Origin of the sequence: Pedobacter gandavensis, assembly GCF_032678465.1 — a bacterium.
GTDB classification, from domain to species: domain Bacteria; phylum Bacteroidota; class Bacteroidia; order Sphingobacteriales; family Sphingobacteriaceae; genus Pedobacter; species Pedobacter gandavensis_B.
On the sequence record NZ_JAVTSK010000013.1, the window covers coordinates 1 to 57,671 of the forward strand.

56 protein-coding genes (1 of these 56 running past the window's edge) are annotated in these 57,671 nt (G+C 38.3%); 29 read left to right on the plus strand and 27 right to left on the minus strand.

Translation table 11 applies throughout. The features are described from left to right. Positions 1-1,313: 1,313 nt before the first annotated feature. Together R2Q94_RS19550 and R2Q94_RS19555 are read right to left on the minus strand one after the other, a co-directional pair. Positions 1,314-1,673 (minus strand): CoA-binding protein, encoded by a 360-nt coding sequence (locus R2Q94_RS19550; RefSeq protein WP_316823173.1) that lies wholly within the window; start codon positions 1,671-1,673, stop codon positions 1,314-1,316. A gap of 196 nt (positions 1,674-1,869) precedes the next feature. Next, positions 1,870-3,411: an NAD(P)/FAD-dependent oxidoreductase gene (locus tag R2Q94_RS19555; RefSeq protein WP_316823174.1), complete on the minus strand. Its 1,542-nt coding sequence runs from the start codon at positions 3,409-3,411 to the stop codon at positions 1,870-1,872. 308 nt (positions 3,412-3,719) lie between these two features. On the opposite strand from R2Q94_RS19555, the gene R2Q94_RS19560 reads away from it, so the two are divergent. From R2Q94_RS19560 to R2Q94_RS19580, 5 genes are all read left to right on the plus strand, one after another. After that, positions 3,720-4,301 (plus strand): LemA family protein, encoded by a 582-nt coding sequence (locus R2Q94_RS19560; RefSeq protein WP_316823175.1) that lies wholly within the window; start codon positions 3,720-3,722, stop codon positions 4,299-4,301. A gap of 81 nt (positions 4,302-4,382) precedes the next feature. Further along, complete coding sequence (locus R2Q94_RS19565) at positions 4,383-4,832, plus strand: TPM domain-containing protein (RefSeq protein WP_316823176.1); 450 nt, start codon at positions 4,383-4,385, stop codon at positions 4,830-4,832. Continuing rightward, entirely contained in the window at positions 4,829-5,593 is a 765-nt protein-coding gene (locus R2Q94_RS19570; protein ID WP_316823177.1) for a TPM domain-containing protein, read from the plus strand. Before R2Q94_RS19565 ends, R2Q94_RS19570 begins: the two co-directional genes overlap by 4 nt. Positions 5,594-5,598: 5 nt before the next feature. Continuing rightward, positions 5,599-5,997, plus strand: coding sequence for a hypothetical protein (locus tag R2Q94_RS19575; protein ID WP_316823178.1), 399 nt, complete (start codon positions 5,599-5,601; stop codon positions 5,995-5,997). 1 nt (position 5,998) lies between these two features. After that, entirely contained in the window at positions 5,999-6,550 is a 552-nt protein-coding gene (locus tag R2Q94_RS19580; protein WP_316823179.1) for an NUDIX hydrolase, read from the plus strand. 71 nt (positions 6,551-6,621) lie between these two features. Here R2Q94_RS19580 and dnaA read toward each other — a convergent pair whose 3' ends face one another. From dnaA to R2Q94_RS19595, 3 genes are all read right to left on the minus strand, one after another. Then, positions 6,622-8,052: a chromosomal replication initiator protein DnaA gene (dnaA, locus tag R2Q94_RS19585; protein ID WP_316823180.1), complete on the minus strand. Its 1,431-nt coding sequence runs from the start codon at positions 8,050-8,052 to the stop codon at positions 6,622-6,624. A gap of 194 nt (positions 8,053-8,246) precedes the next feature. Next, positions 8,247-9,794, minus strand: coding sequence for a methylmalonyl-CoA mutase (locus R2Q94_RS19590; RefSeq protein WP_316823181.1), 1,548 nt, complete (start codon positions 9,792-9,794; stop codon positions 8,247-8,249). Between the two features lie 2 nt (positions 9,795-9,796). Then, a complete protein-coding gene (locus tag R2Q94_RS19595; protein ID WP_316823182.1) occupies positions 9,797-10,327 on the minus strand; it encodes a hypothetical protein in 531 nt (176 codons plus the stop codon). A gap of 88 nt (positions 10,328-10,415) precedes the next feature. Between R2Q94_RS19595 and R2Q94_RS19600 the strand changes: the two genes are divergently transcribed. Both R2Q94_RS19600 and R2Q94_RS19605 read left to right on the plus strand, forming a co-directional pair. Further along, complete coding sequence (locus R2Q94_RS19600; RefSeq protein WP_316823183.1) at positions 10,416-10,769, plus strand: iron-sulfur cluster assembly accessory protein; 354 nt, start codon at positions 10,416-10,418, stop codon at positions 10,767-10,769. A gap of 116 nt (positions 10,770-10,885) precedes the next feature. Further along, positions 10,886-12,118 (plus strand): ABC transporter permease, encoded by a 1,233-nt coding sequence (locus R2Q94_RS19605; protein WP_316823184.1) that lies wholly within the window; start codon positions 10,886-10,888, stop codon positions 12,116-12,118. A gap of 71 nt (positions 12,119-12,189) precedes the next feature. Here the strand turns inward: R2Q94_RS19605 and rfbB are convergent, their stop codons facing one another. From rfbB to R2Q94_RS19630, 5 genes are read right to left on the minus strand one after another with little or no spacing between them, the layout of a single operon-like run. Next, positions 12,190-13,245 carry a dTDP-glucose 4,6-dehydratase gene (gene rfbB / locus R2Q94_RS19610; RefSeq protein WP_316823185.1) on the minus strand — a complete coding sequence of 352 codons (1,056 nt, stop codon included), beginning with the start codon at positions 13,243-13,245 and terminating at the stop codon, positions 12,190-12,192. 33 nt (positions 13,246-13,278) lie between these two features. Next, on the minus strand, positions 13,279-13,845 hold the full coding sequence (locus tag R2Q94_RS19615) for a hypothetical protein (protein ID WP_316823186.1): 567 nt from the start codon (positions 13,843-13,845) through the stop codon (positions 13,279-13,281). Beyond that, positions 13,846-14,868 (minus strand): UDP-glucose 4-epimerase GalE, encoded by a 1,023-nt coding sequence (gene galE / locus R2Q94_RS19620; protein ID WP_316823187.1) that lies wholly within the window; start codon positions 14,866-14,868, stop codon positions 13,846-13,848. It lies immediately after the preceding gene. 9 nt (positions 14,869-14,877) lie between these two features. After that, positions 14,878-15,867, minus strand: coding sequence for a UDP-glucuronic acid decarboxylase family protein (locus R2Q94_RS19625; protein ID WP_316823188.1), 990 nt, complete (start codon positions 15,865-15,867; stop codon positions 14,878-14,880). Then, positions 15,867-17,177 carry a UDP-glucose/GDP-mannose dehydrogenase family protein gene (locus R2Q94_RS19630; RefSeq protein ID WP_316823189.1) on the minus strand — a complete coding sequence of 437 codons (1,311 nt, stop codon included), beginning with the start codon at positions 17,175-17,177 and terminating at the stop codon, positions 15,867-15,869. Before R2Q94_RS19630 ends, R2Q94_RS19625 begins: the two co-directional genes overlap by 1 nt. A 63-nt stretch (positions 17,178-17,240) precedes the next feature. Between R2Q94_RS19630 and R2Q94_RS19635 the strand changes: the two genes are divergently transcribed. Next, the gene (locus R2Q94_RS19635; protein WP_316823190.1) at positions 17,241-18,458 is read left to right on the plus strand and encodes a 3-deoxy-D-manno-octulosonic acid transferase; all 1,218 of its coding nucleotides are present in this window, start codon (positions 17,241-17,243) and stop codon (positions 18,456-18,458) included. A gap of 20 nt (positions 18,459-18,478) precedes the next feature. Here the strand turns inward: R2Q94_RS19635 and hemH are convergent, their stop codons facing one another. From hemH to R2Q94_RS19660, 5 genes are all read right to left on the minus strand, one after another. Then, on the minus strand, positions 18,479-19,495 hold the full coding sequence (gene hemH / locus R2Q94_RS19640) for a ferrochelatase (RefSeq protein ID WP_316823191.1): 1,017 nt from the start codon (positions 19,493-19,495) through the stop codon (positions 18,479-18,481). A gap of 90 nt (positions 19,496-19,585) precedes the next feature. Next, positions 19,586-20,434 (minus strand): 4-hydroxy-3-methylbut-2-enyl diphosphate reductase, encoded by an 849-nt coding sequence (locus R2Q94_RS19645; RefSeq protein WP_316823192.1) that lies wholly within the window; start codon positions 20,432-20,434, stop codon positions 19,586-19,588. 57 nt (positions 20,435-20,491) lie between these two features. Then, a complete protein-coding gene (locus R2Q94_RS19650; RefSeq protein ID WP_316823193.1) occupies positions 20,492-21,451 on the minus strand; it encodes a hypothetical protein in 960 nt (319 codons plus the stop codon). After that, complete coding sequence (locus R2Q94_RS19655; RefSeq protein ID WP_316823194.1) at positions 21,448-22,071, minus strand: 1-acyl-sn-glycerol-3-phosphate acyltransferase; 624 nt, start codon at positions 22,069-22,071, stop codon at positions 21,448-21,450. Before R2Q94_RS19655 ends, R2Q94_RS19650 begins: the two co-directional genes overlap by 4 nt. Positions 22,072-22,108: 37 nt before the next feature. Continuing rightward, complete coding sequence (locus R2Q94_RS19660) at positions 22,109-22,618, minus strand: phosphoribosyltransferase family protein (RefSeq protein ID WP_316823195.1); 510 nt, start codon at positions 22,616-22,618, stop codon at positions 22,109-22,111. A gap of 135 nt (positions 22,619-22,753) precedes the next feature. Between R2Q94_RS19660 and R2Q94_RS19665 the strand changes: the two genes are divergently transcribed. Next, positions 22,754-23,470 (plus strand): head GIN domain-containing protein, encoded by a 717-nt coding sequence (locus R2Q94_RS19665; protein ID WP_316823196.1) that lies wholly within the window; start codon positions 22,754-22,756, stop codon positions 23,468-23,470. Positions 23,471-23,539: 69 nt separating this feature from the next. Here the strand turns inward: R2Q94_RS19665 and R2Q94_RS19670 are convergent, their stop codons facing one another. From R2Q94_RS19670 to kbl, 7 genes are all read right to left on the minus strand, one after another. Next, positions 23,540-23,944: a hypothetical protein gene (locus tag R2Q94_RS19670; RefSeq protein ID WP_316823197.1), complete on the minus strand. Its 405-nt coding sequence runs from the start codon at positions 23,942-23,944 to the stop codon at positions 23,540-23,542. A gap of 8 nt (positions 23,945-23,952) precedes the next feature. Further along, complete coding sequence (rlmD, locus tag R2Q94_RS19675; protein ID WP_316823198.1) at positions 23,953-25,446, minus strand: 23S rRNA (uracil(1939)-C(5))-methyltransferase RlmD; 1,494 nt, start codon at positions 25,444-25,446, stop codon at positions 23,953-23,955. A gap of 177 nt (positions 25,447-25,623) precedes the next feature. Continuing rightward, positions 25,624-25,734 (minus strand): phenylalanyl-tRNA synthetase subunit alpha, encoded by a 111-nt coding sequence (locus tag R2Q94_RS19680; RefSeq protein ID WP_316823199.1) that lies wholly within the window; start codon positions 25,732-25,734, stop codon positions 25,624-25,626. Between the two features lie 383 nt (positions 25,735-26,117). Beyond that, the gene (locus R2Q94_RS19685) at positions 26,118-26,693 is read right to left on the minus strand and encodes a TetR/AcrR family transcriptional regulator (RefSeq protein WP_062546894.1); all 576 of its coding nucleotides are present in this window, start codon (positions 26,691-26,693) and stop codon (positions 26,118-26,120) included. Next, positions 26,693-27,106: a hypothetical protein gene (locus R2Q94_RS19690; RefSeq protein WP_316823200.1), complete on the minus strand. Its 414-nt coding sequence runs from the start codon at positions 27,104-27,106 to the stop codon at positions 26,693-26,695. The genes R2Q94_RS19685 and R2Q94_RS19690 overlap by 1 nt, the downstream gene beginning before the upstream one ends. A gap of 5 nt (positions 27,107-27,111) precedes the next feature. Then, a complete protein-coding gene (gene pheS, locus R2Q94_RS19695) occupies positions 27,112-28,149 on the minus strand; it encodes a phenylalanine--tRNA ligase subunit alpha (protein WP_316823201.1) in 1,038 nt (345 codons plus the stop codon). Positions 28,150-28,253: 104 nt separating this feature from the next. Then, positions 28,254-29,441, minus strand: coding sequence for a glycine C-acetyltransferase (kbl, locus tag R2Q94_RS19700; protein WP_316823202.1), 1,188 nt, complete (start codon positions 29,439-29,441; stop codon positions 28,254-28,256). A 142-nt stretch (positions 29,442-29,583) separates the two neighbouring features. Between kbl and R2Q94_RS19705 the strand changes: the two genes are divergently transcribed. After that, positions 29,584-32,034, plus strand: a complete 2,451-nt coding sequence (locus R2Q94_RS19705) for a DUF5686 and carboxypeptidase regulatory-like domain-containing protein (protein WP_316823203.1) — start codon at positions 29,584-29,586, stop codon at positions 32,032-32,034. A 67-nt stretch (positions 32,035-32,101) separates the two neighbouring features. Here the strand turns inward: R2Q94_RS19705 and R2Q94_RS19710 are convergent, their stop codons facing one another. Beyond that, positions 32,102-32,836: a hypothetical protein gene (locus tag R2Q94_RS19710; protein WP_316823204.1), complete on the minus strand. Its 735-nt coding sequence runs from the start codon at positions 32,834-32,836 to the stop codon at positions 32,102-32,104. Between the two features lie 123 nt (positions 32,837-32,959). Here R2Q94_RS19710 and R2Q94_RS19715 point away from each other — a divergent pair, with 123 nt between their 5' ends. Next, positions 32,960-33,646, plus strand: a complete 687-nt coding sequence (locus tag R2Q94_RS19715; RefSeq protein ID WP_316823205.1) for a S24 family peptidase — start codon at positions 32,960-32,962, stop codon at positions 33,644-33,646. Here R2Q94_RS19715 and R2Q94_RS19720 read toward each other — a convergent pair. Further along, positions 33,641-34,621 carry a D-glycerate dehydrogenase gene (locus R2Q94_RS19720; RefSeq protein ID WP_316823206.1) on the minus strand — a complete coding sequence of 327 codons (981 nt, stop codon included), beginning with the start codon at positions 34,619-34,621 and terminating at the stop codon, positions 33,641-33,643. The two genes, R2Q94_RS19715 and R2Q94_RS19720, sit on opposite strands and share 6 nt — an antisense overlap. A 128-nt stretch (positions 34,622-34,749) precedes the next feature. Further along, complete coding sequence (locus R2Q94_RS19725; RefSeq protein WP_316823207.1) at positions 34,750-35,946, minus strand: aminopeptidase C; 1,197 nt, start codon at positions 35,944-35,946, stop codon at positions 34,750-34,752. A gap of 150 nt (positions 35,947-36,096) precedes the next feature. Here R2Q94_RS19725 and R2Q94_RS19730 point away from each other — a divergent pair, with 150 nt between their 5' ends. From R2Q94_RS19730 to R2Q94_RS19745, 4 genes are all read left to right on the plus strand, one after another. Further along, on the plus strand, positions 36,097-36,882 hold the full coding sequence (locus tag R2Q94_RS19730) for an SDR family oxidoreductase (RefSeq protein ID WP_316823208.1): 786 nt from the start codon (positions 36,097-36,099) through the stop codon (positions 36,880-36,882). A 73-nt stretch (positions 36,883-36,955) separates the two neighbouring features. After that, positions 36,956-37,894: a rhodanese-related sulfurtransferase gene (locus R2Q94_RS19735; protein WP_316823209.1), complete on the plus strand. Its 939-nt coding sequence runs from the start codon at positions 36,956-36,958 to the stop codon at positions 37,892-37,894. 139 nt (positions 37,895-38,033) lie between these two features. Next, complete coding sequence (locus R2Q94_RS19740; protein ID WP_316823210.1) at positions 38,034-38,693, plus strand: GDSL-type esterase/lipase family protein; 660 nt, start codon at positions 38,034-38,036, stop codon at positions 38,691-38,693. A gap of 93 nt (positions 38,694-38,786) precedes the next feature. Beyond that, positions 38,787-39,575: a prolyl oligopeptidase family serine peptidase gene (locus tag R2Q94_RS19745; protein ID WP_316823211.1), complete on the plus strand. Its 789-nt coding sequence runs from the start codon at positions 38,787-38,789 to the stop codon at positions 39,573-39,575. An 8-nt stretch (positions 39,576-39,583) separates the two neighbouring features. Here the strand turns inward: R2Q94_RS19745 and R2Q94_RS19750 are convergent, their stop codons facing one another. Further along, positions 39,584-40,309: a YebC/PmpR family DNA-binding transcriptional regulator gene (locus tag R2Q94_RS19750; RefSeq protein ID WP_316823212.1), complete on the minus strand. Its 726-nt coding sequence runs from the start codon at positions 40,307-40,309 to the stop codon at positions 39,584-39,586. A 28-nt stretch (positions 40,310-40,337) separates the two neighbouring features. Then, positions 40,338-41,288: an NAD-dependent epimerase/dehydratase family protein gene (locus R2Q94_RS19755; protein ID WP_316823213.1), complete on the minus strand. Its 951-nt coding sequence runs from the start codon at positions 41,286-41,288 to the stop codon at positions 40,338-40,340. Positions 41,289-41,693: 405 nt separating this feature from the next. Between R2Q94_RS19755 and R2Q94_RS19760 the strand changes: the two genes are divergently transcribed. The 14 genes from R2Q94_RS19760 to R2Q94_RS19825 all read left to right on the plus strand — a co-directional run. Continuing rightward, positions 41,694-42,353, plus strand: coding sequence for a gluconate 2-dehydrogenase subunit 3 family protein (locus tag R2Q94_RS19760; RefSeq protein WP_316823214.1), 660 nt, complete (start codon positions 41,694-41,696; stop codon positions 42,351-42,353). Between the two features lie 19 nt (positions 42,354-42,372). Further along, positions 42,373-44,076: a GMC family oxidoreductase gene (locus R2Q94_RS19765; protein WP_316823215.1), complete on the plus strand. Its 1,704-nt coding sequence runs from the start codon at positions 42,373-42,375 to the stop codon at positions 44,074-44,076. A gap of 101 nt (positions 44,077-44,177) precedes the next feature. Further along, complete coding sequence (locus tag R2Q94_RS19770; protein ID WP_316823216.1) at positions 44,178-45,338, plus strand: Gfo/Idh/MocA family oxidoreductase; 1,161 nt, start codon at positions 44,178-44,180, stop codon at positions 45,336-45,338. A gap of 5 nt (positions 45,339-45,343) precedes the next feature. Next, a complete protein-coding gene (locus R2Q94_RS19775; RefSeq protein ID WP_316823217.1) occupies positions 45,344-46,396 on the plus strand; it encodes a sugar phosphate isomerase/epimerase in 1,053 nt (350 codons plus the stop codon). An 18-nt stretch (positions 46,397-46,414) separates the two neighbouring features. Then, positions 46,415-46,804, plus strand: a complete 390-nt coding sequence (locus R2Q94_RS19780) for a c-type cytochrome (protein ID WP_316823218.1) — start codon at positions 46,415-46,417, stop codon at positions 46,802-46,804. 27 nt (positions 46,805-46,831) lie between these two features. Continuing rightward, positions 46,832-48,277, plus strand: a complete 1,446-nt coding sequence (locus R2Q94_RS19785) for a Gfo/Idh/MocA family oxidoreductase (RefSeq protein ID WP_316823219.1) — start codon at positions 46,832-46,834, stop codon at positions 48,275-48,277. 33 nt (positions 48,278-48,310) lie between these two features. Further along, on the plus strand, positions 48,311-49,006 hold the full coding sequence (locus tag R2Q94_RS19790) for a DUF1080 domain-containing protein (RefSeq protein ID WP_316823220.1): 696 nt from the start codon (positions 48,311-48,313) through the stop codon (positions 49,004-49,006). Positions 49,007-49,073: 67 nt separating this feature from the next. Beyond that, the gene (locus R2Q94_RS19795) at positions 49,074-50,312 is read left to right on the plus strand and encodes a nucleoside permease (RefSeq protein WP_316823221.1); all 1,239 of its coding nucleotides are present in this window, start codon (positions 49,074-49,076) and stop codon (positions 50,310-50,312) included. Next, entirely contained in the window at positions 50,312-51,193 is an 882-nt protein-coding gene (locus tag R2Q94_RS19800) for a hydroxypyruvate isomerase family protein (RefSeq protein ID WP_316823222.1), read from the plus strand. Before R2Q94_RS19795 ends, R2Q94_RS19800 begins: the two co-directional genes overlap by 1 nt. Positions 51,194-51,203: 10 nt before the next feature. Continuing rightward, the gene (locus R2Q94_RS19805) at positions 51,204-52,076 is read left to right on the plus strand and encodes a sugar phosphate isomerase/epimerase (protein WP_316823223.1); all 873 of its coding nucleotides are present in this window, start codon (positions 51,204-51,206) and stop codon (positions 52,074-52,076) included. Between the two features lie 288 nt (positions 52,077-52,364). Continuing rightward, on the plus strand, positions 52,365-53,357 hold the full coding sequence (locus R2Q94_RS19810) for an aspartate-semialdehyde dehydrogenase (RefSeq protein WP_316823224.1): 993 nt from the start codon (positions 52,365-52,367) through the stop codon (positions 53,355-53,357). A gap of 100 nt (positions 53,358-53,457) precedes the next feature. Next, positions 53,458-54,873, plus strand: a complete 1,416-nt coding sequence (gene dacB, locus R2Q94_RS19815; protein ID WP_316823225.1) for a D-alanyl-D-alanine carboxypeptidase/D-alanyl-D-alanine-endopeptidase — start codon at positions 53,458-53,460, stop codon at positions 54,871-54,873. Positions 54,874-54,960: 87 nt separating this feature from the next. Continuing rightward, entirely contained in the window at positions 54,961-56,919 is a 1,959-nt protein-coding gene (locus tag R2Q94_RS19820) for a beta-N-acetylhexosaminidase (RefSeq protein ID WP_316823226.1), read from the plus strand. A 70-nt stretch (positions 56,920-56,989) separates the two neighbouring features. Beyond that, a protein-coding gene (locus R2Q94_RS19825; protein ID WP_316823227.1) for a tRNA pseudouridine synthase A crosses the window boundary here: on the plus strand, positions 56,990-57,671 show its 5' portion. It continues 53 nt past the right edge of the window; only the first 682 of its 735 coding nucleotides appear in the window; it begins with the start codon at positions 56,990-56,992; its stop codon lies off the right edge, out of view.

A 57,671-nucleotide genomic window follows, 5' to 3' on the forward strand; every position in this document is an offset into this window, starting at 1 on the left:
ATGCAAAAGTACGAAAATCAACCTGTTTAACAAACAATATAGACCCTATAATTGTAGCATACCCCTAACTAAATGATTTACAGCTAATAAATCGAAAACAATAGCAATGGGGAACACACGGTAGTAGCCATAAGCTTAATTCTAATATTTCAAAAAATTCTTTTAAGATTTAATCCCGACTATAAATTCGTCTTAAATAGTATACGACCAAAGGTGCTGAGCTAAAACCAATAAGAAGCAATTGAATTCTACTAATTTCTGTGGAGCTTGTGTTTAATTTTCTTGCCTAAAAAATTAAAAGCCCCCATTATCATGCTAAATCAAACGACAGAACGTACTGAACACATATTATATATAATATATCTAATAAGAAATACCCAGAAACACTAAATCATAAAAGTAAAATCAAAACACTTAATTAACCAGATTAAGTTTTGCGACAACTATAAAGATCTAGTAAGCAAATCTTATCTGCTAAAACCAAGTATACTTCCTCAAGTGTATTCAAGGCTTTAATTCTAATCCGGTCTTCAGGTCTCGTCTTTAATTGTGTCTTATATTAAGCCCTAGCCTGTTCGAAGCACCGCTTTACCTTAAAAACTTCTATTTTTTTTCTCTTCTTTTTGTTGAGTAAATAAGTAACATCTAAGTTTCCCATGAAGAGTATCTCGTAGTTTGCAATTCATAGAACAAAGTTAACTTTCATAAAGCGCTCCCATGGCTCCCCTCCTAAAACGGATAATCCCTTAACGGACTCCCTTTTGAAACATTAGGTCCTTTTTTCCTTTCAGAAAAGCAAATTTCAAACGACCTTCCTATTGTAATAAATTCCAGATGCTCTTCACAATACATACGGATATCTCTCGGATAAAGAACCCACTTTTACTGTGCTGTTCTTTATGTAGAAAATGCTAGTATTCTGGACTTATTCTTGTAGGGTACTTTTCTTAATCATGAAATTGCCAGATTTCATTAATTTGAAATCGCCACATATGCTTTCAACTCAAAGCTATTGTTTAAATAGCACTTAAAATGACCCGGAAGAAGAGCGGTTAACGATAAAAAAATGCAATTTGGGGATCAAACGTTAGATAAGACTCCAACAACTGCCATCCAATAGTTAAGTCCCCCATAAAATCGAACCACATCCCAACCACTCCTATCTAGCCCTTTACCAGCAGAAAGTCGAGATGAAATATCACGGAAAACAAGGGCCGCAGCAGAGCCGCCATAATAACGGCAACAAGATTGTTAAAAATAAGGTGCCTTTATTTTCGCTCTTTCAAAAAACCATGAAATCTAAATTATTCAATTTAATACTGACCAGTGGACAGTAAGACTAAGGTACAAGCTTCAACAGGCTCGATACTATTTTCTTTCAAAAGCAATTCAAGCTCTTTATTTTCCGTACCTGGATTAAAAATTACCCTTTTTGGATTGGTTTGAAGAATATAATCATAATAACTATGCTGTATCTCTTCCCCTACATATAAGGTAATCGTATCAATATTTTCATGCAAAATCACCGGCTGCTCAATAACAACTCCTGCAACTTCGCCTTTTTTCACACCCACATTTACAATGGGGTGGCCTTTTGCCTTTAACATATGAGCTGCCTTATAGGCATATCTCATCGGATTCGGGGAAGCCCCAATTATTAATGTATTTTTCATTGTCTTCAATTTTAACTTAAGCGTAAAACCATTAAAAATGTAAGATGGCATACACAAAACCATCAGAGCAAAACTTAATTTGATTGCAGGTTACGAAATGTTCGCGTCAGGCTAACTTACCAATGGAAGCGTCGGCCTAAAGACCGACTTCACATCTTTCACATGATAAACAAAGAGGAGCAAAAAACTGTTTCTATCAATAAAATTTAAGGACAGCATTTGCACAATTCACACCGTCTATTGCTGCGGAAACAATCCCACCTGCATACCCGGCACCTTCAGCACAAGGAAATAATCCTGAAATTTGTGGATGCTGAAACGTCTCTTTATCTCTTGGGATACGAACAGGCGACGAACTTCTACTTTCTACACCTACCAAAATAGCCTCATTTGTATAATAACCTTTCATTTTCTTTCCGAAAATCGGCAAAGCACTCTTTAAGCTTGAAGCCACAAAATCAGGCAATGTATCCTTTATCATAACGCTTTTTGTTCCAGGTAGATAAGAATTTTTAGGTAAATCAACAGATAGCCTATTTTCTACAAAATCAACCATTCTCTGCCCTGGTGCGACAAGATTTCCTCCACCCAATTGAAAAGCCATTTGCTCTATTTCTGCTTGAAAATTCATCATCCTCAATGGATCTGTTCCTTTTACATCATCCAAAGTAACCTGAACTACCGTTCCTGAATTAGCAAATGGATTATTTCTTTTAGAAGGAGACCACCCATTAACAACAATTTCATTTTCATGGGTTGCACAAGGTGCAATAATTCCACCTGGACACATACAGAAAGAAAAAACGCCTCTACTTTCAACCTGTTCTACCAAGCTATAATATGCAGGGGGTAAAAACTCACTACGAATATCGCAATGATACTGAGCTGCGTCAATAATTGCCTGTGGATGCTCTATTCTAACTCCCAAAGCAAAAGGTTTGGCTTCGACTAAGATGTCCTTATTATCTAATAATTCATAAATATCTCTTGCCGAGTGTCCTGTAGCCAAAATCACTGCATCGGCCATCAATTTTTCCTCGGTGTTAATCACCACTCCTTTAACCTTACCAAAATCAATCAGAATATCAGTTACTTTTTGATCAAAACGAACTTCCCCCCCTGCATTCAGAATCTGTTCTCTGATCGAAGTTATAATTTGCGGTAGCTTATTAGTCCCAATGTGAGGACGGGCATCAACTAAAATATCTTCAGTTGCTCCATATTCAACAAAGATCTGTAATACCTTATTGATATCACCTCTTTTATTAGAGCGTGTATATAGTTTTCCATCCGAATATGTTCCAGCACCACCTTCGCCATAGCAATAATTCGATTCAGTATTTACAATACCTTCTTTATTAATAGCTGCTAAATCTCTTCTGCGTTGCTTCACATCTTTCCCACGTTCCAGCACAATAGGTTTTAGCCCATTCTCAATACATTGTAACGCAGCGAATAGACCAGCTGGCCCTGCTCCTACAATAATTACAGGTTTTTTATCACTAACGTTTGAATAGTTTATTTTAAAAATCTCATTCAAAGGTTCTTCATCAATAAATACCCTCACCTGAAGACGATAAATTACTCTTCTCGAACGCGCATCAATTGATCTCTTTAAAATTTTGTACCCTTTAATTCGGGTGGTTTTTATTTCTAAAGCCTCAGACAAAGCTCTTTTTATTACCTCTTTCTGCTCAACATCTTCGGGAGCTAATGTGATTTCTAATTCTTTTTGCATAACAATGTCAGGTTTTTATCCTGAACTGCGACAAATATACAGATTACTGAGGTTGATATAAATCCTGGAAAACATAATCGTGTAAATCCGGTCTTAGGAAAAATGAAATTAACTGACAGAAATACAGTTTAATTTAGAATTACAGGTTGATTAGACATTTTTTTTTAAAAACCTGTCATGTTTTTATATGCATTCGTAACAAAGGTACGGAAATTGAGTTCTAATGTGTAAATTAACACTTAGAAAAACAAAACGTAAAAACTGATCATCACAATATTTATTGATCAGCTTAATAAAAAACAGAAATTATGAAAAAAACAGTATTAGCAATAGTCGGAATTTTAGTTCTATTAGTCGCTATAAGTGGATGTGGCTACAACGGTTTGGTTAAATTAGACGAAGATGTTAAGGCAAAATGGAATCAGGTAGAAACGCAATATCAAAGACGTTCGGATTTGATCCCTAATCTCGTCAACACCGTGAAAGGTGCAGCCAAATTCGAGCAATCTACTTTAACTCAAGTTACTGAAGCACGTGCTAAAGCTACACAAGTAACTATTGATCCTGATAAATTAACGCCAGAAAACATTGAAAAATATCAGGCAGCCCAGGGTCAGGTGAGCCAGGCACTTGGACGCTTATTAATGGTGACTGAAAACTACCCTGAATTAAAAGCTACAGAGCAGTTCAGAGATGTTTCTGCTGAGCTTGCAGGAACAGAAAATAGAATTGCTGTGGCACGAAAAGATTTCAACGAAGCAGTACAAACATATAATACAAAAGTGAGGTCTTTCCCTAATAACATCACTGCGGGAATATTTGGTTTTAGTCAAAAAGCGGGCTTTAAAGCTGAAGCAGGGGCAGAAAAAGCACCAAAAGTAGAATTCTAAAATACTGTCACAACATTTAAGGGTAATCCGTGTTTTAGTTAAAAACATGTATTACCCTTATCTTTATCCAGTCATCCTATCATGGGAATTTTCACAGAACAAGAACAAGAATTAATAGCCAATGCAATTTCAGAAGCTGAAAAAGCAACCTCTGGCGAAATTAGAATAGCAGTAGATAAACACTGCGTAGGTGACCCTTTGCAGAAAGCAAGCGCCTACTTTTCCAAATTAGGAATGGATCAAACCTCAAAACACAATGGTGTCTTAATTTACTTAGCCTATATTGATCATAAATTTGCCATTATTGGCGATAGTGGAATTAATAAAGTGGTACCTAAAGATTTCTGGGAGACTACAAAAGTAGCCATGAGAGCCCATTTTTCAAGCGGAAACCTGGTTCATGGTATCATTGCTGGAATTATATTAGCAGGAGAAAAGCTAGCTACCTTTTTTCCATTCGAAGGAGGAGACATCAATGAACTACCCAATGAAATTATCTTTATGGATCAACATAAATCACTAAAGCCATGAGACAAATCATCATCGCTTTCTTATTAACATTCATTTCCACTGTAAGTTTTGCTCAAGATTTCCCCGCAAAACCAAACAAACTAGTTAACGATTATACAGGAACACTAACTGACAATCAGTTACAACAACTGGAACAGAAGCTCGTTGCCTTTGATGATTCCACTTCCACACAAATTGCGATTGCGATTATAAAATCAGTAGGCGACTATGATATCGGAGAGTATGCAATGGAATTAGGTAGAAAATGGGGTGTAGGTAGCAAAGGAAAAAATAACGGGATCATGATTGTTGCTGCTTTAGGGGACAGGAAAATTTCTATCCAAACTGGTTATGGTGTTGAAGGAGCACTTCCTGATTTATATGTTCGCAGAATAATAGACAATGACATCAAACCATATTTTAAAGCCGGGGACTATTATGCTGGACTTCAGGCGGGCACCGATGCCATCATCAGTTATACTAAAGGCGAATACAAAAATGACAAACCCAAAGTAGGACAAAATCAAGGTGGGGCTGGCAGTATCATTGTCATTATTATTATCATCATTGTGGTAATTATTGTTCTTAAAAAAGGTGGTGGCAACGGAGGTGGCGGTCAGGTTATTGGTAGTCGTGGAGTTGCAGATGCACTTTTCTGGAGTATGTTACTCGGTGGAGGAAGAGGATCTGGCGGAAGTAGTTTTGGTGGTGGCAGTGGAGGTGGATTTGGTGGCTTCGGCGGAGGTAGTTTTGGTGGAGGTGGTAGCAGTGGTAGCTGGTAGAACTTATGCTTAGAAGAGACTTAATTACCGCTGAGATACAAAAGCTAGCTCAAGTACTCGCCAAGATTATGGGTCTGAAATTTGAAGGTAAATTAGAAGAATCGGAAACACTTTTCAAAGAATCCATATTAAAGGAATTTGAGATCACTGAAGAAGATTTACTTACGATTTCTAACCATGAATTCAACTCCCTTCTTTTTAGCAGAGATTTTCCTGCAGAAAAACTAGATATGCTCAGTCAATTTCTTTATGCTGATATTACACCTATCTCAAAGACTCACAGAAATGCTTTGATTGCAGAAAAATTACTAACTATTTATGAAATGCTCGAAGAACAACATCGTATCATCAGCATGATCAATTTGGATCGACAAAAAAAGATCCAACAATACTTTAATCCTTAACATGGAAATATTAAAATGGCAAAAACTTTCATCCAGGTATCTGGTGAAGGAAAAATGGGCAACTTTACGCGTAGACACTTGTAAGCTTCAAAATGGAACTACAAAAGATGATTATTTTGTACTTGAATACCCCAACTGGGTGAATGCAGTTGCATTAACCGAAGACAACCAGATTATTATGGTTCGTCAATACCGCCATGGTGCAGATATTGTTTCATTAGAAATTCCAGGGGGAGTGATAGATGCTGACGAAAAACCAGAAGATGCGGTAAAAAGAGAACTCATGGAAGAAACAGGGTATTCTTTTAAAACCATCAGCCATTTGGTTACACTTTACCCAAATCCAGCAACGGCGAACAACGTAACCTATACTTATCTGCTAACCGGGGGTGTTAAAACTCAAGAACAGCATTTAGACGAACATGAAATTCTAAATGTTGAAAAATATAGTATTTCCCAGGTTAAGCAATTGCTAATGAAGAATCAAATCGCTCAATCTTTACATGCATCAGCTCTTTTTTATGGACTTATGAAGTTAGAAGCAATAAAATAAGAGTTACTTTTTATAAAAAATGCTCCCAAAACATGTAGTAATGGGAGCATTTTCTGTAAAATGACCAATCCTTAGGTCATTTTTAATTTCTTTTGAATATCGTGTACATATCCTTTAAATTTCTTGTCAGTATCAATCAGGTCTTCCACTGTCTGGCAAGCATAAATTACAGTTGAATGATCTCTTCCTCCAAAAAAAGCACCAATAGTTTTTAAAGAAGACTTCGTATGGCTTTTAGAGAGATACATAGAAATCTGCCTTGCCTGCACAATTTCCCGTTTTCTTGTTGCAGATTTGACCATATCCACTGGAACCTCAAAATATTCACAAACCAGCTTCTGAATAAATTCCATTGAGATCTCTTTTGAAGTATTTTTAATAAAGTTCTTCAACATCTGTTTAGCAAGATTCAAGTCAATATCTTTTTTATTCAAAGTAGACTGGGCCAGAAGAGAAACCATTGCTCCCTCTAATTCACGTACATTATTATCAATATTATGGGCTACATACTCGACTACTTCATTGGGAAGTTCAATTCCATCTGCATACATTTTCTTTCGAAGAATAGCGATTCTGGTTTCCAGATCTGGAATCTGAAGATCGGCAGATAATCCCCATTTAAAACGACTTAACAACCTTTCCTCCAATCCGGCTAAATCTTTCGGCGCTTTATCAGAAGATAAGATAACCTGCTTACCTGACTGATGTAAATGATTGAAAATATGGAAGAATATGTCCTGGGTCTTTTCTTTACCCGCAAAATTATGAACGTCATCCATGATAATCACATCCATTGCCTGATAAAAATTCACAAAATCATTAATAGTATTATTCTTTAGTGAGTCTACAAATTGTTGACAAAATTTCTCACATGAAACATAGATGACCAGTTTATCTGGTAAATTTCTTTTGATTTCATTACCAATTGCCTGTGCCAGGTGTGTTTTACCCAAACCTACTCCGCCATAAATCATCAAAGGATTAAATGAGGTACCGCCTGGTTTAGCTGCAACAGCATATCCTGCCGAACGTGCCAAACGATTACAATCCCCCTCAATATAATTTTCAAAAGTATAATTGGCATTTAACTGAGGGTCCACAGTTAACTTCTTTAATCCAGGAATAATGAATGGATTTCTAATGTCTTTATTAATGGAGACTGGAATCGGCATAGACTGAAACTTCGCCTCTGCCCCATTTCCAGTACTTGGCATACTAGTGGTGTAAGGTGAACCAGTTTTGGAAGATTTATCCACTACGATATTGTACTCCAATCTTCCAGCATCACCTAACTGCTTCTTAACCGTTTTTCTGAGCAATCCAACATAATGTTCTTCCAGCCATTCATAGAAGAATAAACTCGGTACTTGTATTGTTAAAACATTGCCATCCAACTTGAGTGCAGATATTGGCTCGAACCAGGTTTTGAAACTCTGGCCGGGTATGTTATCCTTTATAATTTGGAGACAGCTTTTCCATACTTCGGTACAAGTTTTTTCCATTTTTACGATACAATTAGTTGGTTAATAGGGACGATACAGGCACATTGAGAATACCCTTTCGAGATATCGAATATTCAAAAAATTATCAACAAAAAAAACTAATTTTTAATATATTCAGTAAGCATCTAAATAGCAGAGGATTAGTATGCTTAACCTGAATTTTTTATGTGGATAACTATTTTTTAACATTACCATTAATATTCCCCGAAAACACTACGTAACACATCCGAAACTTCACCAAGTGTAGCATAAGCCTCTACAGCAATCAAAATAAAAGGCATCAGATTTTCTGTTCCCTTTGCAGCAATTAATAAATTGTTCAAAGCACTCTCCACAACTAGTTGATCCCGCTCAGATTTCAATTTTTTCAGCTTATCGGTCTGAATAGTTCTGATAGATTCATCAATGGTAAATACATCGTTGATTCCTTCTTTTTCCTGAGTAAATTTATTCACGCCAACAATGATTCTACTGCCATCTTCAATTTCCAACTGATATTGATAGGCGGCATCCCCTATTTCATTTTGGATATAACCATTTTCAATTGCGTTAACTGATCCACCCATTATATCAATTTTATCAATATAAAGTTGTGCGGCAGTTTCAATCTCATCAGTTAGGTTTTCCACAAAGAAAGAACCGGCCAATGGATCAACAGTATCAGTAATTCCACTTTCAAACGCAATCACTTGTTGTGTACGCAAAGCGATTTTTGCGGCCGCTTCTGTTGGAAGAGAAAGTGCCTCATCATAACCATTGGTATGTAAAGACTGTGTTCCACCCAAAACTGCAGCCATTGCCTGGCTGGTAACCCTGATCACATTATTGAGTGGTTGTTGTGCAGTTAGTGTTGAACCACCAGTTTGTGTATGAAAACGTAACATTTGCGCTTTTTCATCTGTAGCCCCTAAATCTTTCGTGATTTTTGCCCACATACGTCTTGCTGCTCTGAACTTAGCAATCTCTTCAAAGAAATTATTATGACAATTAAAGAAAAAGGAAAGTCTTTTTGCAAAAACATTGATATCCAGTCCTTTTTCCAAAGCTGCATTTAAATAGGCCTTACCATTTGCCAGTGTAAAGGCAAGTTCCTGTACCGCTGTAGAACCCGCTTCTCTAATATGATAACCGGAAATAGAAATCGTATTCCATTTGGGAACTTCCTTACTACAATATTCAAAAATATCCGTAATGATCCGCATAGAAGATTTTGGCGGATAAATATAGGTACCTCTTGCCGCATACTCTTTCAAAATGTCATTCTGGATGGTTCCAGAAATCTGTCTGATATCGGCTCCCTGCTTTTTTGCAAGAGCGATATACATCGCCAGTAATATAGATGCAGTTGCATTGATCGTCATAGAAGTCGTAATCTTCTGAAGTTCAATACCATCAAATAAGATCTCTATATCCTTTAAAGAATCAATTGCAACACCAACTTTTCCGACCTCTCCTTCTGCCATCACATGATCAGAATCATATCCAATCTGAGTAGGAAGGTCAAATGCAACCGATAAGCCCATCGTCCCCTGTGCTAAAAGGTAATGATAACGTTTATTAGATTCTTCTGCAGTAGAAAATCCGGCATACTGACGCATGGTCCATAAACGCCCCCGATACATGTCCTTTTGAATTCCTCTGGTATAAGGAAATTCTCCAGGAAGTTCAGATATAGGTTTCGTACTGGTATATACTTCTTTGATCTCAATACCGGAAGTTGTCTTAAACTTCTTCTTTTCCATAATTATAGCAATTGATGAATATCCTTTTTTATCAGATCAAGCGTCAAATCATAGGGATTATCCGCAATTTCCGCCATATGTTGCAGCACTTTTCTACTTAAATCCATTCCCCTTGCTGATTCAGGTAATCCCTGAACCCCCTGATTAACCATTGCCAAGGTATCATCCTTTAACTTCCTTATTACCTTCCAAATTATTTCAGAAACATACAACTGTTGGGTAACATTGTGCTGATATTCAGCCCTGATCTCATTCAATACCAGGGCTTGCAATTCCTGAGCCGATATACCTGGCACATACAACCGGAGAAATAAATTACTGGGATTAATCCGCTCCACAAAAACGATCAGACGCTCGTGTGCCTGAAGACGAAGAGAAAAAAGCTGTGTACTATCCTCTTTTTTAGCGTTGGTAAACCTTAATGTAAAATACTTTTCAATATCACTTTTAATCAGGTAGTACCCTGCCGACACTGTCAGTACGCCAGCAACTGTTATGGGTACGACTGCTGTTAATATAGACTCTATGCTCATTCCTTTGTTTAAGTACCGTAATAATTAGTGATTAACCCGACAAAAATGTACATTTTATTTATATTTGTTCTTCCTAATTTTAAATAACATGAGTAACACAATTGATACGGCATTTGCACCAGTAACCTTTACAGAAACTGCTGTAAAAGAACTTATTAAGTTAAAAGACCAACAGGAGATTGCTGAAGACTTCGGCTTACGTGTAGGAGTTGAGGGTGGTGGTTGTTCTGGAATGAGTTATGTTCTAGGTTTCGACCAGAAGAAAGAAGGTGATCAAGAATTTATCATTGATGGAATTAAAGTTTTCATGCACAAAGCTCACCAAATGTACTTAATGGGTATGCAGGTAGATTGGCAAGATGGATTAAATTCAAGAGGTTTTACCTTTAACAATCCTAATGCTGCCAGCACATGCGGTTGTGGCACTAGTTTTTCGGCATAAATTGAATGCTATATAGGTACTTTATTTAGCTTTCCTTTGTAACATTATAACAGGTCTCGTTGTCTTAACAACGGGACTTTTTATTTTTATCCCTTTAAGCATCTTATTTCTAAAGAATGACCTATACAGAAAACGTTAGAATTGCCCTGCAATCCATAAAAAGTAATCGGTTACGCACTATGCTCACCGCATTGATTATTGCAATAGGCTTATCTGCTTTAGTAGGCATTCTGACTACACTGGATGCGGTAAAAACAAGCATGACTGAGGCTTTTTCCAGTATGGGAGCCAACTCCTTTACCATAAGAAATCGGGGTATAGGCATTCGGATTGGAGGGGGAGGTAAAAGGCCCAAACCATTCAAAAACATTCGCTATGAAGATGCTGTTGCATTTAAGAATCAATTAAATACCCCCGCAACAGTAGCTATCAATGTGATGGTCACTTTTGGTGCCACCATTAAATATGGCACAGAAAAAACCAATCCCAACATTAACATTCAGGGAATTGATGAAAATGGGCTAAACTCAATGGGACTGCAGCTGACTTCGGGTAGAAATTTCAGTAAAACAGAAGTTGAAAATGGGAATAACGTTTGTATCATTGGAAGCGAGGTCAGTGAAAAACTTTTTAAGAAAGAATCTCCGATAGATAAAATCATAAATGTCGGGAATAACCGATTAAAAGTAATTGGTTTACTAGCTTCAAAGGGCTCCAGTATGGGCTTCAGTGGAGACCGGGCTGTATATGTCCCCTTATTAAAAGCGAAGAAAATTAATTCTAATGCAAACCCGTCCTACAACATAGTAGTCATGGTACCGACCAATGAAATGCAGGAGGATATAATTGGAGAGGCAACAGCCGAATTTAGAAACATAAGAAAAGTTAAAGTTGCCGAACCTAATAACTTCGAAATTACTAAAAGTGATGCCATAGCACAGACCCTTTTTGAAAATTTAAAATATGTAGTATGGGGTGGAATTGCAATTGGAGCAATTACCCTAATTGGTGCTTCTATTGGTTTGATGAATATCATGTTGGTTTCTGTGACGGAGAGGACCAGGGAAATTGGCATAAGAAAAGCAATAGGTGCTAATCCAGCTGTTATTCGTAAGCAGTTTTTAATTGAAGCCGTCATCATCTGTTTGATGGGAGGTGCCTTTGGAATTTTTCTGGGGATATCCATAGGGAATATCATTTCGCTTGCAATGGGTGGTGCCTTTATTATTCCATGGTTATGGATCTTTGGAGGTTTTGCACTATGTGTACTCGTTGGAATTATTTCTGGGTATTACCCTGCTAAAAAAGCATCCAAACTAGATCCTGTAGAAGCCTTAAGATACGAATAGAAAAAGGATTATAAATAATAAAGGCCATCTTTAAAAAGATGGCCTTTATTATTTATAATCCTCAGGAATATTTACCTGCCCTGGTATTGTGTTTCATAATAAGCTTTATAGTTTCCAGAAGTCACATTCTCAAGCCATTCTTCATTTTCAAGATACCATTCTACTGTTTTTTCCAGTCCTTCTTCAAACTGAAGACTAGGAACCCAATTTAATTTGTTCTGCAATTTCGTAGAGTCAATCGCATAACGAAGATCATGTCCTGCTCGATCTGTTACAAAAGAAATCAATTTAGCAGAATCACCGGGAGTTCTATTTAACTTACGGTCCATGATCTCACATAGCAAATGAATAAGATCAATATTTTTCCACTCATTATGACCACCGATGTTATATGTTTCACCGGTTTTTGCCTCATGGAAGATTACATCAATTGCTCGTGCATGATCTTCTACCCAAAGCCAATCTCTCACATTTTCACCTTTTCCATAAACGGGCACAGGTAAATTGTTTTTGATATTATTAATCGCCAGTGGGATTAACTTCTCAGGAAAATGGTGAGACCCATAGTTATTAGAGCAATTAGAAATGACTACATCCAATCCATAAGTATCATGGTATGCACGAACAAAATGATCGGAAGCTGCTTTTGACGCAGAATATGGACTATGTGGATCATAAGCCGTAGTTTCAGTAAACATCCCTGTTTCCCCTAATGCACCATACACTTCATCTGTAGACACATGATAGAAACGTTTGCTGTCATATGCACCTTTCCAATGCGCTCTTGCTGCATTTAAAAGATTTACAGTACCAATCACATTGGTCATAACGAATGCAGTTGGATCAGCAATAGATCTGTCTACATGAGATTCTGCAGCTAAATGGACCACGGCGTCAAAATTCTCCTGTTCAAACAAATCATTTATTGCAACAGCATCGGTAATATCTGCCTTTACAAAACGATAGTTTGGTAGATCTTCTACATCAGTTAAATTGGCAAGATTTCCTGCATAAGTTAACACATCAAGATTCAGAATTTCATAATCTGGATAATTGAGTACAAAACGACGCACCACATGTGAACCAATAAATCCAGCTCCACCTGTTATCAATATTTTCTTTTTCATTACGATAGATTTCTTTTTTTAATTTTCAGCTACCTAAATCTCTTTAGGTAAACCCAATTCTTCAGCGACAGGAGCTGTTTTATGCTGGTACAGCTTTGCTAACACCTCATTAAAATTTAATTTAAGGTCGAACTGAGTCTCCTCATGCATTTTCAAATATTTATTATAAACCGAAAACACAGATTTGGCATAATAGATCATTAACTTTTCATTGAATTTATGCAAAGCTGAGAACACCCCATCATTAAAATCAATAGGAATTGATTGAAAAAGATGAATTCGTAATTCCATTTCGCTATTCAAATCTTTAGTTACCTTAAAATGGTGGCTTATACTTCCATTTAGTTTTCTCATTTTAAGCATAGTTTCTTTTGCATTCGCCCTTTTATTAGACAACAGCAATGACACTTCCTCATCGATAACTTTAGTAAGCTTTTCCTGCCTAATTAACAAGTCTTGCTCCCCCTCCATTAATAAAAAATGTAAATGTTCTGTCAAGACTTTATCTTTCGCGATCAACCGGAGCAATAGCTTATCCTTTTCCTTTTCCGGAAGGGATTTAATTTCCAGCTTAAGGTCTTTGTGTTCGCTAAGTAACATCTAAAATGGATTATCTTTTAAATATTTTTCCCAATTCCAGGCAGAAGACATCATCACATTGATATCACGCTCAGCTTTCCATCCTAAATCTTTTGCAGATTTAGTTACATCACCCCAAACCTTTTCAATATCACCTTCTCTTCTTGCACCTATAGTATAGCTTAATTTTTGACCAGTTGCTTTCTCAAAAGCTTCAATCACCTGCAAAACGGTAGTACCGGTACCTGTTCCTAAATTGAAAACTTCATAATTAGATTCGGCTTTTTTGCTTTCCATCCTTTGAATTGCGGCAACATGTGCTTTAGCTAGATCTACTACATGGATATAATCTCTTATTGCACTGCCATCTGGCGTATCGTAATCATTACCATAAACTGTGATTGGACCACGTTTTCCAATGGCTGACTGAGTAATAAAAGGAACCAGATTTTGAGGGACACCAATTGGCAATTCACCAATTAATGCTGATTCATGAGCACCTACAGGATTAAAGTAACGTAAAGCAATCACATTTAATTCTGGAGTTACAGCACAACTTTCCTTTAAGATTTCTTCAGCAATTTGTTTTGTATTACCATATGGAGATTCTGCCTTCTTAACCGGCGCAGCTTCAGTTACTGGTAACACATCTGGTTGACCATAAACGGTACAAGATGAGGAAAACACAAGATTTACCTTACTATTAAAGCCATTGATTACATTAATCAATGAATAAAAATTATTTCTGTAGTATTTTAAAGGTTGTTGAACGGATTCACCTACTGCTTTAAATGCTGCAAAATGAATGACACCTGAGATATCTGCATTTGCTTCAACAAATGCTTTCACCTTTACTTCATCACACAGATCTAGTTCTTTAAACTCAGGGACTCTTCCAGTGATCACCTCTATTTGCTTAAGAATTTTAGGATTAGAATTTGAGAAATCATCAACGATCACTACATCATAGCCAGCATTGTAAAGCTCTACCACTGTATGTGATCCAATAAAACCGGTACCACCGGTTACTAGTATTTTCGACATTATTATTTATTAACGGTTATAAGTTGTAAAATCTTTGTGTTCTTTATTTACCAATGCTTCTGCTGGTAAAGACTTAAAATATTCATAAGTAATTTTCAATCCTTCTGCCCTGCTCACTTTAGGCTCCCAGCCTAAAATCTCACGGGCTTTAGTAATATCCGGACGTCTTTGTTTAGGATCATCTACAGGTAAGTCCCGTAACACCAATTTCTGCGTGGTACCCGTTAACTTAATGATCTCTTCTCCAAATTGTTTGATTGTGATCTCATCCGGATTACCTATGTTTACTGGCATAGCATAATCGCTCAGAAGCAGCCTGTAAATTCCTTCAACCAAATCATCCACATAACAGAAAGAACGTGTTTGGGAACCATCACCAAATACTGTAAGATCTTCCCCACGTAATGCCTGTCCAATGAAAGCGGGTAAAACACGGCCATCATTCAAGCGCATTCTTGGGCCATAAGTATTAAAAATTCTTACAATCCTGGTTTCTAAACCATGGAAAGTATGGTAAGCCATGGTCATTGCTTCCTGAAAACGTTTTGCCTCATCATATACACCTCTGGGTCCAACGGGATTAACATTACCCCAATATTCTTCCGGTTGCGGATTTACGTTAGGGTCACCGTACACCTCTGAAGTGGAAGCAATCAGCATTCTAGCATTCTTACTTTTCGCTAAACCTAATAAATTATGTGTTCCCAAGGAACCCACTTTTAGCGTCTGAATTGGAATTTTTAAATAATCAATAGGACTTGCAGGCGAAGCAAAGTGTAAGATATAATCTAAGTCGCCAGCAACATAAACGAATTTAGACACATCATGATGTGCGAATTCAAAATTTTCCAATTTGAACAAATGCTCAATATTCTGGAGATCACCGGTGATCAGATTATCCATGGCAATAACATGATAATCTTCTTTGATAAAACGATCACACAAATGTGAACCCAGGAAGCCTGCGGCTCCAGTTATCAATACTTTCTTACGTCCCATTAATCTATTAGTTTACGACCAATACTATTGTAATAATATCCCAAATCGATCATTTTTTCCAGGTCGTATAAATTACGCCCATCAAAAATCACCTTATTGCCCAGAATTTCTTCCATCTTTTCGAAATCAGGATTTCTAAACACGGACCATTCTGTAGCGATCAATAATGCATCTGCATTCTGTAATGCTTCATATTGATTTGCAACAAATTTAATTTTATCGCCTACAAGACGCTTTACATTCTCCATAGCCTCGGGGTCAAAGGCAGCAACAGTTGCACCATACTTCAACAACTCATCGATAATATACAAAGCCGGAGCTTCACGAATATCGTCGGTTTCTGGTTTAAAAGCTAAACCCCAAAGGGCAAAATGCTTTCCCTTTAAGTCTCCATTATAATATTTAAGAAGCTTTTCTACTAAAACTGTCTTTTGTTTTTCATTCACTTCCATTACCGCTTTTAGGATCTGGAAATCATATTGATGTTCATCTGCAGATTTAGCCAAGGCCTGAACATCTTTAGGGAAACAACTTCCACCGTATCCGATACCAGGAAAAAGGAAACGCTTACCAATTCTTGCATCAGACCCAATTCCTTTACGTACGGCATCAACATCTGCTTCCACGATCTCACAAAGATTTGCGATCTCATTCATAAATGTGATTTTTGTAGCAAGGAAAGAATTAGCTGCATATTTTGTCAATTCAGATGAACGCTCATCCATAAACAAGATTGGATTACCTTGTCTTACATACGGACCGTACAACTCTGCCATTAACTTCTGGGCTTTTTCACTTTTAGTACCAATCACTACGCGATCAGGTTTCATAAAATCTTCCACGGCGACCCCTTCACGAAGAAATTCCGGATTAGAAACCACATCAATTTCTATATCGGTATTTGCTTCAAAAACAGCTCGAACTTTATCTGCTGTACCTACAGGTACAGTTGATTTGTTCACAATTACTTTATATTCCGTAACCAATTTTGAAATATCTTTAGCTGCGCCAAGGATATAGGAAAGATCTGCTGCACCATCACCACCTGGAGGAGTTGGTAGTGCCATAAATATAATCTGTGCATCCTGGATACCATGTGCCAGATCAGTTGTAAAAGTTAACCTGCCCTGAGCGATATTTCTATGAAATAATACATCAAGACCTGGTTCATAGATTGGCACCTGACCATCCTGCATCTTCTTAACCTTTGCAGCATCAATATCGACACAAATTACTTTGTTTCCCGTCTCTGCAAGGCAAGTACCAGTAACCAAACCCACATATCCTGTTCCAATAACAGCTATTTTCATATATTAATTACGTTTTAATTTTAATGGAGTATCTTCGGCTAAGATAATAAATAAACACACAAAATGCTTTGGCTTTATAATATAGGAATCTCTTTTTATGGATTAGTGGTGGGTATATTTTCCTTATTTAACACTAAGGCAAAACTGTTTACAAAAGGGAGATCACATCTTTTTGAACAAATAAAAAGTACGCTGGATCCTAACAAAACTAACATATGGTTTCACTTTGCATCACTTGGTGAATTTGAACAAGGAAGACCAGTTTTAGAAAAGGTTAAGGAGATTTATCCACACAAAAACATAGTCATCACTTTTTTCTCTCCTTCCGGATATGAAATCAGGAAAAACTATTCGCTGGCCGCAGGAGTGTTTTATTTACCCCTGGATACCGCAAAAAATGCCAAAAAGTTTATAGATGCGATTAAACCTGAAATTGCCATCTTCACCAAATATGAATTTTGGTATCACTATTTCAAAACGTTAAACCAACAAAAAATCCCTTTATACCTAATTTCTGGAATTTTCCGTCCGGATCAGATTTTTTTCAAATGGTATGGCTCTTTTCAACGAAAGACGCTAAATTTTGTCACACATTTTTTCGTGCAAAATCAGCAGAGTGTAGACTTACTGCACAATATTCAAATAGAAAATGTAAGTCTAAGTGGAGACACACGTTTTGACCGAGTAGCTGAAAATGCACGAGCTCCAAAACACATCAAGGAGGTGGCGAATTTTTGTGGATCAAAGCCGGTATTTATTGCAGGCAGTAGTTGGCCAGCTGATGAGCGTTTAATTACTGTACTGATCCAACAACATCCGGAGTGGAAATTTATCATCGCTCCACATGAAACCGATACAGCTCATATTGAAGAAATAAAAAAACTCATTCCCGCAGCAATTACACATTCCGGATTATTGAAAGGGGGAGATCAGACTATCCAAACCTTAATCATAGATAACATAGGCATGCTATCTTCACTTTATCAATATGGCACGATTGCTTATATTGGTGGGGGATTTGGGCTTGGAATTCACAATACCCTGGAGGCAGCTGCATTTGGAATACCTGTAATTTTTGGACCTAAATACCATAAATTCCAGGAAGCAAAAGACCTTATTGAAATTGGTGCAGCCATCAGTATTCAAACAGAAAGCGATCTTTCAGATGCTTTTCAAAAATTCAAAAGGAATAAAACACCGGGAAAGATCGCTAAAAAATATGTTCAGGATAAAACCGGCTCTACCGATCAAATCCTGCAATATATCACTGGTAATTTCTAAAATTTTATTAGAATCCTCGTTTATAATGGTTTCACCATTTCAACCAGGGCATCAATAAACTTAGGATCGTCGTTTAAGCTGGCTACCAACTGAACTTCCTCCCCTCCAAGAGCTCTAAACTCTTCATGGTATTCTACACTTACTTCATAAAGCGTTTCCAGACAATCAGCAACGAAAGCCGGACAAAATACCAGAAGCCTCTTTTTACCTTTGTCCGCAAGCTCTTTTAAAACATCACTTGTATAAGGCTGCACCCAAGGTTCTTTACCTAACCTTGATTGAAAGCACACTGAATATTTCTCCTTTGGAATATTCAATTTTTTCGCGATTAATCTTGCAGTATCATAACATTGAGCTGAATAGCAGAATTTGTTGACATCAGTTAAAGTACTGCAGCAGTCGTCTTTCTTTAAACAATGACCTGCGGTATGGTCACATTTTAAGAGTTGTCTTTCAGGTAAACCATGAAAACTAAATAAGATCTGATCATAACTTTCAGGCTGGTACTTTTGCGCATTTTCAGCGAAAGTATCAATCATCAATTCATTATCATGGAAAGAATTGATGAAGTTAATTGGAGGAACCGTTTGCCATTTACCTACAAGTTCCATTACTTTTTGAATCACAGAGCCTGTACTTGCAGAAGCATATTGAGGGAATAATGGGATCACCTGGATACTTTCTACCAAACCTGCTTTTAACCGATCCAGACCGGCATCTATAGAAGGATTTTGATAACGCATAGCCAATTCCACCTGGTATTCATCACCCAGTTTTTCCTGAAGCATCGCTGCCTGAATTTTGCTAAAATACAAAAGAGGTGAGCCATTTTCATCCCAGATCTCTTTGTATAATTTAGCGGTCTTAGGACTACGAAATGGAACGATAATTCCTTTCACTAATAACGTTCTCTTCACAGCGTTGATATCAATCACACGCTCATCCATCAAAAACTCGTCAAGATATTTTCGTACATCACTTACTTCCGGACTATCCGGAGTTCCTAAATTCACTAACAGTATGCCCTTTTTTCCCATAATTTTAGCAAAAATAATTAATCAAATGATTATAACCCTGTATCTCTAAAGGGAAAACCAATAATTACTTTTTAATGATTTTAAAATGTATTAATAAGATTCCAAAGTTGATTTCACTTGCTCCATCAGCCACATTGGTGTGGAGGTAGCACCACATATCCCTACCTTATCATTTGCAGTAAACCAGGATTTCTCGATTTCTTCTACATTTGAAATAAAGTAGGCATTGGGATTGTATTTTTTGCAGACGTCGTATAAAACCTTTCCATTGGAAGATTTCTTACCAGATACAAAAATGATCTTATCAAAATTAACGACAAACTTTTCTAAGTCTCCGTAACGGTTAGAAACCTGTCTGCAAATTGTATCATTTGCTTTCACTTCATAACCTCTACTTAATAATTCGTCTTTGATATGATAAAACTTATCTGTGCTTTTGGTCGTCTGACTATATAAGGTGAATTTCGATGGTAACTTTACGTTATCCAATTCTGTAAGATCCTGAAAAACGATTGCCTTTCCATCCGTCTGACCTTGTAAACCGATTACTTCGGCATGACCATGTTTTCCAAAGATCAAAATCTGTTCATCATCATCATGTGAATTTTTGATCCTGTTTTGCAGCTTTAAAACTACCGGACAAGAAGCGTCAATTAAAGTCAATTGATTTTCCATCGCCAACTGATAGGTTGCTGGTGCCTCCCCATGTGCCCTAATCAAAACCTTTTCATTTTTTAAAGTCTGCAATTGCTCATGGTTGATAATACGAAGTCCCTTAGCAGTTAAGCGCTTCACTTCTTCATCATTATGAACAATGTCACCAAGGCAATACAAGTAATCTTCATGGTCCAGAATATCTTCGGCCATGTCGATCGCATAAACTACTCCGAAACAAAAACCTGATGCTTTATCTATTGTGACGGCTAAATCGTATTTCATAAATTAATGATATGGAACCTAATGAAGTACAAAATTACATAAAAAGAGTTTGATATGCTATTTCTTAGGCTTAAGAACTGCACAGAAACGCTTCCAGCTATTATTTAACAGTAAATAAGTTAAACCAAGCATTTGTAATGGATGGTATAAGATACCAGGGAATGGCCGTTGGGCTGACAAATAAGCCACCATCAGCCTTGATAGAAAGATCAAACCATAAGGTAGCAGCAGAAATACCGGAGACACCGTCAAGGCCATCGCCACTGGCCCGGCAATTACCAATATTAAATAACCAAGAGCAATGAGAGGCTGGTTGCTAAAATTAAGCATTAACTGCTTAGAAATACCGGAAATATCCAGCCGAGGTTCTTCCAGATAAATTAACTTATTTCCAAGCAACAAATCTGTTTTTAATTTATCCTGTTTTACAATTTTCATCATTTCCAGGGCAGACTGACTTCGCGCATTGAAACTAAAATCCCATTCATACTCCCGATAGCTATCGGCATCAAAAAACATACAGGAATTATTGGCCATTGCAAAAGCCGGATGATCAATCAATCTAACAAGTCTTAATGGAAATAAGTTTAATAAGACGAAATCATTTAGAGGATAAATACAATTGCCCAGAAAACCAGAGATTCTAGCTGTAGGAATGACACTCAGCATGGCTAGCTTAAACACACTGCTTCTGTAAACCAAGCTATTGATGAATTTTTTTTCAATAATCGTATTGGGTTCAAGAAATAGAAGATAGTCCGCTTCGGCATTGGCTGTCACATCTGGCGCATCTAATTTTTGAATCAGCACTTTATAATTTTTATAATCCTGGGCCGCAATACTAGCCAATAATTTTTCTGCTTCCTTCTTTTCTTTCTGCACTTTAATAATGATGAGAACCTTGTTATTAAAGGATCTGCCATAATTTCCCATTTTTGGGTTGGACACAAAATTGAATAAAGTAACTGAAAAACGCAGGACCAGAAATACGAGTACGATATAGATAAAAAAAATCATGCAGACTTTTTGATTTGTTTATGAACGGCCTCTGTATAATGCTTATTGTATTCTCTTTTCAGCAATTGTAAACTGATATACTCTTCCGCTTCCCAGGTGCATAGATAACTCTTCATTTTTGGTTTCCTTTTACCAAAACAATTGGTAAGGGTGGCCGAAAACACCATTTGAAATTTCTTCTTAGAAGCGTTAATCAAATGCATTACCTCTTTTTCAAAAGAAATATTATTGACATAGCTGCTGTAAAGCCTACCTTGTGGAAATAAAAGCACTAAATTTTTTGGATCATCCAATAATTGTCCGGCATAAGTAAGGGTTTCGAACACATCTTTTCCTTTCGGTTCTGATGCAAAAGCCCCCAAATATTTTAAATACCTTTGTCGCTGATAATCCTCCTTTGTCACCAGTACATGAAATTCCTTTTTAAAAACAACCTTATTCAGATGAAACATTAGAAAGCCATCCCACCAACTAAAATGATTAGCAAGCAGTAAAATCGCCTTGTCCTCTTTAAGCCGAAGTTCATCATAAGAATAGCTGGAAAAGTCCTTCTTTATGATATAAGTGATATACCAGGAAAGAAACTGAAAGATGAACTTGCTTTTTCGCGACGGGTACATCTTTCTAAAATGAGAAAAATAAGCCTTAAATGCAAAACTAGCTTAAATATACCCGATCTTCTTCTCCGTCTACATCAATCACCACATCTACATGTTCTTTTAAAACAGTAGCCATCTGTAAGCCAACAAAATCAGTTGCGATAGGAAATATTTTATGGCTTCTGTCTACCAACACCACTGTCCTGATTTTTTTATGAGGAGTATTTAGGAAGACGCCCAGGCCATAGGCCAATGTTTTACCACTGTTCAATACATCATCTACTAAGATAATTACTTTATTTTTCCAGTGACTCTCATCAAGGTCTGTATTGGCAACCAATTTACTATTTAAGCGATCCAGTTCAATCTTCAACATGGTAATCTTAAGATCTGAAATCTTAGCCAATACTTTCTTTAGACGCAGCGCCACTTTATAGCCGCGATCCCATATCCCAGCCAATACAATTTCCTTTTCATTAAGGTTATCTTCCAGTATCTGGTAAGCAATCCTATTAATCTTTTGTTGTATCTGCTTTTTATCAAGAATAAGCAATTGAGATTCTGCCATTTGTTATTTCATTGTTTGTCCTACAAAAAGAACGATTTTAAGGGGCATATTCAAATATTTAAAAAATAAAATCCAAATCCTGCAACGTTTGGGCATGCACGGCGTCTAATGAGCGTAACCTAAAAATTAAACCACATGAAAAACACCTTATTATTTAAGACTGCCCTGCCTGTATTTCTTGCCATTTTCTTCATCACCGTAGCCTCAAAAGCACAACAGAACAAAAACATAGCTTTAACAAATTTCAATGAAGTAACCGTTTCAAGTGGTATCGATCTTTACCTTACACAGAGTAATTCTGAAAACATAAAAGTAACGGCCCACAAGGAGCTTTTAGAAAACGTGATTATTGAAAAGAATGGGACTACGTTAACCATTAAATACAAGAGCAATCAAGGTTGGGGAAGAATGTTCAAAGGAGAGAGTATCAAAGTTTATGTCAACTACAAAAACTTAAACGCGATTACTGCAAGTGGTGGTAGTGATGTATTTGGTCAAAATCCCATAAAAGCCTCTAAATTAAGTTTACGCGCTTCGGGAGGTTCTGATGTCTCACTAGACATCTTAGCTGATGACCTGGAAGTTACCGTGAGTGGTGGATCAGATGCAAAACTTAAAGGGAAAGTAAAAAATATGATTATACAGACCAGTGGTGGTAGTGATGTTGAAGCTTATCAATTGATTAGCGACTATGCAAAAGTAACTGCTAGTGGAGGTTCAGACGCGAATGTATATGTAACTAAAGCATTAGAAGCCAGTGCCAGTGGTGGTAGTGATATTAACTATAAAGGAGAGGCCGCTTTAAATAAGACATCTTCTTCTAAAAGCGGGGATGTAAAACACATTAAATAAATTTAAACCATTAGTTTTTAGTTTATCCCTACCCAGGTATTGTACCTGGTAGGGATTTTTTATAAACTTTTACTTTTTATATGGATAGTAAATGAAGTTTGCACCTTCTGGAACAATCACAAATACACACATAAATTCCTGCGGATTTTTATAACTTTTTATAAATAATGCTTTCTTTTCAGGATTAATAATTCCTTTTTGAATAAATTCATCCAGTGTAGAAGCCTGAATGCTCCAATCGGTATTTAACTCTGTTTTATCCAGAATCATTTCTCCAATACTTACGGTATGTTGGTGTGCGACAAAAATCGGATGGGTAGAAATCCCTTCATTGAGAATCGCAATGGAAACTTCCTTTATAGAATCTGAATATAATTCCAGGTCTTTTTCTAAACTCAATAAAGGGCTTTGTTTCTTTTGCTCCTCCTTTTTACCTTCAGGATCCTGTTGAGGCAATAACTCTTCAATATTCATTTTAATCTCTAATTAACTTCCAATACTTCTGCTGTATTAGTCAGACCAGTAAACTTCAATAACACTACATTCTCCACATGTTGCGTATGTGGGAACATATCAACCGGCTTGATGCGTACAACTTCATATTTCTCTTTTAACAATGCTAAATCTCTGGCCTGAGTAGCTGCATTACAGCTTACATATACGATTTTCTCTGCCTCCATTTCCAGCAATCTTGCCACAACATCTGCATGCATTCCTGCTCTTGGTGGATCGGTGATTACCACATCAGGCTTACCGTGTGCGGTAATAAAATCAGTAGTTAAGATATCTTTCATATCACCTGCATAAAATGTAGTGTTATGAATTCCGTTAAGTTCAGAGTTGAACTTGGCGTCTTCAATTGCCGTCGGAACATATTCCACACCGATCACTTGTTTTACACTACCCGCCACAAAATTGGCAATTGTGCCTGCACCGGTATATAAATCATAAACCAATTCATTTCCACTGAAACCAGCAAATTCTTTGGTAATTTTATACAACTCCAATGCCTGCATGGAATTCGTCTGATAGAATGATTTCGCACCAATCTTGAATTTCAGACTATTCATTTCTTCAAAGATATGATCTCTACCTGCGTAGGTAATCACCTCCTGATCGAAAATAGTATCATTTTTCTTCTGATTGATAATGTATAAAAGAGAAGTTACTTCCGGAAAGTTAACTTTCAGATATTCCATCATGCCCTCTATCTGTGCTTGTTCTACATAAGCAAAAACCACCACTACCATTACTTCGCCAGTTGAAGAAGTACGGATAATCAGATTTCTTAAGGCACCTTCGTGGTTACGCAAATCATAGAAACTCAGTCCATTTTCCAAAGCATAACTTCTCACTTTATTTCTCAAAGTGTTTGAAGGTTCTGCCTGTAAATAGCAATGCTCAATGTCTAATATTTTATCAAAACGCAAGGGCACATGAAAACCTAATGCATTCATTTCCATTTCGGCCTTCTCAAACGATGCTTTCCCCTCATCACCTTCAGCTCCAGCATCTAATACTGGCATATCTGCCTTATTCAACCAGCGTTTATTAGAAAAAGTATATTCTAATTTATTTCTATAATATTTATTTTCTGCTGAACCTAAAATTGGCTCCATTGAAGAAGTATCAATTTTAGCTAACCTTTGCAATGCAGCTTCTACGTTTTTATGTTTAAATGTGAGCTGAGCACTATACTCCATATGCTGCCATTTACAGCCACCACAAGTGCCAAAATGCTGACAGAACGGATCTGTTCTGAATTCAGATTTCTCATGTATGGCTTCAATTACAGCCTCAGCAAAATTCTTTTTCTTTTTTACGACACGAACATCAACGACATCGCCGGGTACAGCTTTATCCACAAATACCACCAATTCATCTGCTTTACCTACTCCCTTGCCTTCTTCGGCAATATCAATAATACTTAAATCGGGGATAATGGTTACCGTTCCGGATTTTCTATTTCTACTCATTATGCCGCAAATTTAAGTTTTTTTTCTTTGCGTTGTAAATGTTTTTCAATGGTAGCCAGGAGGATGGACCTAAACTGATTCCAGGACATAAAAAGGAGAAGAAAACAAAATTTTAAGGCATAGGAATTTCTATAAGACTTTTACGGTCTATTCAACAAGAAATCTAAATATTATCTTTTACTTACCAAAAACACTCAGGATAAAACCAAAAATGCCTTCAACCAGATTAAAGCTCATATCAAACTTCTCATCCACTAAAACAGAAATTTCTAAAACCTCTTTACTCATTGTCTTTTATATTGATAATGAGGCCAAATTAACAATTTTCATACCAAATACCAATACGGTATATATTATCAATTTAATAAGTTTATGTTAAACGGATACTTTGGAATGGTTAAGGGAGGTATATTGAAAACCATAAGCCCTTCTCATCTTTAGGCCTTAGATGGAGCCAAACGCCGGCTTTGGTAGGGCTTTGATAGTGCTAAATGGCTAAATAATCAGCTGAACATACGGATCATATGTTTCAAAAAGGAATTTTCGATCACTGTTTTACCTTACCTCCAGGTAAATTCTTTACGCAAACAGAAAAGCCTCCTGAGTAAGTCAGAAGGCCTTTACATTTATAAGAAGTATTTAATTTGTCCCATCACAGGAACTTATTTTCTCTACAAAGCTGCTTTCACCAGGAATGGCAACAGCTCCTTTTGGAAGCTCACAAAGTTCTTCCTCACATCAGAATCACTTACAGAGGTAAAGGCAAATGAAAACACGATGCTTTTACTTGCTTTCAATAAAAAAGCCAGACCTTCCTTTCGGGAAGGATTGTTTTTGAAATGGTCCAGCTCCAGGTATGCAGAAAGCAATAAAGATTCCAATTGATCGGAGAGGTGTTTTAAGAATTCCTGGGAGTTGGCATTCTCTCTCACAAAATCCCAACCGATGAACTCATTACAAACTGTATAGGTTAATCGGCAGGTCTTCATTACCAATGCGGTCAGGTGCTCCTCTTCATTAGAAAACTGTGCTTTATTTTTTAGAATTTCATGAAGATTTAAATCCAGATAATCCATTAAGATGGCATCTAAAACCTGCTCTTTACTTTCAAAATACTTGTATATAGTAGCTTTGGCTATTCTGGCTTTTTTCGCAATTTCGTTTACACTTGTTTTGTGATAACCGTATTTTCTGAATAATTCCTTTGCAGCCCTGATTATGCTTTCTTTAATTTTCTCTGGTTCCATCAATTAGATACGTTTATCATCCCACCGCTACCAACTGAGGTGCGATATACCCTTAAATAACGTACAGCCGGCGCTTTCTGCGGACTGCCGTCAAGCAGTAAAAATTTAGCACCGCTGCAAGGATCTGTTGCCGTAATCAAATTGTCATCCGGAGTCACTTTACAGCGCTGTTCAGGATTTACTGAACTACAGCGATCAAAAGCAATATAATTACGAGGAGCAAGCTTAACGATCATTAGACCTGCAACCCCTTGATTGTCGACCAACAAGATATTGTCCTTTGCCCTAATGCTAAATTCAGTTTCTGTAAGTGGGTAGTTTACAAGGACATTTGGAATATAAGTCCCTTCGTCTTTACCGCAACCTGCAAAAAGCAATAAAACTACAAATGCGCCGGTTATCTTTTTAATCATTTAACTTATATCAACGATGTTTTATATTGTTTCAAAAAGCGGGCATCATTCTCTGAGAATAACCTTAAGTCCTTAATTTCAAATTTCAGGTTGGCAATACGTTCGATCCCCATACCGAAGGCGAAACCGCTATATTTTTTAGCATCAATCCCACAGTTTTCCAATACATTTGGGTCTACCATACCACAACCCAGAATTTCTACCCAGCCACTTTGTTTACAAAGCTGACATCCGGCCCCTTTACAAATGGTACAAGAAATATCCATCTCTGCCGAAGGCTCTGTGAAAGGGAAATAAGAAGGGCGGAAACGAACTTTTGTTCCCTCACCATAAAGTTCCTGAACAAAGTAAAACAACGTCTGCTTTAAATCCGCGAATGAAACATTTTCATCCACATACAAACCTTCAACCTGGTGGAAGAAGCAATGCGCTCTAGCTGATATCGCTTCGTTACGATACACGCGTCCTGGCATAATTGCTCTGAACGGTGGTTTTCCTGCTTCCATCATTCTCACCTGTACAGAGGACGTATGAGTTCGCAAGGCGATATCACCCTTTTCGCCACCTTTTTTGATAAAGAAAGTATCTTGCATATCACGAGCCGGATGTTCCTCAGGAAAGTTTAGTGCGGAGAAGTTATGCCAATCGTCCTCAATCTCCGGACCTTCAGCAACAATAAAGCCTAGTTTGTTAAAAATTTCAACGATCTCTCTTCTTACCAATGCCAGTGGATGACGGGCACCAATTTCAAAGCCTTCACCAGGTAAAGTCAGGTCTAAACCCAAATCTTTAGTGGTATCTGCGACCTCAGTCTGATCTTTAAGCGTTTGATATTTAGCTTCTGCTAACTGCTTAAATTCATTTAAAACCTTACCAAGGACTCTTTTTTCCTCTGGCGAAACGGCCTTAAATTCATCAAAGATATCTTTAATAATTCCTTTGGTACCAAGGAATTTAATACGGAATTGTTCTAACTCATCAGCGCTATCCGTAGAAAACGCGTTTATTTCAGCTGTATATTGTGTTATCTTCTCTTGTAACATGAGGCCAAATATACAGCTATTTATACAATATTTTTATAATCGCTGAGTCCAAAAATCAACTTGAACATCATGCACAAGTAGAAATCAGACTCAGCGAGAATATTTTAGATTACACCAAGTGCTTTACCTACTTTAGTAAATGCAGCAATCGCTTTATCTAAATGATGTTGTTCATGAGCGGCAGAAAGCTGAACACGAATTCTTGCTTTGCCTTGCCCTACTACCGGATAATAAAATCCAACTACATAAATGCCTTCTTCAAGCATTTTAGCTGCAAATTCCTGTGCAAGTTTGGCATCATAAAGCATCACCGGAACAATCGGATGTACACCTTCTTTGATATCAAAACCAGCTTCAGTCATTTTCTTACGGAAATAAACCGTATTACTTTCTAATTTATCTCTTAAATCAGTCGTCTCGCTTAGCATATCCAATACTGCAACAGAAGCACCTGCAATAGCTGGAGCTAAAGTATTAGAGAATAAATATGGGCGTGAACGCTGACGTAACATGTCAATAATCTCTTTTTTACCCGCAGTAAAACCACCAGATGCACCACCCAGTGCTTTACCTAAAGTACCTGTAATGATATCTACTCTGTCCATTACGTTAAAATGCTCATGTGTTCCACGACCAGTTTTTCCGATAAAACCTGTACAGTGTGATTCATCAATCATCACCAATGCTTCATATTTATCTGCCAAATCGCAAATTTTATCTAAAGGAGCGATTACACCATCCATAGAAAAAGCACCATCCGTAACAATAATACGGTGTCTTGCATCTTTTGCAGCAATTAATTGTTGCTCCAGGTCAGCCATATCAGCATTTTTATACCTGAAGCGCTTTGCTTTACACAAACGTACCCCATCAATGATGGAAGCATGATTCAATTCATCAGAGATAATGGCATCCTGATCATTTAAAAGTGGTTCGAAAACACCACCATTCGCATCAAAAGCTGCAGCATATAAAATGGTATCTTCCGTACCTAAGAATTTAGATAACTTTTCTTCCAGCTCTTTGTGTACATCCTGAGTACCACAGATAAAACGAACTGATGACATTCCATAGCCATATTTATCGATTGCTTGTTTAGCCGCTTCAGTTACACGGGGATCAGAAGATAATCCTAAATAGTTGTTTGCACAGAAGTTGATCACTTCCTGGCCAGTACTAATTTTGATATCTGCACCCTGTGGGGTTACAATCACACGTTCGCGTTTAAATAAACCGTCTTTTTCTATTTGCTCCAATTCTTGTTGAAGAACAGGTTGTAATGTTTTATACATACTATTATTTGCTTGTTGCAACCAAAGTTATGAAAATATCGTCTACCCCAAACAACCTTGTGAAATACCCATTAACAAACTTTAACAAAAGTTTGCTGTTAAATTAAGAATAGATACCCGATATTTAGGCATTAACCGATATATGAAGAGAATTCAACTCACGCTTTTACTGATACTTGCTGCAATTACGATATCATCTGCTCAGGAATTCAAATTAAAAGGAAATATTAAAGATACAAACGGAGATATTGTTCCTTTTGCTTCTGTTTATGTGAAAAATACCACAAAAGGTACCTCTGCGAATGTGGATGGCATCTATGCCCTCACTTTAAATAAAGGAAGCTTTATCATTGTTTACAAAGCAATAGGCTATAAAGCTGTAGAAAAAAGCATCGAGCTTAAAGAAGAAACTACAGAAAACACGATATTAATACCCGAATCTTATACCCTAACCGGAGTTACTATTGATGGAAATGCAGAAGATCCTGCCTATGAAATTATCCGACAGGCAATTAAAAAAAGAAAAGAACACCTAACAGAGGTCCCAGCTTACACCGCAGATGTTTACATCAAAGGAGTTCAAAAACTTGTTGGTGCGCCTAAGAAATTTTTCGGAAGAGACATTCAGAAAACCCTTAACCTGGATACGAACAGAAAGGGGATTCTATATTTATCAGAATCGACCTCGATGTTCTCCTTTGAACTTCCCGACAAAATACATGAAGAAATGATTTCATCTAAAGTTGCTGGAAGGAACAATGCTTTCAGTTTCAACAAAGCTTCGGATCTCCTCGTTAACTTCTACCAAAACATCCTATTAGAAAATACGCTAAGTGCCCGTGGATTTGTTTCACCTATTGCCGATAATGCCTTATCTTTTTATAAATACAAACTTTTAGGAGTGTTGACTGAAAATGGCCAAAGCATTAACAAAATTCAGGTTATTGCTAAAAGGGCGCATGATCCCGCATTCAATGGGACGATTTATATCAATGATAACACCTGGCACTTACTGAATGCCGATGTATACCTAACTACAAGTTCAGGCATCAACTTAATTGACACCCTTAAAATTTCACAACAATTTCTAAAGGTGGAAAAGACTTATATGCCCTCAAATATAAATTTCCAGTTCAATGGGAATGTCTTGGGTTTTAAGTTCGAAGGGTATTATGCTGGCGTATATAGCAATTACGATATCCACCCTAAATTCCCAAAAAACTATTTTAACGGAGAAATTCTGAAAGTCACCAAGGCAGTCAATAAAAAAGATTCCTTATTCTGGTTGAACAGAAGACCAATTCCGCTAACTGCTGAGGAAAGCCGCGATTACATTAGAAAAGATAGCCTTGCTGCACTCAAAACATCCAAACATTACCTGGACTCTTTAGAAAAAGCAAACAATAAACCAGGTCCTTTTAAACTGCTAATTGGTGGATATACCCTTAATAATCGCTACGATAAAAAAAGTTTGAGGTTTGATCCTATCCTGCCTGCTTTGTTTTATAATACTGTTGAAGGTTTCGGCATGAGATATGGTATTACTTATTCAAAACGTCTGGAATATGGCGAATTTTATCAGATCAGACCAGAAATCCGTTATGGGTTATCGAACAAGGAACTTACGGCCTCCATTAGTGGAACCTATTATTACGATGCCGTTAAACGTGGCAGCATTAGTGCCAGTGCCGGATCAGGGATATTTGATTTGAATAACTTAGGATCAATGAGTTTACTGGGAAACTCATTTAACTCCCTTTTATTTGAAACGAATTTCTCAAAATTTTATAAGAAGGAATTTGCAAACATTGGAACCAGCAGAGAGTTAGCGAACGGTTTAATGGGATCTTTAGAAGTCAACTATTCAAAAAACTATAACCTGGTAAACACTACCGATTTCAAAATTAAAGATCTAAAGGGAGAGACATTTACTTCCAACAACCCTTTTACTCCTGAGACCGAAACACCCCTATTCCCCAGCTATCAAGCCCTTACCTTAAGTGCTTCCTTACAATATACGTTCGGGCAAAACTATATGACCATGCCAGATCGTAAAATTTACCTGGAATCAAAATATCCAAGTATCAATCTGACTTATAAGAAAGGAATTAAAGGTGTGATGAGTAGCGATGTTGACTACGACCTCATCGCTGCTGAGATCTATCAAAATAGGATTAGTGCTGGTTTATGGGGATACTCATCTATAGTCATTGGTGCTGGTAAGTTCATTAACAATGATCAGATCTACTATCCCGAGTTCAAACACTTCAGAGGGAATAACTCTTTGTTTAGTGTGCCAAATATGAGGAAATTCCTATTTCTTGACTTCTACCTATTTAGTACTGACCGCGAATATTTCGAAGCACATTTTGAACACAATTTCTCTGGAAGATTCAGTAGTAAAATCCCCCTGCTCCGTAAATTAAAACTGGAGGAGCTCGTTGGGGTGAGTTACCTAAGTCAACCTTTAAAAAGAAATTATACAGAATTTTATTTTGGACTACAAAGATTGATTTTCAGGGCTGCTTATGGCTTTGCCTATGATGGAAACAAAAGAATCAATCATGGCTTCAGATTGTCTTACGGATTTTAAAATAATGAAATAAAGCGCCTACCCACAGCTTGATTTGTAAGAATTTAGAAATGGGTATCCGCCTGATTTAAAATGGAATCAGTTCTTGTTGCCGATAGATACTCATCATCAATTGTGCTGGAAAAACCGAATAGTCCTTATTCAGGATATTGGTACCTATTGGTATAACTTTCCAGCCTTCATCTCCGACAATACAAAGTTCGTGAATCACGTGAACACATTCTAATAGTTTCTCCAGGTGCTCCAACATAGGTAAGGAAGTGTGACCGTTTTCACATTCATCAGCCATAGGGATATCACATAAGCTATAAAACAAAACCATATCCAGTTCATCCTGCCATCCGGATAAAGGAAGATAGTTGAAAAGTTGTTGAAATACCAACCTGACATTATTTACTTCCGCATCCTCCAGCATTCTGCAATACTTCATCGCATCATTTTTCAGTCTCTTTCCTACTTCAATAAAAGCTCCTTTTCTCCACATTCCGTCTGTTTGATAAAGTGGATCTTCAGCTCTAATTAATAAGTCAATCTTATCATTATTAATGATCAACCATGCCATTTCCAGAAAGCGGGTCAATTGCCAATGCACACTGGCCTGCCCTGCCGGCTCATAACTTTTACCATTTTTATAGGCCTTATTATTAAAGGCTAGGGAAAAAAACAGCCTTAATTCCTGTCTGAATAACTCCAGATCAAAGGTGTCAAAGAATTCCTCTGCAACTAATAAAGGATTGATTAATTCTTCGCCTTCCAAATACCTGAACCCCGCAATACCCTTCCTACCGTATCTTCTTCTCATGATTGATTAAATTAATTTAAAATATATTTACTAAACTTTAAAATATTATATTAGCTAAATAATTAACACAATCTTACGTATAATTAATCAAAAGACAAATTAATTTGCATAATAATTAAAGCTATGAGGAAAAACATTTATGTAGAGAGCAGCCAGACCGGCGCCAGACTTAGGGAAGTTCGTTTAGCAAAACAAATGACCCTAATACAATTTTATCATCCGATTACACAACACATCGGCAATTGTTCTTCAATCGAAAGTGGCAGGAGAAATATTGGGAAAAGATTGTCTAAAGACATTATGGAATACCACAAAATTAACCCCAGGTATTTAAACACCGGTATGGGTGAAATGTTTATCCGATCGTCGGTTTCGGATGATCATTTACCACAAATAGAGGAGGGAGTACCTTATTTTAATGTCAACCTCACTGAGATTACCGTAGGAGACCTGAATGTATTTCAGGAGCCTCCGGAGTATTATGTAAACTACCGTCCTTTTAATGATTGTGACGCTTACCTTCCTGTTTACGGAGACAGCATGTACCCTAAATTCACAAATGGGGAAATCATTATCGTTAAAGAAATTAAAAACCGGGACATCATACAATGGGGGGAGGCATATCTGGTCATTACAGACGACATCTCTAATAATATCACCACGGTAAAGCTCCTTTTTGAACATCCTGATCCTGAAAGAATTCTGCTACGCTCTTTAAATCCGGAGTATACTGGCGATACTGTGCTGGAGAAAAAAGCCATCAAACGGATATTTTTGGTCAAGGGCAAAGTAACAAGGAGTCATTTATAGCCCCCTTGTATAAACTTCTGGATTTACCGGAAAAGGAATCTGAAGGCCTTTCAACGCTGCAATCACATTTCTTGCAGCTAGCTCAGACATGGAAGCACGGGTTTCCTGGGTAGCGGAGCCGATATGAGGAAGGACGGCTACGTTAGGCATGTTCAACAGAGGGTGGTTGGATCTCATGGGTTCAGGATTGGTTACATCCAGTCCTGCGCCCCAGATCTCTCCTTCTTCAAGTGCCTTTATCAAGTCCTCTTCCTGATGAATAGCTCCTCTTGCGGTATTGATAAAAATAGCAGTGGATTTCATTAAATTAAATGCAGTCCGACCAAATTTACCTTCAGTTTCGGGTGTTAAGGCTGTATGCACTGTAATTACATCGCTCTGCTGAAGCAAATCTTCAAAAGGTAGCCATTTAGCATTTAATTCCTGCTCGGCCTCCTGATTTCTGGTTCTGTTATGGTAAATTATTTTCATCCCAAAGGCCGCTTTACAACACCTGGCCATTTCCAAACCTATCTTACCCAGACCATAAACACCCAGGGTCTTAGCTCTTAACTCTATTCCTAAATTTGCTGTGGGTTCAAAAAAGCCCCACTCTCCTTTTTCAATAGTTTTATGTAAATAAAATGCCTTTCTGGAAGTGGCCAGCATCAGTAGAAAAGCGGTATCTGCTGTAGCGGTGCTCAATACTCCAGGGGTATTCCCAACAGGGATATTCAGGGAAGTAGCTGCAGCTATATCTACATGGTCAAAACCGACAGAATGTAAGGCAATCACTTTTAAATGGGAACATGCATCAAAAAAATCAGCATCCAATCTGGTACTAACACTTAACAAGGCATCACACTGCAAACAATTGGCGATCAATTCATCCCGACTGAGTGGCCTTTGCTCCTTCCATTCCATAATTTCAACTCCCGCTTCCTCCAATAATCTCCGCCCCTGTTCAGAAATTATCCTTGTTATAAATACCTTCATAAATAATATTTTAATACAAAATCAACAACAAATCCTGCCAAATGTTCAGAAATAAGGTCAGATTTCCTGGAAATAAAAAAGGCGGTTCCAAATTAGGAGCCGCCTTTTTTTAACTGTCTTTTCTAGAATTAAATACTAAGTTTTTTACGAACATCAGAAGGAATACCTTTTTTATTTAACAAGAAAGCTGTGGTTTTATATTTCACAAAATTCTTAGTTACATAAAGATAACCTTTGTAGTCGTTACTTGGACCCCAGGAGTTTTTAACGATATAATACTCTTTACCGTTTTGATCTTTAGCGATACCAGTAATCTGCATACCGTGATCATCCGTAGTTTTATAATTATCAAAAGCTTCCTGACGCATTTCTACAGTAATCTCTTTTTCAGCTTTCGGACCATTGAACATCGTAGCACGTTCTTCTTTAGACATATCTTCGAAATCTTTTTCCGGAACAAAAGCAACACCGTTTTTCCAGCTAAAGCCTTTTTCACTTACATCTGTAGCCCAGGCAACAGTATATCCTTTTTTCAGCGCATTGTCGATTACTTTAGTAATATCATCCATCGGCACGTTGTGAACCTGATCGAAAGACCAGTTGTCCGGCACCATCAATACCGCTTTTGTATAGTAAGGAGCTGAGGTGAAGGAAGAAAGCTCTACATAATCAGCCGGATTAATTCCAACAACTTCTTTAGCGAAAGTTTTTGGTGTATATTCTTTTCCTTCATAATTGAATTTCTCCGGAACTGCACCTAAACATGAATCGATTGTAGCAATATATCTCGCTTTCCAGGTCGGATCAAACTTTCCTGATGGTGCATTTACTGCTTGTTCAAGAATAGCTTTAGTCAACTTGTTCATATCATCAGATTTGTTCGTTGATGTACCATATTTTCTTCCATCATAAACAGATTGTGGCATTGCGCCATATAGCGCAAACATATTGATCACATCATGACAAGCACCACCATCACCTAATGTTAAAGCACCATGCATACGTACATAGTTGATTCCTTTTTCAATATAAGCATTGCGGGCAGTAAAGATATCAGCAAGATCTACAGGTTTTTTACCTGCTTTAATCATTTCTGATTCTAAAAATGAGTTGGTACTGTAGCTCCAGCAAGTACCTGAAGATTGTTGGTTTTTTACATCAGTTGCTTCAGCATTGATTACCGGAGTAAAAGTGAAGCTATTTTTACTGTCTTTACTGTGATTGTTACTTAAGGCATTTACCAGGTTATCCTGCGCAAATACACTACCTGCACTAAATAAAAGGCCTGCGGCCAATAGTACTGGTTTCATAGAAATTTTGGTCATTTTTTGTGTTTAAATTTATTCCGCCTCACAAATCATCCGCTGATTTATAATGACGAAGGCAAACTTAACAATATTCCAATAACCCAACAACAGGATAAAAACATTGTTACCTCATAATTTTTGTATAAGTTTAGCTATCAAAACACAACAATGGATATTTCATTAAATGGTAAATACGCGGTAATTTGCGGCAGTACACAGGGTATTGGACTGGCCACCGCCAAAGTTTTAGCGGGTTTAGGGGCCAACTGTATCTTAATGGCAAGAAATGAAGAAGGCTTAAAAGCAGCTATAGCTCAGTTAAAGCAGAGTGAAGGCCAACACCACAGTTATTCAACTGCTGATTTTTCTGAAACGCAACAGTTGTCTGATGCCATCCATCAAATCGCCAAGAAGCATGATATTGCTATTCTGGTGAACAATACAGGCGGACCAAAGGCTGGCCCGATTACCATGGCAAGTCATCTCGATTTTGAAATGGCATTTCAGCAACATCTTGTTGGAAATCACCTTTTGGCTACAGCAGTCCTTCCAGGCATGAAAAAACTAGGTTATGGAAGGATCATCAATATCATTTCCACATCGGTTAAAACTCCTTTACCAAACCTTGGTGTTTCCAATACCATCAGAGCGGCTGTGGCTTCTTGGGCAAAAACACTATCCAACGAAGTTGGTATTTTTCAGATCACAGTGAACAACATTCTACCTGGATTAACAGATACGGCCAGGTTAAAGAGTTTAATTAAAAACACCGCAGCAGGTCAACAAACAGATGTGTCAACAATAGAGAAAAACATGATTTCAAGTATCCCTATGGCTAGATTTGGACAAGCGGAAGAAATTGCAAATGTAATTGCCTTTCTGGCTTCCCCTGCGGCATCCTATGTTACCGGAACCAGTATAAGAGTAGATGGAGGCAGAACCCCTGCGATTTAGCTTTTTCTATCTCATTTATCTTTATTAACTTTGCGCCACATTAAACGCTGTATGCAACAGTATCAATGATGATATGAAAAAATTCCAAACCATACTTTATTATTGCTATAGTCCTATAGCAAACGCAGAACAATTTGCTGCCACCCACCTTACTTTTTGTAAATCTTTAAATCTTGTTGGCCGGATTATCGTCGCTGATGAAGGACTGAACGGTACAATTTCAGGAAGCACAGAAAATGTTGCAGCCTATATGGCTGCCATTCACGCGGACGAACGTTTTGCCAAAACAGAATTTAAAATTGACGAAGTGGATGAACCCTCTTTCATTAAAATGCATTGTCGTTATAAGGAAGAGATTGTGCATTCAGGATTAAGAGATCCAAACATCATCAACCCTAATGAACGAACAGGTAAACATCTGGAGCCCATAGAGTTTAAAAAGATGATTAAAGAAGAAGACGTGATTATTCTTGATGTGCGTTCTAACTACGAGCACAATTTAGGCAGATTCAAAAACGCCATCACTTTAGACATTGAAAACTTCAGGGATTTCCCGGAACAAATTAATGAGCTGGCTAAATACAAAGACAAAAAAGTACTAACTTACTGTACAGGGGGGATTAAATGTGAAAAAGCATCTGCCCTGCTGTTACACCATGGTTTCAATGACGTATATCAACTTCATGGCGGAATTATTAAATATGGTAAGGAAGCGGGTGGAGAAGATTTTGAAGGTAAATGTTATGTTTTTGATAACAGGATTGCTGTAGATGTCAACTCAGTAAATCCAAGTATCGTTTCCACCTGTTATAACTGTGGAACGGTAACTCCAAAAATGATCAACTGTGCAAATCCTGAATGTAATGAACACATTACACAATGTGATGCCTGTGGAGAAAAACTGGAAGGCTGTTGTTCGGCTCCCTGTATAACACATCCAAGAAAGCGTCCATATGATGGCACAGGATATTATGTTAAGGTACCTCAACCTGTAAATACTGTTGCAAAATAATTACGATTAGCCGTTCATAAAAAAAGCAACGGAAATGCCTCGATTAAAATTTGAGTGAATTTCCGTTGCCATCAAAGCAGCGTATTCCTTTTGTCCGGAATTACTCAAACTGAATTAAGATCCAAAACACCGGTCGCAAATGAAAAGATTTTATCACTTTCTTCTTGTGCTAACTCTTAGCTCTGGATTAGTTAAAGCACAACAAAAACCACCATTCTGGCAAGAAATTCAAGATTTCAAACATAAGGACAGTATTTCTATGCCAGCCAAAAATGGTATATTGTTTGTTGGCAGCTCCTCCTTTGAAAAATGGAAAGATCTGGAAACCGTATTCAAAGATTATCATGCCATCAACAGAGGGTTTGGTGGATCAACCCTTGCGCAAGCCAACTACTATATTTCAGATCTGGTTTATGCTTATCAGCCGCGACAAGTGGTTATTTATAGTGGTGAAAATGACATTGCTACCGATGGACAAACTGCGCTTGAAACACTTCATCGGTTTGCTTCCTTCTTTAATAACATTAGAAACAAATATCCTACGATCCCAATTCTATACATTTCCATAAAGGACAGTCCTTCAAGAAAGCAGCATGCTGCTACAAATGCACATGCCAATCTCCTGATTAAAGAATATTTAAATCATTATGCAAACACGAATTTTGTAGATGTTAACAGGAAAATGATGTACAAAAACGCCATTCGTCCGGAGCTTTTTCAGGAAGATATGTTACATATCAATGCGGAGGGCTATGCGATCTGGATCAAAGAAATCAAACCATACCTTATTAATCCTTAAGGACTGAAACATCAAAAGAGTCTGGCTTATTGCTCAAGATCCAACAGAATTTCTTTATTTTTAAATGGTTCTTAAATTGTTTAAGTTTGAATTATGAGCTCCATCAAAACAACCCTCTCCATCCTGCTCCTGGTTTATAGTCTGGGAACAAAGGCACAGGATTTTAAAAAATATGATAAGGGAAATTTTATCAAAGGCAAGGATAGCATCTCTTATCGCATCCTCTTTCCTGAAAACTTCAGTGCAGATAAAAAATACCCCATTTTGTTTTTTTTACATGGAAGTGGAGAACGTGGAAATGACAATGAAAAGCAACTGACCCATGGTGGAAACCTGTTCCTGAAGCCAGAAATAAGAAAACAATATCCTGCCATCATCGTCTTCCCTCAATGTTCCGAGGATAGCTTCTGGGCAAATGCCAGCTTTGATAAAGATGAGCAGGGCAATAGGTCCATCAATTTCCAAAAAAGAGGAAAACCGACTAAATCGATGAAAGCTTTATTAGGTATGATTGATAGTTTTTTAGATAAACCTTATGTAAACCATGATCAGGTTTATGTCGGGGGACTTTCAATGGGTGGAATGGGCACTTATGAACTATTAAGACGCAAGCCAAAGCTCTTCGCAGCTGCGATTGCTATTTGTGGCGGAGACAATGTGGCTAATGTTCAGAAATATAAAAATGTTCCCTTATGGATCTTTCATGGAGAGAAAGATGAAGTCGTTCCGGTTGGATTTTCTACCATGATTTCGGATCAGCTTAAAGTATTAGGAAAAGAACCTAAACTCACCTTGTATCCGGATGCCCATCACAACAGTTGGGATGCTGCATTTGCAGATCCCAATCTATTGCCATGGTTATTTTCTAATCAAAAGAAATAGCTGTATAATTATTCTGCCATATTGTGATAAACGGCCTGAACATCGTCGTCTTCCTCCAGTTTATCAATTAGTTTGAATACATCTGCAGCTTGCTCTTCTGTAACTGGAATTGTAGATAATGAAATACGCTCTAATTTAGCACTCTTCATCTCTACACCGATATCTTCCAGTGCTTTTTGCATTTTACCGAAGTCTTCGAAAGCGGTTTGTACCACTGCAATTTCATTTCCTTCTTCATCAGCTTCCAGGTATAATTCTTCCAAGCCAGCATCAATCAATTCAAACTCCAGTTCTTCCAGATCCTTATCACCAGGAACAAAACGGAAGATAGACTTGCGACTAAAAATAAAGTCAAGTGAACCTGTTTTACCTAGAGTACCACCAGTCTTATTGAAATAACTACGAATATTAGCTACCGTTCTATTGGTGTTATCAGTTGCTGTCTCAATTAGGATGGCTACACCATGTTGAGCATATCCTTCATAAACAAACTCTTCGTAACCATTCTCATCTTTATTAGATGCTCTTTTGATTGCAGCTTCAACGGTATGCTTAGGCATATTCACAGCCTTTGCATTCTGGATCGCAGTACGCAAACGTGAGTTGGTTTCTGGCGATGGGCCATTATCTTTAACAGCCATTACAATCTCTTTACCAATTCTGGTAAACTGAACGGCCATTTTTGCCCAACGTTTAAATTTCCTTTCTTTTCGGAACTCAAATGCTCTTCCCATTGTATCTTATATTTAAGGAATTTCCTTCTTAATGATTATTCTGTAAGTTCGTTAACATATCTGTTGTCATCTTCGACAAATCAAACTCTGGCTTCCAACCCCAATCTTTTTGAGCGAAGCTATCGTCGATAGAACGTGGCCAACTGTTGGCAATTGCCTGACGTGGATCATTCTCGGTGTAAGTTAATTTAAAATCTGGAATATGTTTCCTGATTTCTGAAGCTAATACTTCTGGCGTAAAGTGTACACCACCAAAATTATAACTTGAGCGGATAGAAATTTTGCTCGCTTCCGCATCCATTAATTCAATTGTACCACGAATGGCATCATCCATATACATCATTGGCAATTCTGTTTCTGCATTTAAGAAAGAAGCATAACTCCCTTTAGTTAAAGCATCGTGGAAAATATGAATTGCATAATCAGTAGTTCCACCACCTGGGGCAGCTTTCCAACTGATTAACCCTGGGTAACGAATACTACGAACATCTAAACCAAATTTTTGATGATAATATTCGCACCAACGTTCTCCTGCAAGTTTACTGATTCCATAAACCGTGTTCGGATCCATTACACAGTATTGTGGTGTCATATCTTTTGGAGAATTTGGCCCAAATACAGCGATAGAACTTGGCCAGTAAACTTTAGCAGTTTTATAAACAAGAGCAAGGTCTAAGATATTCAGTAAACCATTCATGTTCAGGTCCCAGGCTAATTTAGGATTCTGCTCACCTGTTGCAGACAATAAAGCTGCTAATAAATAAACCTGAGTAGGTTTATACTTTTGAAATATGTTATTCAGAATGTCTTTCTCAAGCACATTTACGAACTCAAATGGTCCTGAATTTTTGATGTCATAATCAGGTCTGCGGATGTCACAAGCTACTACATTACTTTCACCGTAAGTCTTACGTAAAGCGGTTACTAATTCAGTGCCGATCTGACCGTTAGAACCTAATACTAATATTTTCTCAATCATGAATTTTTGTATGGATTTTGACAAAGTTAAAAAAACGAAACAAACCTCTATAAAATGTTTATGATTTATACCTTTTTGTCTTTTTTACATTCGTTTTCCATCGCTGTTCATGGGGTAAAAAGACCCGAAAACAAGCCCATAAATTGCAGTATATCCCTTTGAGGAGTACATCAGAATAAATATAAAGAAATAACGTTTTAGGAGAGTCTACAGGCAGGAAAATCCAATGACAGAAATGCTTAACTGGGGTTATTTCCATGTACTTAATCGGCAAAAAGTTGATTAAGTAACAAAAACATGATATATTAGAATTATTGTGTATTTCTCACACTAACCATTATTTTTTGCTTATTATTACAAAACAAAACACACTTTAACCATATAAAAACACCTAAACAGCCAAGTATGAACAGAAGAGAAGCAGTGAAAAGTGTTGCCTTTTTAATGGGAGGCGCATTATCTGCAACTACTATTGGAGTATTTCTAGATAGTTGCACTTCACCATCTACAAAAGCAGCCGGGAACTTATTTTCTGCCGATCAGGAAAAGGTCATCACAGAGGTTGCAGATGTCATTATCCCCACTACAAGTACTCCAGGCGCCAAGGCAGCAGGAGTTGGTCCATTCATCGCCATGATGGTAAAAGAATGCTATCCTGAAGATGCTCAAAAAGCATTTGTAAAAGGACTGGAAGACCTTGAAAAACAATCACAAGATACTTTTAAAAAATCATTCCTTGAGATTTCAGTACCGCAGCGTCAGGAACTTTTAAGCAAAGTAAGAGAAGCCACGATTGCCGCCAGCAAAACTGAAAAAGAGGAATTAGAAAAAAAACAAGAAAACATTACTCAGAAAAAATCCGAAAAGGAGGCTCCCGGCAACGCCATGACGCCAAAGGACAAACCTAAAACCACACCTCAGTTCTTCGCGATTGCGAGAGACTTAACCTTGCTAGGTTATTTCACTTCGGAAATTGGAGCTACTCAGGCCATGGCCTATGTAGAAATCCCTGGCCGTTACGACGGTGATGTACCTTTAAAACCAGGTCAAAAAGTTTGGTCATAAACCTTTTAGAAATTTAACAATGAGCAATTTAAATACAAAAGCAACTGCACAAAACACTTATGATGCAATTGTTGTAGGATCAGGAATCAGTGGCGGCTGGGCTGCAAAAGAGTTAACCGAAAAAGGTTTAAAAGTGCTATTGCTGGAAAGAGGCAGAAATATCGAGCACATCAAGGATTATACCACGGCCATGAAAAAGCCATGGGAATTTGAACACCGCGGCAGATTAACTGAGGCACAAAAAGCAACTCACCCAGTACAAAAAAGAGATTATCCTTATCAGGAATTCAATGAAAGTTTCTGGGTAAACGATCTTGAATGCCCATATACTGAAGTTAAACGTTTCGATTGGTACCGTGGTTTTCACGTTGGTGGTAAATCATTGATGTGGGGCCGTCAGAGTTACCGTTTAAGTGACCTGAACTTTGAAGAAAATGCAAAAGATGGTCACGGAGTCGATTGGCCGATTAGATATAAAGACATTGCTCCCTGGTATGATTATGTAGAGAAATTTGCAGGAATCAGCGGCCAGGCAGAAAATTACCCACATTTTCCCGATGGACAGTTCCTTCCACCAATGGAAATGAACTGTGTAGAGAAAGATGTAAAAAAAAGAATTGAAAGCAAATGGAATAAGTCCAGAATCTTAACTATTGGACGTACAGCTAACTTAACTGTAGAGCATGGTGGAAGAGGTAAATGTCAATATCGTAACCTTTGTAGCAGAGGATGTCCATTTGGCGCATATTTTAGTACCCAGTCTTCTACCCTACCTGCAGCTGTTGCCACAGGAAATCTAACACTCCGTCCATATTCATTGGTCAATACCATCGTATATGATAAAGAAACACAAAAAGCGAAGGGTGTAATTGTTATTGATTCTGAAACGAATGAACATATCGAATACTTTGCAAAAATTGTATTCGTGAACGGTTCGACATTAGGTTCAACTTTCCTTTTATTAAACTCTACTTCAGCTGAACATCCAAATGGATTGGGTAATGGTAGTGGTGAATTAGGCCATAACCTGATGGATCACCATTTCCGTTGCGGTGCATCTGGAAGAGCAGAAGGCTTTGACGACAGATACACATACGGCCGAAGAGCAAATGGAATTTATGTTCCAAGATATAGAAACATTGGCAACGACAAACGCGATTATGTAAGGGGCTTTGGCTACCAGGGTGGCGCAAGTCGCGGAAACTGGCATGCTGATGTTGCCGAGATGGCATTTGGCGGAGAATTTAAAGATCAAATGACTGTTCCAGGCGCCTGGAGCATGGGCTTAGGTGGTTTCGGAGAGTCTCTTCCTTACCATGAAAACCGCGTGTACATCGACAAAGATAAAAAAGACAAATGGGGACAACCTGTTTTGGCTATTGATTGCGAATTCAAAGATAACGAGCAAAAAATGCGCGTAGACATGATGAACGACGCTGCTGAAATGTTGGAAGCCGCAGGAATTAAAGATGTAAAAACTTACGATAATGGCTCTACACCAGGTATGGCGATCCATGAAATGGGTACTGCACGTATGGGATTAGATCCTAAAACCTCTGTATTGAACAAATGGAACCAAATGCACGAAGTGAAAAACGTATTCGTAACTGATGGTTCATGTATGCCATCTGCAGCTTGTCAGAATCCTTCATTAACGTATATGGCATTGACCGCAAGGGCTTGTGATTTTGCAGTTAATGAACTTAAAAAAGGTAACCTTTAATATCAACCTGCATATTGGTAAATCCGATATGCAGGTTTTATGTTTAAACCCTGCTAATTCGGTTTAGACACTTTAAAAACAACAACAAAAAATATATTCTGATGAACAACAGAAAAATGAGAATGGGCATGATCGGTGGAGGAAAAGATGCCTTTATTGGAGCCGTTCACCGCATTGCGGCAAATATGGATGGTCAGGTTGAGTTTTGCTGTGGCGCTTTAAGCGTCAATCCTGAAGTTGGTAAACAGTCCGGAAAAGAGCTTTTCCTGGATGACGACCGAATTTACGAGAATTATCAGGAAATGATTGAAAAAGAAAGTCAGCTACCAGCAGATAAACGCATAGATTTCGTGACCATCGTAACGCCTAACTTTGCCCACTTTGCTCCTGCAATGATGGCACTGGATCATGGCTTCAATGTCGTGATTGAAAAACCAATCGCATTATCTCTGGATGAAGCCAGGCAATTACAGGAAAAAGTAAAAGAAACAGGACTGGTATTGTGCCTGACGCATACCTATTCTGGCTACCCAATGGTGAAACAAGCCAAAGCCATGGTTAAAGAAGGAAAACTGGGTGCCATTAGAAAAATAATGGTAGAATATCCTCAGGGTTGGTTGAGTACCTTAACGGAACGGGAAGGAAATGCTGGTGCTGCGTGGCGTACTGACCCTGCTAAAAGCGGTAAAAGCGGTTGCATGGGCGATATCGGAACACATGCTGCGCAATTGGCAGAATATATTTCCGGCTTAAAAATCAGTAAGCTTTGTGCAGATTTAAACATTGTAGTACCGGGACGTGGTTTGGACGATGATGGAAACGTATTGTTAAAATTCGACAATGGAGCTAACGGTGTTTTAATCGCATCTCAAATTGCAGCAGGTGAAGAAAATGCATTAAAAATTAAAGTATATGGTGAAAAAGGTGGTCTGGAATGGCATCAGATGGAACCAAATACCTTAATCGTAAAATGGTTGAATGAACCAGCACAAATCTATCGTGCCGGACAAGCCTATCTTTCAGATATTGCAAAACACAATACCCGTGTTCCTGGAGGTCATCCGGAAGGATACCTGGAAGCTTTTGCCAATATATACAGAAACTTTGCATTAACGATCGGAGCAATCAGTCAGGGGCAACAACCTACAGAAGCAATGCTCGACTTCCCTAAAGTGGAAGATGGGGTTAGAGGTATGGCATTTATTGAAAATGTGGTCGCTTCTTCAGCATCTGATCAAAAGTGGTTTGATTTTAACATATAAACATCATGACAACAATTAAAGGCCCTGGAGTATTTCTAGCTCAGTTTATCGGTGATAAAGCCCCATTCAATTCATTGGATGCAATTTGTGAATGGGCAGCAGGATTAGGATTTAAAGGAATTCAAATGCCAACCCTTGACCCAAGATTCATTGATCTGCAAAAAGCTGCAGAAAGCAAAACCTATGCAGATGAATTAAAAGGAAAAGTGGCTTCATATGGACTGGAGATTACAGAACTATCGACACACCTTCAAGGACAATTGGTAGCAGTAAATCCGGCTTACGATCTTGCTTTCGACGCATTCGCTCCAGATCAATATAAAAACAACCCCACTGAAAGGACAAAATGGGCCGTTCAGCAATTAAAATATGCGGCAAAAGCTTCACAAAACCTGGGCTTAAATGCACATGCTACTTTTAGCGGCTCCTTATTATGGCATATGTTTCATCCCTGGCCTCAACGTCCGGAAGGATTGGTAGACGCTGCCTTTACAGAGCTGGCTAAAAGATGGACCCCTATTCTAAATGAATTTGATAACTGTGGGGTCGATGTTTGTTATGAGATCCATCCAGGTGAAGACCTATTTGATGGTATCACCTACGAAATGTTCCTGGAAAAAGTAAACCATCACCCACGTGCCTGTCTACTATATGACCCCTCCCATTTTGTATTACAACAACTAGATTACATACAATACATAGATTTCTACCATGAACGGATCAAGGCCTTCCACGTGAAAGATTCTGAGTTTAACCCTAGCGGAAAACAAGGAACTTTTGGTGGGTACCAAAGCTGGGCAAACCGTGCCGGAAGATACCGTTCTCCAGGCGATGGACAGGTGGACTTCAAAACCATTTTTAGTAAATTGGCACAGTACGATTATACGGGATGGGCAGTAATGGAATGGGAATGCGTCATTAAAGATGCACAAGTCGGTGCCAAAGAAGGTGCAGAACTGATCAGCAAACTGATCATTCCTGTAACTGACAGGGCATTTGATGATTTCGCTGCTTCCGGTGGAAATGACGACTTCAACAACAAAATATTAGGACTATAATAATTAATACAATAAAAGATGAAAAACACACTATCTATCCTTGCCTGCTTTATTTTGGCTTTAGCATCCTGCGGAAGTCCGGAATCAAATTCTACCAGTACCACAACAACTACTGAAAGTACACCTGCAACGGCAAGTGCATCCACTGAAAAACACCCTGGAGAGAAATTAATTGCTACTTCCGACTGTATCGGCTGCCACAATAAAGTAACCAAAGTAATTGGTCCAACTTACGAGGAGATTGCGGCTAAATATACCAATGATGATGCAACAGTTGAGCTACTTTCCAAAAAAATCATTGATGGTGGTAAAGGAGTTTGGGGTGAAATTCCAATGACTCCACATGCCAATCTATCACAAGACGATGCCAAAGAAATGGTACGTTACATTCTATCCCTGAAAAAATAACCTGAACCACAGAACCAAATATAAACCATGGAAGAAACCAAGAAAAACCAGGAAACTTCATCCAGAAGAAATTTCCTCAAAACCACTGCAATTGCTGCTTCGGCATTTATGATTGTTCCCCGTCATGTTTTAGGCGGACCAGGATTTTTAGCGCCCAGTGACCGCCTGATTATCGCCGGAATTGGTGCTGGAGGAAAGGGACAATCAGATATTGCGAATTTTCACAAAAGTGGGAAAGCTGACATCGGCTTTCTGTGTGATGTACATGATTCAAGGGCTGCGGCCAGCGTAAAGGCATTCCCGAAAGCGAAATACTACAGGGATTTCCGTGAATTGTTCGACAAAGAACACAAGAACTTTGATGCGGTATCGGTTTCAACCCCAGATCATAGCCACGCGATCATTGCTTTAGGTGCCATGCAACTAGGTAAACACGTTTATGTTCAAAAGCCATTGGCTCACGACATTTACGAAGCTCGTGCCTTAACCGCAGCAGCCCAGAAGTACAAAGTAGTAACCCAAATGGGAAACCAGGGTGCTTCAAATGATGGCCCTAGACAAATGAAAGAATGGTATGATGCAGGTTTAATTGGTGATGTGCATACGGTTTATGCCTGGACAGATCGTCCGGTATGGCCACAAGGTATTCCATGGTCTGCAAATAAAGCAGAAGTACCTAAAGACCTGGATTGGGATTTATGGTTAGGTACTGCACCATACAAAGATTATGTAAACAAACTGGTTCCATTTAACTGGAGAGGCTGGTGGGATTATGGAACTGGCGCATTGGGCGATATGGGCTGTCACCTATTGGAAGCACCATTTAGCGTATTGAATCTAAAATATGCTACTGAAGTTCAGGCTAGTGTAGGCTCTGTCTATGTGGATGAATTTAAACGAGGATATTTCCCTGACAGCTGTCCTCCATCAAGTCATGTGACCTTAAAATTCCCTAAAACCAATAAAACCAAAGGTGATATCACTGTTCACTGGATGGACGGCGGTATTCAGCCTGAAAGACCAGAAGAACTGGAAGCAAATGAGGTTTTCGGCGATGGAGGAAATGGTACTTTATTTATCGGTACCAAAGGAAAAATGATGGCCAGTACCTATAGTGCAGACCCACGTTTACTACCATTGAGTAAAAACAAAGACATCAAGGTTCCAGCAAAATTTGCCCGTGTACCTGGTGGTGCAGAAGGCCATTATGCCCAATGGGTAGAAGGATGTATTGCCGGATATGGTAAAAAAGAGCTGAGTTCTCCTTTTGATATTGCAGGCCCACTCACAGAAGCATTGCTGATGGCAAATTTAGCCATCAGGGGAACAGATGTTCAGGTTAAAAATGATAAGGGAAGACCAAGTTTCCCTGGAAGAGACATTAAATTACTTTGGGACAATAACAATATGAAAGTCACAAATTTTGATGCAGTAAATCAGTTCGTAAAACGCGACTATAGAAAAGGATGGTAATCACCATCCTTTTTTCAACTTAAAAAGAAAACTATGAAACCATATATTTTTTCAGCGATACTGCTTACCACAGTATTTGGTGCAGGTAATAGTCAGGCACAATCCAGCAATAAAGGATTTACCAAACTGTTTGATGGTAAAACAACTGCCGGATGGCATACCTATGGTCAGACAACAGCTGGCGAAAAATGGGATGTTGTGGATGGCAGCCTTCATTTTAATCCTAAATCAGGAAAAACCGGTGGTGGTGATTTAGTCACAGATAAGGAATATGGTAATTTCCATTTGAAAATCGACTGGAAAGTAGCCCCTAAAGCCAATAGCGGAATTATCTTTTATGTAAAAGAGGATAAACCTAAATACAAGGCCACCTATGCGACAGGTTTAGAAATGCAGGTATTAGACAATGATGGTCATCCAGATGGAAAAATCACTAAACACCGTGCCGGGGATCTTTATGACCTGATTAAAAGCAGTTCAGAACCAGTTAAACCTGTTGGAGAATGGAATACTGCAGAAATCATCAGTAAAAACGGCAAACTTGAACTTAAACTAAATGGTGTAAAGATCGTACAGACCACACTTTGGGACGAGCAGTTCAAAAATTTGATCGCCGGTAGTAAATTTGCAAACTGGCCAGATTTTGCTACATTCAGAACTGGAAAAATTGCATTACAGGATCATGGCGATGAAGTCTGGTTCCGTAATATCCTGATTAAAGAGCTGTAAAAAATTAACCCTGGCGTGGGAAACGCCAAAATCATTGACCAAAAAAACGAGATATAAATCATCAACAATGAACCTTAACAACCGCATCAAACTTTCATTCATGATGTTCCTGGAGTTTTTCATCTGGGGCGCATGGTTTGTGACACTGGGCACCTTCCTGGGGAATAACCTCAGCGCTACCGGAAGCCAATCGGCATCAGTATTCTCCACCCAATCCTGGGGAGCGATCATTGCTCCTTTCATCATTGGATTGATCGCTGACCGTTATTTTAATGCAGAAAAGATACTGGGTGTACTTCACTTAATCGGGGCTGTACTCATGTATCAAATGTATAATGCTACCGACATCAGTGTATTTTACCCTTATGTTCTGGCTTATATGATTCTTTTTATGCCTACCCTAGCACTAGTCAACTCTGTTTCTTTCAATCAAATGAAAGATCCGGAAAAAGAGTTCTCAACAATCCGGGTATTTGGAACCATTGGATGGATTGCAGCTGGTTTATTGATCAGTTTCTACTTCCACTGGGATTCTCCCGAAGGTGCAAAAGAAGGATTACTTAAAAACACTTTCCTAATGGCAGGTATTGCTTCCGCCGCATTAGGTCTGTTCAGTTTTACTTTACCAAAGACCCCACCTAAAGCTGTTGCCGGAGAAAAAGTTAAAATATCAGAGATCTTAGGATTAGATGCCTTAAAATTATTAAAAGATAAAAATTTCGCAATTTTCTTTGTCTCTTCTATCTTGATTTGTATCCCCCTGGCTTTCTATTATCAGAATGCACACCCTTTCCTAACTAACGTAGGGATGGAAGATCCAACAGGAAAGATGACTATTGGACAAGTTTCAGAGGTGTTATTCTTATTGTTACTCCCTATTTTCTTTACAAAATTTGGATTCAAGAAAACAATCCTGGTAGGCATGCTGGCCTGGTGTTTACGCTATGCACTTTTTGCTTATGGCAATGCAAGCGATTTAGGATTTATGTTGATCATCGGAATCGCGCTTCATGGTATTTGCTATGACTTCTTCTTTGTATCCGGACAAATTTACACCAATTCCATTGCTGGTGATAAATATAAAAGCTCTGCACAGGGACTGATTACATTGGCGACCTATGGCGTAGGTATGTTAATCGGATTCGAAGTAGCCGGCTACATTACTGATACTTATAAACTAGCTGATGGTTCATTCGATTGGAAAATGGTATGGATCATCCCTTCGGGTATCGCCTTGGTGGTTTTCTTATTGTTTGCTCTTTTCTTTACAGACAAGAAAAAAGAGGAATCACAATTCAATGCGTAATGGCTGAAGAACAAAGCAGGAGAACTGCATTAAAAAACATAGTTGCCGGAACTGCCGCTTTAGGTGTTTCGGCTACTATGCCCGCTTTTGCTATGGAGCCTTATAAATCAACTACTTTAAAAGGAAATGTAAATCACTCTGTGTGTGCCTGGTGTTTCGGAGATATGGAGCTGGAGGCCCTATGTATTGAGGCTAAAAAGATCGGAATAAAAGCCATTGACCTTGTCGGCCCATCCGGATGGCCTACCTTAAAAAAGTACGGCTTAGACTCCTCCATGTGTAATGGTGCCGAAATCAACCTGGTTGATGGATGGAATGATCCTAAATTTCATGCTACACTGATTAAAAATTATTCGGAAATGATTCCTAAAGTGGCTGCAGCAGGTTATAAACAACTGATCTGTTTTAGCGGAAATCGCCGTGGAAAAGATGATGAAACCGGAATAAACAATTGTGTGGAAGGCTTGAAACAAGTGATTGGTATTGCTGAAAAACACAATGTTGTACTCGTAATGGAATTATTAAACAGTAAGGTTGACCACACTGATTATCAATGCGACACCACAAAATGGGGTGCAGAATTGGCTAAAAGACTGGGATCAGAGAATTTCAAACTGCTATACGATATTTACCACATGCAAATCGATGAAGGGAATGTGATCAGTAATATTAAAAAATACCATCCTTACATCTCTCATTACCATACTGCCGGCGTTCCCGGAAGAAATGAAATAGACGATACTCAGGAATTATTTTATCCCGCGATTATAAAAGCTATATTAGCAACCGGATTTAAAGGTTATCTTGCTCAGGAATTTATTCCTAAGTATAAAGATAAAATCAAATCACTGAGAGACGCCGTAAATATTTGTGACGTATAAAATCAAATTTATGAACTCGAGAAGAACATTTATAAAAAACGCAGGAATGGCTGCAGCAGGAGCCCTGTTGTTCCCTTCATTTGCACATGCCTTTGCGAAGATCAAACCTGTTGGACTTCAACTGTACACTTTGAGAGAAGTAATCGGTAAAGACACCAAAGGTGTAATTGAGCAAATAGCTAAAGCAGGCTATAAAGAAGTGGAAACTTATGGATACTCTCCTAAAGGTGGTTATTTCGGGATGGACATTAAAGCTTTCAAAAGTTTGCTGGACAACAATGGACTTAAAGCACCTAGTGGTCACTTCGGTCTGGATTCTTTCCTAAAAGATGGAAATCAGGACGAATTGAAAATTGCGATTGATGGAGCAAATGGTCTTAAAATGGAATTCCTGACCATTCCCTGGATGGGCGAGAGCTTAAGATCAAGTCTTGATGATTACAAAAAAGTTGCTGAACGTCTGAATCAGGCTGCAGAAATCTGCAAGAAATCAGGATTGAAACTGGCTTACCATAACCATGATTTTGAATTCAAAAAATATGACGGCAAAACCGGCTATGAAGTAATGCTACAGGAAACTGATAAAAATCTGGTGAAATTTGAGATGGACTTATACTGGGTGGTAAGATCAGGTAATGATCCGATTGCTTTTTTTAATAAATACCCAGGACGTTTCCCAATGTGGCACGTAAAGGATATGGACAAAGCAAACCATGGCATCAATACTGAAGTAGGAACAGGTACAATTGATTTCAAATCTTTCTTTAAACATGCCAAGCAGGCAGGATTGAAGTATGCTATTGTAGAACAGGAGAATTTCTCAAAGGATCCTTTTGTGAGCATTAAGCAAAGCTTTGATTACGTAAGTCGCGAATTGGTTTAAGAATAAGATCTTAAAATATCAAGGGAAGTGGTTTACGAAAACTACTTCCCTTTTTTTATGACCTTAATCTTTGACCTGAATATTTAAGAGATCAACTACTGGAAATCCAGGGCAACAAAGATCTCCAAAATACATTAAAATGCAAGTTTTGAGTACTTTAGCCGCCGAAAACACAAAAATTTCACCATATTTGAAAAATATGGCTGAAATAAGCCCGGAAACTAAAGAACTTATTACAAAAAACTGAATACTATAAATTAATAAGAACTATAAAAAACCAATTAAAAAATGAAAATTGCAGTTGTAGGCGCCACCGGCCTGGTAGGTACCGTAATGTTAAAAGTGTTAGAAGAGCGTAACTTCCCGTTAACCGAATTAATTCCGGTTGCATCTGAAAAAAGTGTAGGTAAAGAAATCACTTTTAAGGGTAAGAAGTATGCAATTGTAAACATGGATACTGCAATTTCAATGAGACCTGATATTGCTTTATTCTCTGCGGGTGGAAGCACCTCATTAGAGCATGCCCCACGTTTCGCTGAGGCAGGAACCACAGTAATTGACAATTCCTCGGCATGGCGTATGGATCCATCTAAGAAATTAGTAGTTCCGGAAGTGAATGCTCATGAATTATCTATTGACGATAAGATCATTGCAAATCCAAATTGTTCAACTATTCAAATGGTAGTGGCTTTAAAACCATTGCATGATAAATATAAGATCAAACGCGTTGTAGTTTCTACCTACCAATCGGTAACTGGAACTGGTGTAAAAGCCGTAGAGCAAATGATGAACGAGCGTAAAGGCATCACTGATGGCCCTATGGCTTATGCTTACCCAATTGATTTAAACGTTATCCCTCAGATTGATGTTTTCGAAGAAAACGGATATACAAAAGAGGAGATGAAAATGATCAAGGAAACCAATAAGATCATGGGCGACGATAGCATCCGTTTAACGGCTACTACTGTTCGTATCCCGGTAATGGGCGGACATTCTGAGTCGGTAAACATTGAGTTTGAAAACGACTTTGATGTGATTGAACTTAGAGCCTTACTGGCCAATACTCCAGGACTGGTGGTTGTGGATGATATTGCCAACCTGAAATATCCAATGCCTAAAGATGCTCATGAAAAAGATGAAGTATTTGTTGGAAGAATCAGACGTGATGAATCTATGCCAAATTCAGTAAACCTTTGGATTGTTGCAGACAACCTTCGTAAAGGTGCAGCAACCAATGCTGTTCAGATTGCAGAATACCTGATGAAAAACGAACTGGTTTAATCTCTTTGAATAAAAAACGATTGAGGTATGGAACGCTTTAAAAAGCAATCTGTACCTCAATTTTTCGTTAATACCTATTTAGCATTATAATTTCCCTTTCATGAATATTGTCAGAAAAACTGCCATTTTATCCCTGCTCATTTTACATCAGTTTGCATATGCACAAAATCCTGTAGAGAAACTGGAACGGGCTTATCAGGTATTGAAGGATGATGCCCAGGCAAAACATGCCATCATTGGACTGTGTGTCCTGGATGCCAATACTGGAAAGCTATTATTAGGTAAGAATGAAGAAGTAGGCCTTGCTACAGCCTCTACTTTAAAAACCATCACTTCAGCAACTGCATTTAGTCTGCTGGGCAAAGATTTTCAGTACCAGACCACACTTGCCTACAGCGGTAACCTTGGTCCGGATGGCACATTAAAGGGCGACCTGATCATTATTGGCGGTGGTGATCCGACATTAGGCTCATGGCGTTATGAAAACACAAAAGAAAACTACATTCTGCAACAATGGGTGACTGCGATACAAAAGGCAGGGATAAAAAAAATTGAGGGTAAAATTATAGGTGACGATAGCATCTGGGGCAGTCAGAGTACGCCTGATGGCTGGATTTGGCAAGATATAGGAAACTATTACGGAGCTGGAGCATCGGCACTCAGCTGGCGCGAAAATCAGTTTGACATCCACCTTAAAGCCAATACCTCTACAGTTCAACCAGTATCGATATTAAAAGTCGTTCCTGAAATGCCCTACCTTAAAATCGTGAATGAGTTGAAAGCAGGTGCTGAGGGTAGCGGAGATCATGCCTATTCTTACTTACCACCAGATGGTAATCTCGCTTATCTCCGTGGAACCTGGGCATTAGGGATTTCTAAACCTGGTGTCTCTACTGCAGTTCCCAATCCTGCGTATGATGCTGCTTTTCGTTTACAGGATACATTAAAAAAAATCGGTATTGCCACTGAAATACAACCTACCACTGCAAGATTAATGGCAGCAAATCAGCAAACAGTACCTGCCGTTCAACGAAAACTCATCACCACAAATTCTCCTACCTTATCAGAAATTATTTATTGGTTCAATAAAAAGAGCGTTAATTTATATGGAGAACACCTGTTAAAAACCCTTGCCTGGAAGTCGGGGAAAATTCCAACTACTGCGAATGGTGCACAAACAGAGATTAACTTCTGGACAGAAAAAGGGATAGATAAATATGCCTTAAATATTACAGATGGCAGTGGATTATCACCGGCTACAAGAGTCACTCCTATGGCGATGGCGGAAATCCTTTTTCAATCACAAAAGGAAAATTGGTTTCCGGACTTCTACAGATCTTTACCAGATAACAATGGCATGAAACTAAAAAGCGGTAGCATTGCCGATGTCTCTGCCTATGCTGGATATTATACGGATAAATCTGGGAACAAATACATCATCGTCATCAACATTAATAACTACAATGGCTCAGGGATTAACAAAAAGCTATTCAAGGTACTGGATGCTTTAAAATAATACTTCCAGCAGATTATCCGCCTTTTTATTGATAAATTGCAAGAGTTTTTAAATTTCAAAACACACAAAAATACGCTTAGCCCTGCTATGAAAAAACTGTTCCTATTCGCATGGTGTGGCATGATCAGCATTGCTGGTTTTAGTCAGGCACCTATAAGTACAAACATTAGTGCATCTCTATCCCCGGCCCTGATTCCCAGCGAAATTGCCATCATTCCTGAACCAGTTGCAGTGATTAAACAGGCGGGCCATTTCATTTTACCTGAAAATTTAACGATTCAATCGCCTGTGATACCAGAGATGAAGTTGGTTTCCAGTTTTCTGCAGGAAAAACTCTCTATTCCGACTGGGAGTTATGTATCTATTCTCAACGGACATCAGGGAGACCATGCGCAAATCCGGTTAATTTTAAACGATAAGCCCAACCCGGTTTTAGGAAATGAGGGGTATCAACTTAGCGTAAAACCCAATCAGATTCTGATCAGAGCGAATAAAGCTGCCGGAATATATTATGGCGTACAAAGTTTGCTTCAGCTGTTTCCCAAAGAAATAGAAAGTAAAGTACCGGTAGAAAACATTCATTGGTCGGCTCCATGCCTGGAAATCACAGATTATCCTCGCGTAGGCTGGAGAGGTTTAATGCTGGATGTAGCCCGTCACTTCTTTACCAAGGAAGAAGTTAAGCAATACATCAATGCCATGGTCCGCTACAAATACAACTTACTTCATTTACACCTGACTGACGATGAAGGTTGGAGAATAGAAATCAAAGGCTACCCAAAATTAACGGAAGTTGGCGCCTGGAATGTGAAGAAGACCGGAGAATTTGGAAATTTTATCCCCCCTACAGCAGATGAACCACGTACTTATGGTGGTTTTTATACACAGGAAGATTTAAAGGAACTCATTCAATATGCGCAGGATCGCTTTGTCAACATTATGCCTGAAATTGACGTTCCAGGTCATAGTTTAGCGGCCATTGCTTCCTATCCGGAATTGTCCTGTACCCCAGGAGCAGAGAATTACCGGGTGCGTTCTGGTGAAAGAATCATGGACTGGTCAAGAGGCGCACCACCAACGGCATTGGTCGACAATACGCTTTGTCCTGCAAATGAAAAAGTCTACACCTTCTTAGATACCGTAATTACCCAGGTTGCCGCACTCTTTCCTTTCGAATACATCCACATGGGTGGTGATGAAGCACCTTTTAATTTCTGGCAGAAAAGCGATGCGATTAAAGCGTTAATGCAAAAGGAAGGTTTAAAAAATATGCATCAGGTACAGGGTTATTTTGAAAAACGTGTACAGGCCATTGTAGAAGCTAAAGGTAAAAAATTCATGGGCTGGGATGAGATCATGGATGGTGATTTATCTCCAAGTGCAGCTGTGATGAGTTGGAGAGGGATGAAATACGGAACAGATGCGGCTTTGAAACAGCATGAGGTAGTCATGAGTCCAAGCACTTATGCTTACCTAGATTACATGCAGGCTGATCAGATTACAGAGCCAAGAGTATACGCTTCACTTCGATTGAGCAAAGCTTATGAATTTGATCCGATTCCAGCCAATGTAAACCCAAAATACATTAAAGGTGGACAAGCCAATTTATGGACTGAGCAGGTGACCAATATTCGTCAGGCCGAATATATGACCTGGCCAAGAGGAATGGCCATCGCCGAATCGGTATGGTCGCCAAAAGAAAAGAAAAACTGGGAGAATTTTTTTTCCAGAGTAGAGCAGCACTTCCAGAGATTAGATATTGCAGAAACGAAATATGCCCCAAGTGTATATGACCCTATATTTAAAGTGAGCAGATCTGCGGATAAACAGCTGATCATTGAGCTGAGTACAGAGGTAGCAGGACTGGATATTTACTACAGTTTTGACAACTCCTTTCCGGACCGTTTTTATCCGAAATATACGGAAAAACTGACGCCGCCAAAAGATGCGACGATGTTAAGAGTCATCACCTACAGAGGCAAACAGCCAATAGGAAGAATGATGAATATGCCAATAGAAGAGTTAAACAAGAGAGCAAGAAGATAAAAAATTGAGGTATTTTGTACATATAGGCTATCATGGCCTTCATTTTAATGGCTGGCAGAAGCAACCAGGGATGATGAATATTCAGGGCGTTTTAGAAAATGCGCTGACACAAATTCTGAAAACACCAGTATTGATCAATGGCTGCGGCCGTACAGATGCGCATGTTCATGCCAGTCAGTTTTTTTTCCATATGGACATTGAACAGGCCTGGGATTTCGACCTGATGTTTCGATTAAATAAGCTATTGCCCGCTAGTATAGCCGTTTTTGACATCATCCCAATGGAAGGCACACCTCATGCACGTTTTGATGCCGTTCAACGTTGTTATGATTATTTTATTCATACTTATAAGAGTCCCTTCTTAAACGGACTCAGTGCATATTATCTTTTACCAGAGCTTCGTTTTGATCAAATGAAACAAGCTGCGGCATTATTACCCCTCTATAAAGATTACCGTGGATTTTGCACCAGTCCTGATAAGTACGAACATACGATTTGCAATGTGATGTCGGCTGGATTAACCGTAGACAGCAGCGGCGACCTATTACGCTTCCAGATCTCTTCTAATCGCTTCCTGAGCAAAATGATTCGCATCATTATGGGACAACTGTTAAAAATTGGAAAGGGGGAATTGAGTGTCGATGAATTTGAGCATTATTTGATCAACAAAGAAACCCCGAGGCTGATTACCCCTGCACATCCACAAGGATTATACTTATCGAAAGTCACCTACCCTTACCTGGACCTTTCAG

Coding starts and splice junctions, on each gene's coding strand:
- R2Q94_RS19550 (WP_316823173.1), bottom strand. CDS start 1,673: ATGAAAAATACATTAATAATTGGGGCTTCCCCGAATCCGATGAGATAT.
- R2Q94_RS19555 (WP_316823174.1), bottom strand. CDS start 3,411: ATGCAAAAAGAATTAGAAATCACATTAGCTCCCGAAGATGTTGAGCAG.
- R2Q94_RS19560 (WP_316823175.1), top strand. CDS start 3,720: ATGAAAAAAACAGTATTAGCAATAGTCGGAATTTTAGTTCTATTAGTC.
- R2Q94_RS19565 (WP_316823176.1), top strand. CDS start 4,383: ATGGGAATTTTCACAGAACAAGAACAAGAATTAATAGCCAATGCAATT.
- R2Q94_RS19570 (WP_316823177.1), top strand. CDS start 4,829: ATGAGACAAATCATCATCGCTTTCTTATTAACATTCATTTCCACTGTA.
- R2Q94_RS19575 (WP_316823178.1), top strand. CDS start 5,599: ATGCTTAGAAGAGACTTAATTACCGCTGAGATACAAAAGCTAGCTCAA.
- R2Q94_RS19580 (WP_316823179.1), top strand. CDS start 5,999: ATGGAAATATTAAAATGGCAAAAACTTTCATCCAGGTATCTGGTGAAG.
- dnaA (WP_316823180.1), bottom strand. CDS start 8,052: ATGGAAAAAACTTGTACCGAAGTATGGAAAAGCTGTCTCCAAATTATA.
- R2Q94_RS19590 (WP_316823181.1), bottom strand. CDS start 9,794: ATGGAAAAGAAGAAGTTTAAGACAACTTCCGGTATTGAGATCAAAGAA.
- R2Q94_RS19595 (WP_316823182.1), bottom strand. CDS start 10,327: ATGAGCATAGAGTCTATATTAACAGCAGTCGTACCCATAACAGTTGCT.
- R2Q94_RS19600 (WP_316823183.1), top strand. CDS start 10,416: ATGAGTAACACAATTGATACGGCATTTGCACCAGTAACCTTTACAGAA.
- R2Q94_RS19605 (WP_316823184.1), top strand. CDS start 10,886: ATGACCTATACAGAAAACGTTAGAATTGCCCTGCAATCCATAAAAAGT.
- rfbB (WP_316823185.1), bottom strand. CDS start 13,245: ATGAAAAAGAAAATATTGATAACAGGTGGAGCTGGATTTATTGGTTCA.
- R2Q94_RS19615 (WP_316823186.1), bottom strand. CDS start 13,845: ATGTTACTTAGCGAACACAAAGACCTTAAGCTGGAAATTAAATCCCTT.
- galE (WP_316823187.1), bottom strand. CDS start 14,868: ATGTCGAAAATACTAGTAACCGGTGGTACCGGTTTTATTGGATCACAT.
- R2Q94_RS19625 (WP_316823188.1), bottom strand. CDS start 15,867: ATGGGACGTAAGAAAGTATTGATAACTGGAGCCGCAGGCTTCCTGGGT.
- R2Q94_RS19630 (WP_316823189.1), bottom strand. CDS start 17,177: ATGAAAATAGCTGTTATTGGAACAGGATATGTGGGTTTGGTTACTGGT.
- R2Q94_RS19635 (WP_316823190.1), top strand. CDS start 17,241: ATGCTTTGGCTTTATAATATAGGAATCTCTTTTTATGGATTAGTGGTG.
- hemH (WP_316823191.1), bottom strand. CDS start 19,495: ATGGGAAAAAAGGGCATACTGTTAGTGAATTTAGGAACTCCGGATAGT.
- R2Q94_RS19645 (WP_316823192.1), bottom strand. CDS start 20,434: ATGAAATACGATTTAGCCGTCACAATAGATAAAGCATCAGGTTTTTGT.
- R2Q94_RS19650 (WP_316823193.1), bottom strand. CDS start 21,451: ATGATTTTTTTTATCTATATCGTACTCGTATTTCTGGTCCTGCGTTTT.
- R2Q94_RS19655 (WP_316823194.1), bottom strand. CDS start 22,071: ATGTACCCGTCGCGAAAAAGCAAGTTCATCTTTCAGTTTCTTTCCTGG.
- R2Q94_RS19660 (WP_316823195.1), bottom strand. CDS start 22,618: ATGGCAGAATCTCAATTGCTTATTCTTGATAAAAAGCAGATACAACAA.
- R2Q94_RS19665 (WP_316823196.1), top strand. CDS start 22,754: ATGAAAAACACCTTATTATTTAAGACTGCCCTGCCTGTATTTCTTGCC.
- R2Q94_RS19670 (WP_316823197.1), bottom strand. CDS start 23,944: ATGAATATTGAAGAGTTATTGCCTCAACAGGATCCTGAAGGTAAAAAG.
- rlmD (WP_316823198.1), bottom strand. CDS start 25,446: ATGAGTAGAAATAGAAAATCCGGAACGGTAACCATTATCCCCGATTTA.
- R2Q94_RS19680 (WP_316823199.1), bottom strand. CDS start 25,734: ATGAGTAAAGAGGTTTTAGAAATTTCTGTTTTAGTGGATGAGAAGTTT.
- R2Q94_RS19685 (WP_062546894.1), bottom strand. CDS start 26,693: ATGGAACCAGAGAAAATTAAAGAAAGCATAATCAGGGCTGCAAAGGAA.
- R2Q94_RS19690 (WP_316823200.1), bottom strand. CDS start 27,106: ATGATTAAAAAGATAACCGGCGCATTTGTAGTTTTATTGCTTTTTGCA.
- pheS (WP_316823201.1), bottom strand. CDS start 28,149: ATGTTACAAGAGAAGATAACACAATATACAGCTGAAATAAACGCGTTT.
- kbl (WP_316823202.1), bottom strand. CDS start 29,441: ATGTATAAAACATTACAACCTGTTCTTCAACAAGAATTGGAGCAAATA.
- R2Q94_RS19705 (WP_316823203.1), top strand. CDS start 29,584: ATGAAGAGAATTCAACTCACGCTTTTACTGATACTTGCTGCAATTACG.
- R2Q94_RS19710 (WP_316823204.1), bottom strand. CDS start 32,836: ATGAGAAGAAGATACGGTAGGAAGGGTATTGCGGGGTTCAGGTATTTG.
- R2Q94_RS19715 (WP_316823205.1), top strand. CDS start 32,960: ATGAGGAAAAACATTTATGTAGAGAGCAGCCAGACCGGCGCCAGACTT.
- R2Q94_RS19720 (WP_316823206.1), bottom strand. CDS start 34,621: ATGAAGGTATTTATAACAAGGATAATTTCTGAACAGGGGCGGAGATTA.
- R2Q94_RS19725 (WP_316823207.1), bottom strand. CDS start 35,946: ATGACCAAAATTTCTATGAAACCAGTACTATTGGCCGCAGGCCTTTTA.
- R2Q94_RS19730 (WP_316823208.1), top strand. CDS start 36,097: ATGGATATTTCATTAAATGGTAAATACGCGGTAATTTGCGGCAGTACA.
- R2Q94_RS19735 (WP_316823209.1), top strand. CDS start 36,956: ATGAAAAAATTCCAAACCATACTTTATTATTGCTATAGTCCTATAGCA.
- R2Q94_RS19740 (WP_316823210.1), top strand. CDS start 38,034: ATGAAAAGATTTTATCACTTTCTTCTTGTGCTAACTCTTAGCTCTGGA.
- R2Q94_RS19745 (WP_316823211.1), top strand. CDS start 38,787: ATGAGCTCCATCAAAACAACCCTCTCCATCCTGCTCCTGGTTTATAGT.
- R2Q94_RS19750 (WP_316823212.1), bottom strand. CDS start 40,309: ATGGGAAGAGCATTTGAGTTCCGAAAAGAAAGGAAATTTAAACGTTGG.
- R2Q94_RS19755 (WP_316823213.1), bottom strand. CDS start 41,288: ATGATTGAGAAAATATTAGTATTAGGTTCTAACGGTCAGATCGGCACT.
- R2Q94_RS19760 (WP_316823214.1), top strand. CDS start 41,694: ATGAACAGAAGAGAAGCAGTGAAAAGTGTTGCCTTTTTAATGGGAGGC.
- R2Q94_RS19765 (WP_316823215.1), top strand. CDS start 42,373: ATGAGCAATTTAAATACAAAAGCAACTGCACAAAACACTTATGATGCA.
- R2Q94_RS19770 (WP_316823216.1), top strand. CDS start 44,178: ATGAACAACAGAAAAATGAGAATGGGCATGATCGGTGGAGGAAAAGAT.
- R2Q94_RS19775 (WP_316823217.1), top strand. CDS start 45,344: ATGACAACAATTAAAGGCCCTGGAGTATTTCTAGCTCAGTTTATCGGT.
- R2Q94_RS19780 (WP_316823218.1), top strand. CDS start 46,415: ATGAAAAACACACTATCTATCCTTGCCTGCTTTATTTTGGCTTTAGCA.
- R2Q94_RS19785 (WP_316823219.1), top strand. CDS start 46,832: ATGGAAGAAACCAAGAAAAACCAGGAAACTTCATCCAGAAGAAATTTC.
- R2Q94_RS19790 (WP_316823220.1), top strand. CDS start 48,311: ATGAAACCATATATTTTTTCAGCGATACTGCTTACCACAGTATTTGGT.
- R2Q94_RS19795 (WP_316823221.1), top strand. CDS start 49,074: ATGAACCTTAACAACCGCATCAAACTTTCATTCATGATGTTCCTGGAG.
- R2Q94_RS19800 (WP_316823222.1), top strand. CDS start 50,312: ATGGCTGAAGAACAAAGCAGGAGAACTGCATTAAAAAACATAGTTGCC.
- R2Q94_RS19805 (WP_316823223.1), top strand. CDS start 51,204: ATGAACTCGAGAAGAACATTTATAAAAAACGCAGGAATGGCTGCAGCA.
- R2Q94_RS19810 (WP_316823224.1), top strand. CDS start 52,365: ATGAAAATTGCAGTTGTAGGCGCCACCGGCCTGGTAGGTACCGTAATG.
- dacB (WP_316823225.1), top strand. CDS start 53,458: ATGAATATTGTCAGAAAAACTGCCATTTTATCCCTGCTCATTTTACAT.
- R2Q94_RS19820 (WP_316823226.1), top strand. CDS start 54,961: ATGAAAAAACTGTTCCTATTCGCATGGTGTGGCATGATCAGCATTGCT.